The 57,478-nt window shown below is 59.3% G+C and carries 58 protein-coding genes (2 of these 58 running past the window's edge); 4 read left to right on the top strand and 54 right to left on the bottom strand.

All coding sequences use genetic code 11. The features are described from left to right. Both KGB24_RS28805 and KGB24_RS28810 read left to right on the top strand, forming a co-directional pair. A protein-coding gene (locus tag KGB24_RS28805; protein WP_223416488.1) for a flagellar hook-length control protein FliK crosses the window boundary here: on the top strand, positions 1–1,380 show its 3' portion. Its footprint begins 195 nt before the window's first position; the window shows 1,380 of its 1,575 coding nt (coding positions 196–1,575); the start codon falls outside the window, past its left edge; its stop codon occupies positions 1,378–1,380. Then, a complete protein-coding gene (locus tag KGB24_RS28810; protein ID WP_008026830.1) occupies positions 1,377–1,706 on the top strand; it encodes an EscU/YscU/HrcU family type III secretion system export apparatus switch protein in 330 nt (109 codons plus the stop codon). The genes KGB24_RS28805 and KGB24_RS28810 overlap by 4 nt, the downstream gene beginning before the upstream one ends. 420 nt (positions 1,707–2,126) lie before the next feature. On the opposite strand, the gene KGB24_RS28815 is transcribed toward KGB24_RS28810, so the two are convergent. From KGB24_RS28815 to flhA, 14 genes are all read right to left on the bottom strand, one after another. Then, a complete protein-coding gene (locus KGB24_RS28815; protein WP_008024624.1) occupies positions 2,127–2,519 on the bottom strand; it encodes a DUF2802 domain-containing protein in 393 nt (130 codons plus the stop codon). After that, positions 2,520–3,005, bottom strand: coding sequence for a chemotaxis protein CheW (locus tag KGB24_RS28820; RefSeq protein WP_008024622.1), 486 nt, complete (start codon positions 3,003–3,005; stop codon positions 2,520–2,522). A 74-nt stretch (positions 3,006–3,079) separates the two neighbouring features. Then, positions 3,080–4,018: a CheW domain-containing protein gene (locus tag KGB24_RS28825; RefSeq protein ID WP_223416487.1), complete on the bottom strand. Its 939-nt coding sequence runs from the start codon at positions 4,016–4,018 to the stop codon at positions 3,080–3,082. Position 4,019: 1 nt separating this feature from the next. Continuing rightward, positions 4,020–4,808 carry a ParA family protein gene (locus KGB24_RS28830; RefSeq protein WP_008024619.1) on the bottom strand — a complete coding sequence of 263 codons (789 nt, stop codon included), beginning with the start codon at positions 4,806–4,808 and terminating at the stop codon, positions 4,020–4,022. Between the two features lie 39 nt (positions 4,809–4,847). Further along, a complete protein-coding gene (gene motD / locus KGB24_RS28835; protein ID WP_223416486.1) occupies positions 4,848–5,738 on the bottom strand; it encodes a flagellar motor protein MotD in 891 nt (296 codons plus the stop codon). A gap of 15 nt (positions 5,739–5,753) precedes the next feature. Then, entirely contained in the window at positions 5,754–6,494 is a 741-nt protein-coding gene (locus KGB24_RS28840) for a flagellar motor protein (protein ID WP_008024616.1), read from the bottom strand. Then, positions 6,494–7,624: a chemotaxis response regulator protein-glutamate methylesterase gene (locus KGB24_RS28845; RefSeq protein ID WP_008024614.1), complete on the bottom strand. Its 1,131-nt coding sequence runs from the start codon at positions 7,622–7,624 to the stop codon at positions 6,494–6,496. The genes KGB24_RS28840 and KGB24_RS28845 overlap by 1 nt, the downstream gene beginning before the upstream one ends. Positions 7,625–7,674: 50 nt before the next feature. Continuing rightward, positions 7,675–9,945 (bottom strand): chemotaxis protein CheA, encoded by a 2,271-nt coding sequence (locus KGB24_RS28850; protein ID WP_223416485.1) that lies wholly within the window; start codon positions 9,943–9,945, stop codon positions 7,675–7,677. A gap of 53 nt (positions 9,946–9,998) precedes the next feature. Continuing rightward, positions 9,999–10,787, bottom strand: coding sequence for a protein phosphatase CheZ (locus tag KGB24_RS28855; protein WP_008024609.1), 789 nt, complete (start codon positions 10,785–10,787; stop codon positions 9,999–10,001). Positions 10,788–10,809: 22 nt separating this feature from the next. After that, positions 10,810–11,181, bottom strand: coding sequence for a chemotaxis response regulator CheY (locus tag KGB24_RS28860; protein ID WP_008006721.1), 372 nt, complete (start codon positions 11,179–11,181; stop codon positions 10,810–10,812). Between the two features lie 167 nt (positions 11,182–11,348). Further along, positions 11,349–12,089 (bottom strand): RNA polymerase sigma factor FliA, encoded by a 741-nt coding sequence (fliA, locus tag KGB24_RS28865; RefSeq protein ID WP_007894214.1) that lies wholly within the window; start codon positions 12,087–12,089, stop codon positions 11,349–11,351. After that, positions 12,086–12,916: a flagellar synthesis regulator FleN gene (gene fleN / locus KGB24_RS28870; protein ID WP_008001746.1), complete on the bottom strand. Its 831-nt coding sequence runs from the start codon at positions 12,914–12,916 to the stop codon at positions 12,086–12,088. Before fleN ends, fliA begins: the two co-directional genes overlap by 4 nt. Before the next feature lie 116 nt (positions 12,917–13,032). Continuing rightward, complete coding sequence (gene flhF, locus KGB24_RS28875; RefSeq protein WP_008024604.1) at positions 13,033–14,361, bottom strand: flagellar biosynthesis protein FlhF; 1,329 nt, start codon at positions 14,359–14,361, stop codon at positions 13,033–13,035. 11 nt (positions 14,362–14,372) lie between these two features. After that, a complete protein-coding gene (flhA, locus tag KGB24_RS28880) occupies positions 14,373–16,502 on the bottom strand; it encodes a flagellar biosynthesis protein FlhA (RefSeq protein WP_223416484.1) in 2,130 nt (709 codons plus the stop codon). A 259-nt stretch (positions 16,503–16,761) separates the two neighbouring features. Here flhA and KGB24_RS28885 point away from each other — a divergent pair, with 259 nt between their 5' ends. Then, complete coding sequence (locus tag KGB24_RS28885) at positions 16,762–17,805, top strand: RHS repeat-associated core domain-containing protein (protein ID WP_223416483.1); 1,044 nt, start codon at positions 16,762–16,764, stop codon at positions 17,803–17,805. A gap of 160 nt (positions 17,806–17,965) precedes the next feature. Further along, positions 17,966–19,102, top strand: coding sequence for an RHS repeat-associated core domain-containing protein (locus KGB24_RS28890; RefSeq protein ID WP_223416482.1), 1,137 nt, complete (start codon positions 17,966–17,968; stop codon positions 19,100–19,102). A 22-nt stretch (positions 19,103–19,124) separates the two neighbouring features. Here KGB24_RS28890 and flhB read toward each other — a convergent pair whose 3' ends face one another. The 40 genes from flhB to KGB24_RS29090 form a co-directional block, all read right to left on the bottom strand. Further along, positions 19,125–20,264 carry a flagellar biosynthesis protein FlhB gene (gene flhB / locus KGB24_RS28895; protein ID WP_223416481.1) on the bottom strand — a complete coding sequence of 380 codons (1,140 nt, stop codon included), beginning with the start codon at positions 20,262–20,264 and terminating at the stop codon, positions 19,125–19,127. A gap of 3 nt (positions 20,265–20,267) precedes the next feature. Next, the gene (gene fliR, locus KGB24_RS28900; RefSeq protein WP_008024595.1) at positions 20,268–21,053 is read right to left on the bottom strand and encodes a flagellar biosynthetic protein FliR; all 786 of its coding nucleotides are present in this window, start codon (positions 21,051–21,053) and stop codon (positions 20,268–20,270) included. 3 nt (positions 21,054–21,056) lie between these two features. Then, positions 21,057–21,326, bottom strand: a complete 270-nt coding sequence (fliQ, locus tag KGB24_RS28905) for a flagellar biosynthesis protein FliQ (protein ID WP_008024593.1) — start codon at positions 21,324–21,326, stop codon at positions 21,057–21,059. After that, positions 21,323–22,081, bottom strand: coding sequence for a flagellar type III secretion system pore protein FliP (fliP, locus tag KGB24_RS28910; RefSeq protein ID WP_008024591.1), 759 nt, complete (start codon positions 22,079–22,081; stop codon positions 21,323–21,325). Before fliP ends, fliQ begins: the two co-directional genes overlap by 4 nt. Beyond that, positions 22,081–22,524: a flagellar biosynthetic protein FliO gene (gene fliO, locus KGB24_RS28915; RefSeq protein WP_223416480.1), complete on the bottom strand. Its 444-nt coding sequence runs from the start codon at positions 22,522–22,524 to the stop codon at positions 22,081–22,083. The genes fliP and fliO overlap by 1 nt, the downstream gene beginning before the upstream one ends. Beyond that, on the bottom strand, positions 22,525–22,983 hold the full coding sequence (gene fliN / locus KGB24_RS28920) for a flagellar motor switch protein FliN (RefSeq protein ID WP_008024587.1): 459 nt from the start codon (positions 22,981–22,983) through the stop codon (positions 22,525–22,527). It lies immediately after the preceding gene. A 69-nt stretch (positions 22,984–23,052) separates the two neighbouring features. Beyond that, entirely contained in the window at positions 23,053–24,021 is a 969-nt protein-coding gene (gene fliM, locus KGB24_RS28925; protein ID WP_008024584.1) for a flagellar motor switch protein FliM, read from the bottom strand. 9 nt (positions 24,022–24,030) lie between these two features. Continuing rightward, on the bottom strand, positions 24,031–24,531 hold the full coding sequence (fliL, locus tag KGB24_RS28930; RefSeq protein WP_008024582.1) for a flagellar basal body-associated protein FliL: 501 nt from the start codon (positions 24,529–24,531) through the stop codon (positions 24,031–24,033). Between the two features lie 226 nt (positions 24,532–24,757). Then, positions 24,758–26,134, bottom strand: coding sequence for a flagellar hook-length control protein FliK (locus KGB24_RS28935; RefSeq protein WP_223416479.1), 1,377 nt, complete (start codon positions 26,132–26,134; stop codon positions 24,758–24,760). Positions 26,135–26,216: 82 nt separating this feature from the next. Next, a complete protein-coding gene (locus KGB24_RS28940) occupies positions 26,217–26,585 on the bottom strand; it encodes an Hpt domain-containing protein (RefSeq protein WP_223416478.1) in 369 nt (122 codons plus the stop codon). A gap of 30 nt (positions 26,586–26,615) precedes the next feature. Continuing rightward, positions 26,616–28,319 (bottom strand): SpoIIE family protein phosphatase, encoded by a 1,704-nt coding sequence (locus KGB24_RS28945; RefSeq protein ID WP_223416477.1) that lies wholly within the window; start codon positions 28,317–28,319, stop codon positions 26,616–26,618. A 5-nt stretch (positions 28,320–28,324) separates the two neighbouring features. Further along, positions 28,325–28,624: an STAS domain-containing protein gene (locus tag KGB24_RS28950; RefSeq protein WP_223416476.1), complete on the bottom strand. Its 300-nt coding sequence runs from the start codon at positions 28,622–28,624 to the stop codon at positions 28,325–28,327. 214 nt (positions 28,625–28,838) lie between these two features. Further along, entirely contained in the window at positions 28,839–29,288 is a 450-nt protein-coding gene (gene fliJ / locus KGB24_RS28955; protein WP_223416475.1) for a flagellar export protein FliJ, read from the bottom strand. Positions 29,289–29,294: 6 nt separating this feature from the next. After that, positions 29,295–30,653, bottom strand: coding sequence for a flagellar protein export ATPase FliI (fliI, locus tag KGB24_RS28960; RefSeq protein ID WP_223416474.1), 1,359 nt, complete (start codon positions 30,651–30,653; stop codon positions 29,295–29,297). Then, complete coding sequence (gene fliH / locus KGB24_RS28965; protein ID WP_008035210.1) at positions 30,643–31,443, bottom strand: flagellar assembly protein FliH; 801 nt, start codon at positions 31,441–31,443, stop codon at positions 30,643–30,645. The genes fliI and fliH overlap by 11 nt, the downstream gene beginning before the upstream one ends. A 7-nt stretch (positions 31,444–31,450) precedes the next feature. Continuing rightward, entirely contained in the window at positions 31,451–32,470 is a 1,020-nt protein-coding gene (fliG, locus tag KGB24_RS28970) for a flagellar motor switch protein FliG (protein ID WP_008006649.1), read from the bottom strand. Continuing rightward, a complete protein-coding gene (fliF, locus tag KGB24_RS28975) occupies positions 32,463–34,250 on the bottom strand; it encodes a flagellar basal-body MS-ring/collar protein FliF (RefSeq protein WP_223416473.1) in 1,788 nt (595 codons plus the stop codon). The genes fliG and fliF overlap by 8 nt, the downstream gene beginning before the upstream one ends. Before the next feature lie 15 nt (positions 34,251–34,265). After that, on the bottom strand, positions 34,266–34,595 hold the full coding sequence (gene fliE / locus KGB24_RS28980; RefSeq protein WP_008035213.1) for a flagellar hook-basal body complex protein FliE: 330 nt from the start codon (positions 34,593–34,595) through the stop codon (positions 34,266–34,268). A gap of 214 nt (positions 34,596–34,809) precedes the next feature. After that, on the bottom strand, positions 34,810–36,195 hold the full coding sequence (locus tag KGB24_RS28985; RefSeq protein WP_223416472.1) for a sigma-54-dependent transcriptional regulator: 1,386 nt from the start codon (positions 36,193–36,195) through the stop codon (positions 34,810–34,812). A 5-nt stretch (positions 36,196–36,200) separates the two neighbouring features. Further along, a complete protein-coding gene (locus KGB24_RS28990; protein ID WP_008035221.1) occupies positions 36,201–37,424 on the bottom strand; it encodes a sensor histidine kinase in 1,224 nt (407 codons plus the stop codon). A gap of 110 nt (positions 37,425–37,534) precedes the next feature. After that, positions 37,535–39,010 carry a sigma-54 dependent transcriptional regulator gene (locus KGB24_RS28995; RefSeq protein WP_008035224.1) on the bottom strand — a complete coding sequence of 492 codons (1,476 nt, stop codon included), beginning with the start codon at positions 39,008–39,010 and terminating at the stop codon, positions 37,535–37,537. Positions 39,011–39,183: 173 nt separating this feature from the next. Further along, a complete protein-coding gene (locus KGB24_RS29000) occupies positions 39,184–39,480 on the bottom strand; it encodes a hypothetical protein (RefSeq protein ID WP_008035226.1) in 297 nt (98 codons plus the stop codon). Between the two features lie 10 nt (positions 39,481–39,490). Then, positions 39,491–39,886, bottom strand: a complete 396-nt coding sequence (gene fliS, locus KGB24_RS29005; protein ID WP_008035229.1) for a flagellar export chaperone FliS — start codon at positions 39,884–39,886, stop codon at positions 39,491–39,493. Between the two features lie 126 nt (positions 39,887–40,012). Beyond that, entirely contained in the window at positions 40,013–41,452 is a 1,440-nt protein-coding gene (gene fliD / locus KGB24_RS29010; protein ID WP_223416471.1) for a flagellar filament capping protein FliD, read from the bottom strand. Between the two features lie 82 nt (positions 41,453–41,534). Beyond that, entirely contained in the window at positions 41,535–41,900 is a 366-nt protein-coding gene (locus tag KGB24_RS29015) for a flagellar protein FlaG (RefSeq protein ID WP_008035233.1), read from the bottom strand. A 72-nt stretch (positions 41,901–41,972) separates the two neighbouring features. Next, positions 41,973–42,818, bottom strand: a complete 846-nt coding sequence (locus KGB24_RS29020; protein WP_008035234.1) for a flagellin domain-containing protein — start codon at positions 42,816–42,818, stop codon at positions 41,973–41,975. Between the two features lie 254 nt (positions 42,819–43,072). Then, positions 43,073–43,339 (bottom strand): hypothetical protein, encoded by a 267-nt coding sequence (locus KGB24_RS29025; protein ID WP_223416470.1) that lies wholly within the window; start codon positions 43,337–43,339, stop codon positions 43,073–43,075. Further along, positions 43,336–44,628 carry a motility associated factor glycosyltransferase family protein gene (locus KGB24_RS29030; RefSeq protein ID WP_223416469.1) on the bottom strand — a complete coding sequence of 431 codons (1,293 nt, stop codon included), beginning with the start codon at positions 44,626–44,628 and terminating at the stop codon, positions 43,336–43,338. The genes KGB24_RS29025 and KGB24_RS29030 overlap by 4 nt, the downstream gene beginning before the upstream one ends. A gap of 83 nt (positions 44,629–44,711) precedes the next feature. After that, entirely contained in the window at positions 44,712–45,638 is a 927-nt protein-coding gene (locus KGB24_RS29035) for a ketoacyl-ACP synthase III (protein ID WP_008035244.1), read from the bottom strand. A gap of 199 nt (positions 45,639–45,837) precedes the next feature. Further along, a complete protein-coding gene (locus KGB24_RS29040; RefSeq protein ID WP_223416468.1) occupies positions 45,838–46,560 on the bottom strand; it encodes an HAD family hydrolase in 723 nt (240 codons plus the stop codon). Beyond that, complete coding sequence (locus tag KGB24_RS29045) at positions 46,544–47,530, bottom strand: ATP-grasp domain-containing protein (RefSeq protein WP_223416467.1); 987 nt, start codon at positions 47,528–47,530, stop codon at positions 46,544–46,546. Before KGB24_RS29045 ends, KGB24_RS29040 begins: the two co-directional genes overlap by 17 nt. Next, positions 47,527–48,117: a GNAT family N-acetyltransferase gene (locus tag KGB24_RS29050; protein ID WP_223416466.1), complete on the bottom strand. Its 591-nt coding sequence runs from the start codon at positions 48,115–48,117 to the stop codon at positions 47,527–47,529. The genes KGB24_RS29045 and KGB24_RS29050 overlap by 4 nt, the downstream gene beginning before the upstream one ends. After that, a complete protein-coding gene (locus tag KGB24_RS29055) occupies positions 48,114–48,866 on the bottom strand; it encodes a crotonobetainyl-CoA--carnitine CoA-transferase (protein ID WP_008035251.1) in 753 nt (250 codons plus the stop codon). The genes KGB24_RS29050 and KGB24_RS29055 overlap by 4 nt, the downstream gene beginning before the upstream one ends. A gap of 11 nt (positions 48,867–48,877) precedes the next feature. After that, positions 48,878–49,765, bottom strand: a complete 888-nt coding sequence (locus tag KGB24_RS29060) for a class I SAM-dependent methyltransferase (RefSeq protein ID WP_008035253.1) — start codon at positions 49,763–49,765, stop codon at positions 48,878–48,880. Next, positions 49,762–50,463 carry a pseudaminic acid cytidylyltransferase gene (gene pseF / locus KGB24_RS29065; protein ID WP_223416465.1) on the bottom strand — a complete coding sequence of 234 codons (702 nt, stop codon included), beginning with the start codon at positions 50,461–50,463 and terminating at the stop codon, positions 49,762–49,764. Before pseF ends, KGB24_RS29060 begins: the two co-directional genes overlap by 4 nt. Beyond that, entirely contained in the window at positions 50,460–51,569 is a 1,110-nt protein-coding gene (gene pseI / locus KGB24_RS29070) for a pseudaminic acid synthase (protein ID WP_008035256.1), read from the bottom strand. The genes pseF and pseI overlap by 4 nt, the downstream gene beginning before the upstream one ends. 36 nt (positions 51,570–51,605) lie before the next feature. Further along, positions 51,606–52,775: a UDP-4-amino-4,6-dideoxy-N-acetyl-beta-L-altrosamine transaminase gene (gene pseC, locus KGB24_RS29075; protein ID WP_223416464.1), complete on the bottom strand. Its 1,170-nt coding sequence runs from the start codon at positions 52,773–52,775 to the stop codon at positions 51,606–51,608. Positions 52,776–52,870: 95 nt separating this feature from the next. After that, a complete protein-coding gene (locus KGB24_RS29080) occupies positions 52,871–55,813 on the bottom strand; it encodes a glycosyltransferase family 2 protein (RefSeq protein WP_223416463.1) in 2,943 nt (980 codons plus the stop codon). Positions 55,814–55,867: 54 nt separating this feature from the next. Continuing rightward, positions 55,868–56,605, bottom strand: a complete 738-nt coding sequence (locus tag KGB24_RS29085; RefSeq protein ID WP_008035271.1) for a cephalosporin hydroxylase family protein — start codon at positions 56,603–56,605, stop codon at positions 55,868–55,870. A 17-nt stretch (positions 56,606–56,622) separates the two neighbouring features. Beyond that, positions 56,623–57,478, bottom strand: the 3' portion of a protein-coding gene (locus tag KGB24_RS29090) for a class I SAM-dependent methyltransferase (protein WP_223416462.1). The gene runs 215 nt beyond the window's last position; only the last 856 of its 1,071 coding nucleotides appear in the window; the start codon falls outside the window, past its right edge; it ends in the stop codon at positions 56,623–56,625.

Here is a 57,478-nt window from a genome sequence, read left to right on the forward strand (position 1 = left end):
CTTGAAAACGGCCGTCAGACGACGGTTCAGGCCACCAGCAGCCAACCGTTGCCACAGGGCACGAACCTAGCAATTACCCAGCCATCGGCCGGCAACCTCGCCGTGACGGTGCAACAAGCCATTGCCTCCAGCGTCGCCACCCTCACCCGCATCGACACCACACAACTGCCGGTGGGCACCCTGCTGCAAGGCAAAGTGCTGACCTCCCAGGTGCTGCCGCAAGTGCCGGGCCAGCCGACGGTGTTTCGCTCAATGGTAAGTCTGCTCAACACGGCGTTGAGCGGCAGCACCCTGAACATCGACAGCCCGACGCCGCTGCGCATCGGTACCTTGCTGAGCGCGCTGGTGCAAGACACCCAGACCCTGAAATTCGTCCCGTTGAGCAGCCGCCAGGAACAACTGGCAGTCACTCAACAACTGGTCAGCCAACAGAGCCGCCAGGGCTCGCTGGACGGATTACTGAAACTGCTGCAAAACCTGCCAGCCTCGAATCAAACGTCCAGCGACCTGCGTGTCGCCGTGGACAAGTTGCTCGCCGGCCTGCCGGACGTGCAGCAACTCAGTACGCCAAAAGGCCTGGCCCAGGCGCTGGCCAATAGCGGGCTGTTCCTCGAGGCGAAACTGCTCGCCGGGACGAACCCGACGCTGGCACCGGACATGAAAGGTGATTTGCTCAAGTTGATCGCGCAACTGACACCGGGGTTGCCGGCCAACACCAATTTCAATGCGATCATCGCTGCCAACACGCTGGCCCAGGCTATGCCGAGCTTCGTGCGCAGCGCCCTCGGCATGCTCGGCCAGGTCAGCGCCAAACCGCAGCCAACCAGTTTTCCTTTGCCGGAACGCTTCCTGCAGAGCGCGGACGGCGAAGGTGATCTGGAACACTTGCTGCGTCTGGCGGCAGCGGCGGTTTCACGCCTGCAAAGCCATCAACTGTCGAGCCTGGAGCAAACCGGCGTCACGAACGACGGCCGGCTGATGAGCACCTGGCAGCTGGAAATCCCGATGCGCAACATGCAGGACATCGTGCCGTTGCAGGTCAAGTTCCAGCGCGAGGAAGCACCGGAGAAAGAACAAGCCAATGAACGCCGTGACGAACGCGAGCCCAAGCAACAACTGTGGCGCGTCGAGTTGGCGTTCGACATGGAGCCGTTGGGGCCGCTGCAGATTCAGGCGCAGTTGATCAACGGCAGTCTGTCCAGCCAGCTATGGGCCGAGCGGCCGTACACCGCGAGTCTGATCGAGAGCAATCTTGTCGGGCTGCGCGAACGCTTGCTGGCATCTGGCCTGAATGTCGGCGATCTCGATTGCCACCTTGGCACACCGCCGCAAGGTCCTCAAACCCGTCTGGAACAACGCTGGGTCGACGAAACCGCATGAGAAATCCCGATACTCCACGCCAGGCCATCGCCCTCAAATACGACGGTACCCACGCCCCTACCCTCACGGCCAAGGGCGACGAAGAACTGGCGGAAGAAATCCTCAAGATTGCCCGCGATTATGAAGTACCTATCTACGAAAACGCCGAGCTGGTGAAATTACTCGCGAGGATGGAGCTTGGGGACAGTATTCCGGAGGAGTTGTATCGCACGATCGCCGAGATCATTGCGTTTGCCTGGAATCTGAAGGGCAAGTTTCCGGCGGGGCATGACCCGAGTGCGCCGATGATCGAGAAGGACATCACCGATCGCGGGGATGATTACTGAGGTTTCGAAGACGCCATCGCCAGCAAGCCGGCTCCTACAGTTTTTTGTGGTGTAGCACAAACCTGTGAACACCACTGACCTGTAGGAGCCGGCTTGCTGGCGAGACGGCCCTGAGGCTTGCACCGCCCTATCGGACGCCATCGCTGGCAAGCCAGCTCCTACAGTTTTTTGTGGTGTAGCACGAACCTGTGAACACCACTGACCTGTAGGAGCCGGCTTGCTGGCGAAACGGCCCTGAGGCTTGCACCGCCCTTTCGGACGCCATCGCTGGCAAGCCAGCTCCTACAAGTGCGCCGTCGTGTGAAAAATCCGGGAACACACCAAACTCTGTAGGAGCCGGCTTGCCGGCGAAGCGGTCTGGAGTCTTGCAGCGCCCTTTCGGACGCCATCGCCAGCAAGCCGGCTCCTACAAAAGCGCTGTCAGTTCTTGTGCAGCTTGCTCATCAACTCCGCCTCAGCCTGGGTCAAGCCGCAGGACTGAGTCAGTTCATCGACGCTCGCGCCCATTCCGACCAGGCGTGCTGCCTGGGCAAACGACAGGCTCGACGGGTCGCGCTGTTCAAGCTGAGCCAGCTTGTCCGGCAACGGCCCGACCACCGCGCGCAGCTCGTGAAGGTCTTCACCCATGCGCACGCTGCCGTTCTGGTAGTTGTCAACACGTTTACTCAGGTCCTTGATGCGCTGATCGCGCAGCGCATCGCCCTCGGCCTGTTGCGCGGCGATCTGCCGCTGACCGCGAATGTACGCCAGAAACATTGCCAGCGTGCCTGCCCAGAAGAGGAACAGGACAATGACCGCAACCTCAAGAATCAATCAGATACTCTCCAGTTCCGACCATTCTTCTTCGCTCATCATCTTGTCCAGCTCGACCAGGATCAGCAATTCGTTGTTCTTGTTGCACACGCCTTGAATGAACTTGGCGGACTCTTCGTTACCCACGTTCGGCGCGGTTTCGATTTCCGACTGACGCAGGTAAACCACTTCAGCCACGCTGTCGACCATGATCCCGACCACTTGCTTGTCGGCTTCGATGATGACGATCCGGGTGTTGTCGCTGATCTCGGCATTCATCAGGCCGAAGCGCTGACGGGTGTCGATCACGGTCACCACATTGCCGCGCAGGTTGATGATGCCCAGCACGTAGCTCGGGGCACCCGGGACCGGGGCGATTTCGGTGTAACGCAGGACTTCCTGAACGCGCATCACGTTGATGCCGTAGGTTTCATTGTCCAGCTTGAAGGTTACCCATTGCAGGATCGGATCTTCGGAACCTTTTGCAGACGACGCCTTATCATTCATACCCTGACCCCTCGAAAAACCGCCCTAGCGGTGTGTGTTCAGTGCGATGGCAAGTCACTTGCCCCGCGTGTTTTTTATGTCGGTTTGTGGGACAGCTTGCCGCCGCCCATGTGCTTCGCCCCACCGCTGGCGATCAGCTCGGCCAGTTCGGAAACGTCGAGCAACGCACACATGTGTTCAATCACCGTGCCCGCCAGCCATGGCCGTTGACCACGGTGGGTGCGCCATTTGATTTCGTTCGGGTCCAGGCGCAACGAGCGGCTGACCTGATGCACTGCCAGCCCCCACTCGTAGCCCTGAACCGAAATAACGTATTGCAGGCCCTGACGGAAATCATCGCGATAGCGGTCGGGCATGACCCAACGGGCGGTATCGAGCACTTTCAGGTTGCCGGCCTGGCTCGGCAGGATTCCGAGGAACCATTCCGGCTGACCGAACAGCGGTGTCAGTTCCTGACCGGCCAGGGAATAAATCGAGCCCAGGCACACCAGCGGCACCGCCAGGGTCAACCCGGCGACATCGAACAACAGGCATTCGAACGGCTCGGCGGCCCACGCAGGACGGCCGTTGGTTTCCACTGGCGGCGGCGTGTTGCTCGGCGGCAGATGGACTTCGACGATCGGCGGCACGAGCGCTTGCAGCTGCGGTGCTGTCGGCGGTACCAGCTCTTGCAGCAGCGGAGCGGTCGGCGGTACCAGCGCTTGCAGCAGCGGAGCGATGGTCGATACCGGCGCCAGAGCCGGCGCTTCCATCAGCGCCACCGGGGCTTTCACCACAGGTGCGGTGACCGGCGCGGCAACGGCTGGCGGTTTCTCGGCAGGCTTCTGCGCATCGCGGGCCTGTTCTTCAAGCACCGCGGCCTGGAATTCGTCCAGCGCCGCTTCAACCTCGACCACCTCGGGAATCGCTTCGATTTCCGGCGGCAACTCTTCGGTCGCGTCCATCAACAAGCTGTCCAGATAGGACTGGAGCGCAAGTTGCGGACGGGAAGTGATTTTTACCGGGCGATTCATCTCACGCCACCTGCGCAACGGATTGCTGCGCCAGCAAGTGCTTGAGCAGCGCGCGATAGGCGAGCACACCGCGGCTCTTGCCGTCGAATTGCGAAGGCGTCACGCCGGCACGGCTGGCGTCGCGCAAACGCGTATCGACCGGGATGTAGCCTTGCCAGATTTCTTCCGGATACTTGTCGCGCAACACCCGCAAGGTCCCGAGCGACGCCTGCGTGCGCCGGTCGAACAGGGTCGGTACGATGTTGAATGCCAATGGCTGCTTACGCGAACGGTTGATCATCGCCAGCGTGTTGACCATGCGCTCCAGGCCTTTGACCGCCAGGTGCTCGGTCTGCACCGGAATCACCAATTGCTGACTGGCCGCCAAGGCATTGACCATCAGCACGCCGAGCAACGGCGGGCTGTCGATCACTGCGTAATCGAAGTCCTGCCACAATTGCGCCAGGCTCTTGGCAATCACCAGGCCCAAACCACTCTGCCCCGGCGACTGGCGCTCAAGCGTCGCCAGCGCGGTGCTGGACGGCAACAGGGAAATACTCGCGTGACTGGTGGGCAACAGCAACTGACCGGGCAAGCCTTGCGGCACGCTGCCCCGGTGCAAGAACAGGTCGTAGCTGCTGTGTTCCAGGCTGTCGGGGTCGTAACCGAAGTAGCTGGTCATCGAGCCGTGGGGATCGAGATCGACCACGACCACGCGCTTGCCCGCCTCAGCCAGCAACCCGGCTAAAGCGATAGAGGAAGTGGTTTTACCAACACCACCCTTTTGATTGGCAACGGCCCAGACTCTCATTCGGATTGTTCCTCCCGGTCGATTCGACCGGGAAATAGCTCAACGTGTTAATGCGGGTGACGGAGAATTGACGGCGCTCTCTCGTCCCGGCGACTTGACTGGTGCAGGTGCAGTTTGTGTGCCAGCACGCTTCAACGCGGCATCCGGTTGCGCATGAGCGGTTCCGGTACCAGTGAGGCTGCGACGGACATCAAGATTTCGTGACACCACCAACACCACACGACGGTTGCGCGCACGGCCTTCGGCGGTCGCGTTGTTGGCCACCGGCTGGAATTCGCCGTAACCCACCGACGCCAAACGACCAGGATTCACCCCCTGCATCGCCAGCATCCGCACGATGCTCGCCGAACGGGCCGAGGACAGTTCCCAGTTGGTCGGGTATTGCGCGGTGCGGATCGGTTGATCGTCGGTGAAACCTTCGACGTGAATCGGGTTGTCGAACGGCTTCAGGATCACTGCGACTTTATCGATGATGTTGAACGCCATGTCGCTGGGCATGGCATCGCCGCTGCCGAACAACAGGCTGGAATTGAGTTCGATCTCGACCCACAACTCGTTGCCGCGAACGGTCATCTGGTTGGAGCTGATCAAGTCGCCGAACGCGGCGCTGATGTCATCGGCAATGCTTTTCAGCGGATCGCTGGCACCGGCGATGCCGGCATCGACCTGTTCGCTGTCCTTGACCAGCGGCTTGGCCGGGGTCACGGTTTTCGGACGCTCTTCACCGATGGGGATCGGCTGGAGCGAACGATCCGAATCGGTGAACACGCCGATCAACGCTTGCGAGATGATCTTGTACTTGCCTTCGTTGATCGAAGAAATCGAGTACATCACCACGAAAAAGGCGAACAGCAACGTAATGAAGTCGGCATAGGAAACGAGCCAGCGTTCATGGTTTACATGTTCTTCAGGTTGTCGACGGCGTGCCATAGTCCATGTCTCCCATCAATCCATGAAGCCCTGAAGCTTCAACTCAATAGAGCGAGGGTTTTCACCTTCGGCGATCGACAGGATGCCTTCCAGCAACATTTCGCGATAACGCGACTGACGCAATGCGACGGATTTGAGTTTCGCGGCAATCGGCAACAGCACCAGGTTGGCACTGGCGACGCCGTAGATGGTGGCGACGAAGGCCACAGCGATGCCGCTGCCCAGTTGCGACGGATCGGCCAGGTTGCCCATGACATGGATCAGGCCCATCACCGCACCGATGATGCCGATGGTCGGCGCGTAGCCGCCCATGCTTTCGAAGACTTTGGCGGCTTCGATGTCGCGGCTTTCCTGGGTGTAGAAATCCACTTCCAGAATGCTGCGAATCGCTTCCGGCTCGGCGCCGTCCACCAGCAGTTGCAGGCCTTTGCGCGAGTAGGCGTCGGGTTCGGCGTCGGCGATACCTTCCAGACCGAGCAGACCTTCCTTGCGGGCGGTCAGGCTCCAGTTCACCACGCGGTCAACGCCGCCGGCCAGGTCCACGCGTGGCGGAAACAGGATCCAGCCAACAATCTGCATGGCGCGCTTGAACGCGCTCATCGGCGATTGCAGCAGTGCCGCGCCGACGGTCCCGCCGAGCACGATCAACGCTGCCGGACCGTTGGCCAGCGCGCCGAGATGGCCGCCTTCAAGGAAGTTGCCACCGATGATGGCGACGAACGCCATGATGATCCCGATAAGGCTGAGTACGTCCATCAGATGCACGCCTCGACCAGGTGCTTGCCAATATCGTCGAGGCCGTACACCGCATCGGCGAGTTCGGCTTTGACGATGGCCATCGGCATGCCGTAGATCACGCAGCTGGCTTCATCCTGAGCCCAGATCGAGCTGCCGCCCTGCTTGAGCAGGCGCGCGCCTTCACGACCGTCGGCGCCCATGCCGGTCAGTACCACCGCCAGAACTTTGTCACCGTAGGACTTGGCGGCCGAACCGAACGTGATGTCCACGCACGGTTTGTAGTTCAGACGTTCGTCGCCCGGCAGGATTTTCACCGCGCCACGGCCGTCGATCATCATTTGCTTGCCACCCGGCGCCAGCAGCGCCAGGCCCGGACGCAGGATGTCGCCATCCTCGGCTTCCTTGACGCTGATGCGGCAGAGCTTGTCCAGACGCTCGGCAAACGCCTTGGTGAAGGCGGCCGGCATGTGCTGGATCAACACGATCGGGGCCGGGAAATTGGCCGGCAACTGGGTCAGAACCCGTTGCAGGGCAACCGGGCCGCCCGTGGACGTACCGATAGCAACCAGTTTGTAGGCTTTGCGTTTCGGCGCTGGCGACGATGGGCTGGCCGCGAATGTGCGAGCCGGGATCGGTGCCGGTGCCGGACGAGCAGGCGCGCTGCTGCCATAACTGCCGATGCTGGAAGGCGCAGGTGTCGGCGCGGGTGCAGCGACCGGTGCCGGCGCGCTGTAGGCGCTGACACGACGATTACTGCGCGAGATGCTGAGAATCTTCTCGCACAGCAGTTGCTTGACCTTCTCGGGATTGCGCGAGATATCTTCGAAATTTTTCGGCAGGAAATCCACCGCGCCGGCATCCAGCGCATCCAGGGTGACCCGGGCGCCTTCGTGCGTCAGCGAGGAGAACATCAACACCGGGGTCGGGCAGCGCTGCATGATGTGCCGCACTGCCGTGATGCCATCCATCATCGGCATCTCGTAGTCCATGGTGATCACGTCCGGCTTGAGGGCCAGGGCCTGATCGATCGCCTCTTTTCCGTTGGTCGCCGTACCGACAACCTGGATATTCGAATCCGCTGAAAGAATTTCCGAGACGCGGCGGCGGAAAAACCCCGAATCGTCCACCACCAGGACTTTGACTACCATAAACACTCCGTTAGGCGGGGGCGAGGCTTCGTCGCCCCGCTCCCCCAGAATCAAATACGCCGTGCGGCGTAACGCTTGAGCATGCTCGGAACATCGAGAATCAGCGCAATGCGACCGTCACCGGTGATGGTGGCGCCCGACATGCCCGGGGTTCCCTGGAGCATTTTGCCCAATGGCTTGATGACCACTTCTTCCTGGCCGACCAGTTGATCGACAACGAAGCCGATCCGCTGGGTGCCCACCGAAAGGATCACCACATGGCCTTCGCGCTGCTCTTCGTGAGCGGCGGAGCTGACCAGCCAGCGCTTGAGGTAGAACAGTGGCAGCGCCTTGTCCCGCACGATCACCACTTCCTGGCCGTCCACCACGTTGGTGGTCGACAGGTCGAGGTGGAAGATCTCGTTGACGTTCACCAGCGGGAACGCAAACGCCTGGTTGCCGAGCATGACCATCAGCGTCGGCATGATCGCCAGGGTCAACGGGACCTTGATGACGATCTTCGAGCCCTTGCCCTTGGTCGAGTAGATATTGATGGTGCCGTTGAGCTGGGCGATCTTGGTTTTCACCACGTCCATGCCCACGCCACGACCCGACACGTCGGAGATCTCGGTCTTGGTCGAGAAACCCGGTGCGAAGATCAGGTTGAAGCAGTCCGACTCGCTGAGGCGGTCCGCCGCATCCTTGTCCATCAAACCTTTCTTCACCGCGATGCCGCGCAACACGTCGGCGTCCATGCCCTTGCCGTCATCGGAGATGGACAGCAGGATGTGGTCGCCTTCCTGTTCAGCGGACAAAATCACTTTGCCGCTACGCGGTTTGCCCATCGCTTCGCGATCGGCCGGCTCTTCGATACCGTGGTCGACCGAGTTGCGCACCAAGTGGACCAGCGGGTCGGCCAGGGCCTCGACAAGGTTTTTGTCGAGGTCGGTTTCTTCGCCGACCAGTTCCAGGTTGATCTCTTTCTTGAGCTGGCGAGCCAGGTCGCGAACCAGACGCGGGAAGCGCCCGAAGACCTTCTTGATCGGTTGCATCCGGGTCTTCATGACCGCGGTTTGCAAGTCGGCCGTGACCACGTCGAGGTTCGACACGGCTTTGGACATGGCTTCATCGGCGCTGTTGGCACCCAGGCGAACCAGGCGGTTACGCACCAGTACCAACTCGCCGACCATGTTCATGATTTCGTCGAGACGCGCGGTGTCGACCCGCACGGTGGTCTCGGCTTCGCTGGCCGGTTTTTCCGCTGGCGGCGCAGCCGCTGCACGGGCAGGCGCCGGTGCAGCAGCGGCGGCAGGTTTCGGTGCAGCGGCGGCGGCAGGCTTCGCTGCTTCGGCTTTTGGCTCGGGCGCCTTGGCGACAGGTGCCGGGGCCTTGGCGACGGGCGTTGCTACCGAAGAGGCGGCGGAACCGGTGCCGACTTCAGTGAACTTGCCTTTGCCATGCAATTCGTCGAGCAGCGATTCGAACTCGTGATCCGAGATCAGATCGCCGCCAGCCGCTGCTGCGGTTGGCGCAGCCGGGGTCGGTACCGAGGCAATGGCCGATTCCAGTGCATCGACTGCAAAGTTGCCCTTGCCGTGCAGCTGATCGAGCAGTGCTTCGAACTCGTCGTCGGTAATGTCGGAACTGTCACCTGGCGCTTTCGGCGCAGCCGGTGCGGCAGGCGCTGCGGGTGTTGCCACCGCGTCGACGGCGAACTGGCCTTTGCCGTGCAACTGATCGAGCAACGACTCGAACTCGGCATCGGTGATTTCATCGCTGGTCGCGGCATCGCCGGCCGGCAGCGGAACAGCGGCCGGGGCCTCCGCCTGAGCCTTGACGGCGTTCAGCGAGTCCAGCAGTTGTTCGAATTCGTTATCGGTGATGTCGCCTGATTCGGCTTCGGCAGCCGGCTCTTCCACCACTTCAGCCACAGGTGCGGCTTGATCGGCGGTTTGCGGCTCGGCCAGACGGGCCAGGGCTGCAAGCAATTCAGGCGTGGCGGCCGTTATCGGGCCACGCTCGCGGACTTCGCTGAACATGCCGTTCACCGCGTCCAGCGCTTCGAGAACCACGTCCATCAATTCCGAATCGACGCGACGTTCACCCTTGCGCAGGATGTCAAACACGTTCTCGGCGATGTGACAGCACTCCACCAGCTCGTTGAGCTGGAGGAAGCCGGCGCCCCCTTTTACAGTGTGAAAACCGCGAAAAATTGCATTGAGCAAGTCCGCATCATCCGGTCGGCTTTCAAGCTCGACCAGCTGTTCGGACAGTTGCTCTAGAATCTCGCCGGCCTCAACCAGGAAATCCTGAAGGATCTCTTCATCGGCGCCGAAGCTCATTAAGGGGGTGCTCCTAAGGTCTAAAAACCTAAAAAACCTAAAATGCTAAAACTCTAGAATCCTAGGCTGGATAACAAATCGTCCACATCGTCCTGACCGGACACAACATCTTCTCTTTTATCGGCATGAATCTGCGGACCTTCACCCTGAGAGAGATGTTTTTGCGGATCTTTTTCTGCAAGCATCGCTTCACGGTCATGTTCGATGCCCGCAAAGCGGTCCACCTGACTGGCCATAAGCACGAGCTTGAGCAGGTTGCTTTCAACTTCGGTGACCAATTGGGTCACACGCTTGATCACTTGACCGGTGAGGTCCTGGTAATCCTGAGCGAGCAGAATGTCGTTGAGGTTGCTCGACACCGCGCGGTTGTCCACGCTGCTGCGCGCCAGAAAACCATCGACACGCCGTGCCAGTTCACGAAATTCCTCAGCCCCGACTTCGCGACGCATGAACCGCCCCCAGTCCGTGCTCAGCGCCTGAGCTTCATCGCTCAGGCTGTTGACCAGCGGCGTGGAGTTTTCGACCAGATCCATGGTGCGGTTGGCTGCGGCCTCTGTCAGCTTGACAACGTAACCCAGACGCTCGGTGGCATCTGTGATCTGGGACACTTCCTCGGCTTGCGGCATGTGCGGGTCAATCTGAAAATTGACGATCGCACTGTGCAGCTCGCGGGTGAGCTTGCCCACTTCCTGATACAGGCCGCGGTCACGGGTCTGGTTGAGCTCATGGATCAGTTGCACAGCGTCGCCGAACTTGCCTTTTTCAAGGCTTTCGACCAGTTCGACCGCGTGTTTTTTCAGGGTCGATTCAAAATCGCCCAGTGAAGATTCGTTTTGGTCCATAGCTCCCCCGTGGCGCAGTTTCTCAACCGATGCGTTCGAAAATCTTCTCGATTTTTTCTTTCAACGCCTGGGCCGTGAAGGGTTTGACCACATAGCCGTTTACGCCGGCCTGGGCCGCTTCGATGATCTGCTCGCGCTTGGCTTCAGCGGTCACCATCAGCACTGGCAGGTGCTTGAGCTTTTCATCGGCGCGCACGTGGCGCAGCAGATCGATACCGGTCATGCCAGGCATGTTCCAGTCTGTTACCAGAAAGTCGATGCTTCCGCTGTTGAGAACCGGAATGGCAGTAATGCCATCGTCGGCCTCGACCGTGTTGGTGAACCCAAGGTCACGCAACAGGTTTTTTATGATCCGCCGCATCGTTGAGAAGTCATCAACGATGAGGATTTTCATGTTCTTGTCCAATTCGACCTCCAAGCAGTCTTAAACGCGCCCAGCACCTGGACGCGCCATTTCAATCAATCCGGCAAAGCACTCAATGACTGTCTGGAGCACAACAGATCGAGACCGGCGCAGTTCAACACCACACCAGCCAAGTTCGCAGTGTCCCCACACTGCCTTCAGCGCGCTCGCCACTCCCCCAAACGCCCCCGCAAACGGGCCGCGCACTGGCTGTGTAACTGGCTGACCCGAGATTCGCTGACCCCCAGGACCTCACCGATTTCCTTGAGATTCAACTCTTCGTCGTAGTACAGCGCCAACACCAGTCGCTCACGCTCCGGCAAATTGGCAATCGCGTCCGCCAGCGCTGCCTGGAAGCGTTCATCTTCCAGATCGCGCGACGGCTCGAGATGAGCACTCGCGCCATCCTCATGCAGCCCTTCGTGTTCGCCGTCCTGCAACAGGTCGTCGAAACTGAACAAGCGGCTGCCCAGGGTGTCGTTCAAAATCCCGTAGTAATCGTCGAGACTCAATTGGAGTTCGGCCGCAACTTCGTGATCTTTAGCGTCACGGCCGGTTTTAGCTTCAATCGAGCGAATTGCGTCGCTGACCATGCGGGTATTGCGGTGGACCGAACGTGGCGCCCAGTCCCCTTTGCGCACTTCATCAAGCATGGCGCCGCGGATCCGGATGCCCGCGTACGTCTCGAAACTCGCGCCTTTGCTGGCGTCATATTTGGTCGATACTTCAAGCAGGCCGATCATCCCGGCCTGGATCAGGTCTTCGACCTGGACACTGGCTGGCAGTCGCGCCAGCAGGTGGTAAGCAATGCGTTTGACCAGTGGCGCGTAACGCTCGATCAGCTCGTACTGCGCGTCACGCGCCGACTTCTTGTAGAGGTTGTAACCGCTGGCTGTCATAGCACGGGTCCTGCCGTTTGTTGCACGAGGCGCTCGACGAAAAACTCCAGGTGCCCGCGCGGGTTGGCAGGCAGCGGCCAGGTATCGACTTTTTGTGCGATGGCCTTGAAAGCCAGGGAGCACTTGGAACGAGGGAAGGCTTCATAGACCGCGCGCTGCTTCTGCACAGCCTTGCGCACGCTTTCGTCGTACGGCACCGCACCGACGTATTGTAAGGCGACGTCGAGGAAGCGGTCCGTGACCTTGGTCAACTTGGCGAACAGGTTGCGGCCTTCCTGCGGGCTCTGGGCCATGTTGGCCAGGACGCGGAAGCGGTTCATGCCGTAGTCGCGGTTGAGCAGTTTGATCAGGGCGTAGGCATCCGTGATCGAAGTCGGTTCGTCGCAGACCACCAGCAAGACTTCTTGCGCGGCGCGAACAAAACTGACTACCGAGTCACCAATACCCGCAGCTGTGTCGATCACGAGCACGTCGAGGTTGTCGCCGATATCGCTGAACGCCTGGATCAGGCCGGCATGCTGGGCCGGACTCAGATGAACCATGCTTTGTGTGCCGGACGCGGCCGGGACGATGCGGATGCCGCCTGGCCCCTGCAACAATACGTCGCGCAGCTCACAGCGGCCTTCGATGACGTCGGCCAGGGTACGTTTGGGTGTCAGTCCCAGCAGGACGTCGACATTCGCCAGCCCCAGATCGGCGTCCAGCAGCATGACGCGCCGGCCGAGCTCAGCTAGAGCCAGGGACAAGTTCACTGACACATTAGTCTTCCCGACGCCACCTTTGCCGCCGGTCACCGCGATCACCTGTACGGGATGCATGCTGCCCATGTTATTTCTTTACCTTGTCTTGCATAGACGGAGGCCACATTACTGGCTGCGCGTTCATCAACTGAACAATGCATGGCAGACCATCGATGTAGGTACAAAAACTGTTCATTAATACCTCAGCCAACCTGCTTGGTCGGGCTGTGATAAATATCAGCGAACATGTCAGCCATGGCTTCTTCGCTGGGTTCTTCCTGCATTTGCACGCTGACGGCGCGACTGACCAACTGATGACGACGCGGCAGATGCAGATCATCCGGAATACGCGGTCCATCAGTCAGGTAAGCCACCGGCAATTCATGACTGATCGCCAGGCTCAACACCTCGCCCAGACTTGCCGTCTCATCCAGTTTAGTCAGGATGCAGCCAGCCAGCCCGCAGCGCTTGTAACTGTGATAAGCGGCGGTTAGAACCTGTTTTTGGCTGGTGGTTGCCAGAACCAGATAATTTTTTGATTTGATGCCACGACCGGCCAGGCTTTCGAGCTGCATGCGCAATGCCGGATCGCTGGCCTGAAGGCCCGCGGTATCGATCAGCACCACGCGCTTTCGCAGCAAAGGATCCAGCGCCTGCACCAGGGACTGGCCCGGATCGACGTGCGTCACCGACACATTGAGGATCCGGCCGAGGGTCTTGAGTTGTTCCTGAGCTCCGATACGGTAGCTGTCCATGCTCACCAGCGCGATGTTCTGCGCGCCGTACTTGAGTACGTAACGGGCCGCGAGCTTGGCCAGGGTGGTGGTCTTGCCCATGCCGGCCGGGCCGACCATGGCAATCACGCCGCCCTCTTCCAGTGGCTCGACTTCCGGTGTGGCGATCATCCGCGCCAGGTGCGCCAGCAACATGCGCCAGGCCTGACGAGGTTCATCAATGTCGGTAATCAGTTCCAGCAGATCGCGGGACAACGGACCGGACAAACCGATGCGTTGCAGGCGGCGCCAAAGGTTGGCCTGGGCCGGGCGACTGCCTTGCAACTGATTCCAGGCCAGCGAACCGAGTTGTACTTCCATCAGTTCGCGCAGGCTGTTGAGTTCGAAACGCATCGAGTCGAAGGCACGCGGATCAACACCGGTCGCGGCAGGCGCGGGGGCCGGTGCCGGGCGACGAGGTTCAGCGTAGGTCGGCTCGATCAGCGGCTCGGCGGCAGTCAACGGCAGACCGGCGAACAACTGGCGATTGGTGGACTTGTCGCTCTCGCCATCGCTGCGCAGGCTCAGTTCGGCCTGGGCGGTGACGATCCGCGACTGGGTCTTGCGCAGCTCATCCTCGAGTTCCATGTTCGGAACACGCGGGGCCAGCGCCGACAGTTTGTAATCCAGAGCGGCCGTCAGCTCGACACCACCGGCGATCCGGCGGTTGCCAATGATGGCGGCATCAGCGCCCAGCTCATCACGAACCAGCTTCATGGCCTGACGCATATCGGCGGCGAAAAAACGCTTAACTTGCATAAACCACTACCTCAGCCGTTGGGCCCTACTGTCGCAACGATGGTCACTTGCTTGTTGTCAGGGATTTCCTGGTAAGCCAACACATGCAAACCCGGGACTGCCAGTCGGCCGAATCGCGACAGCATCGCGCGAACCGGGCCGGCCACCAGCAGAATCACCGGCTGACCTTGCATTTCCTGACGCTGCGCCGCATCGATCAACGAGCGCTGCAGTTTTTCAGCCATGCTTGGCTCCAGCAGAACGCCCTCTTCCGAGCCTTGTCCTGCCTTCTGAAGACTATTGAGCAATATTTGTTCCAACCTTGGCTCCAAGGTGATAACTGGCAGCTCCGACTCAGTCCCCACAATGCTTTGGACGATTGCACGAGATACGCCGACGCGGACGGCGGCCACCAGCGCGGCAGTATCTTGACTCTTGGCGGCGTTGTTCGCGATCGCCTCGGCGATGCTGCGAATGTCCCGTACGGGCACCTGTTCGGCCAGCAACGCCTGGAGAACCTTGAGCAACTGCGACAACGAAACCACGCCCGGCACCAGCTCTTCCGCCAGTTTTGGCGAGCTTTTGGCCAGCAATTGCATGAGTTGCTGCACTTCTTCGTGGCCAATCAGCTCACTGGAGTGCTTGTACAGAATCTGGTTCAAATGGGTTGCCACTACCGTACTGGCATCGACCACGGTGTAACCGAGGGATTGTGCCTGCGCACGCTGGCTGACTTCGATCCAGACCGCCTCCAGCCCGAAAGCCGGATCTTTGGCGGTAATACCGTTGAGCGAACCGTAGACCTGACCAGGGTTGATCGCCAGCTCGCGATCCGGATAAATCTCCGCCTCGGCCAGGATCACCCCCATCAGAGTGAGGCGATAGGCGCTAGGCGCGAGGTCGAGGTTGTCACGGATATGCACAGTCGGCATCAGGAAGCCCAGATCCTGGGACAGCTTTTTACGCACACCCTTGATCCGCGCCAGTAGTTGACCACCCTGATTGCGGTCCACCAGCGGAATCAGACGATAGCCGACTTCCAGGCCAATCATGTCGATCGGCGTCACATCGTCCCAGCCAAGCTCCTTGGTTTCCTGAGCGCGAGCCGGCGATGGCAGCAATTCCTGCTGACGCTTGACCTCTTGCAGGGCCTGAACCTTGACGATGTTCTGCTTCTTCCAGAACAGGTACGCGCCACCGGCCGCCAGGGCCGCCATGGTCAGAAAGGAAAAGTGCGGCATGCCGGGCACCAGGCCCATCACTGCCATCAGACCCGCTGCCACGGCCAGCGCCTTGGGCGAGGCGAACATCTGGCGATTGATCTGCTTGCCCATGTCTTCCGAACCGGAAGCACGGGTCACCATGATCGCTGCAGCTGTAGATAACAACAGTGATGGCAATTGCGCCACCAAACCGTCACCGATGGTCAGCAACGCGTAAACCCTGCCCGCATCACCGAAGGTCATGCCGTGCTGGAAGATACCGACCGCCATGCCGCCGATCAGGTTGATGAACAGAATCAGCAAACCGGCGATGGCGTCGCCGCGCACGAACTTGCTGGCACCGTCCATGGAACCGTAGAACTCGGCTTCCTGGGCCACTTCCATCCGGCGCAGCTTGGCCTGGTTCTGATCGATCAGGCCGGCGTTCAAATCGGCGTCGATCGCCATTTGTTTGCCGGGCATCGCATCGAGGGTGAAGCGCGCGCTCACCTCGGAAATCCGCCCGGCACCCTTGGTCACCACGACGAAGTTGATGATCATCAAAATGGCGAAGACCACGATACCGACCACGTAGTTACCGCCGATCACCACCTCACCGAACGCCTGGATCACCTTACCGGCGGCGGCATGGCCGTCCTGCCCGTGCAGCATCACCACTCGCGTGGAGGCCACGTTCAGCGCCAGCCGCAACAACGTTGCCACCAGCAGAATGGTCGGGAACACCGCGAAATCCAGTGGCCGCAGCGCGTAGACGCAGACCAGCAACACGACGATCGACAGCGCGATGTTGAACGTGAAGAACACGTCCAGCAGGAACGGCGGCACCGGCAGCATCATCATGGCCAGCATGACCAGCAGCAACAACGGCACGCCAAGATTGCCCCGACTTAAGTCGGCAACGTTTGTGCGGGCACTGTTGAGTAACTGAGAGCGATCCACCGGTTTTCCCCGTTCCTTAAAGCAAACTTTTGACGCCTGAAGCAGACGCAGGGCGGGTACTGCAAGAAGCTTTCCAACTTTAGCCGGGACTGGTAATAGGCTTGTCAGATCGCGGCAAGCCTTGCTTCTGCATGAGCTGTCGAGTGAAGCGTCTACGCAGGGGTGGGATATGACACTAGCAGTTCTGATAGTGGCGAAAACATGAAAGCAAGCCGATGCTTAAAGTCCAGTTTTATGGACCCTGCTTGGAGCCCAACCAATGTCAAAGTCACCTCTGGAAAACGTACTTTGCAGCTACCGCTACGATCCGATGGATAAGTCAATCGAACTAACCCCGGCCCATCAGGCGGGCCGGCAGCGCTTTTACTGCAATAACCGGCTGTCCAGCGAAATCCAGGGTTCGTCGAAGCGCAGCATATTCCAGCACGACAGCCAGATATTGGCGCAACAGCATCATCGTGACGGCAAGATCGGAATAGCATTACTGGCGACCGACCGACAACGCTCGGTGCTGAATGCACTCGACGCGTCCCAGCCTAATCCTCTTGCTTACACAGCTTACGGTCACTGCCCATCCGAAGACGGCTCGCGCAGCCTGATCGGGTTCACCGGCGAAGCACCAGACCAGGTGACCGGGCATTATCATCTGGGTAACGGGTACCGTCAGTACAATCCGGTAGTGATGCGGTTCAACAGTCCGGACAGCTGGAGCCCGTTTGGGAAGGGAGGACTCAATGCCTATGCGTATTGTGGCGCAGATCCAATCAATCGGAGTGATCCGAGTGGACATAGCCCTTTGTTTTTCATTGGCTTAGGTTTGGCGGCGGCCGGCACAATCACTACCTTGGTGGCGGCCTTGACTAAAGAAAAAGTATTGAGAGCGGTTGGTCTTGCTTTGTTTGGGATCGGCAGCGCTATAGTGGGTTTTGACCGCTTCAGGAGCCCACAAATAGCAAATCGCGCCTCAACTAGCTCCAGCTCCAACCCCCTCCCCAACACCACGAACAGCCCACAGCCATCAACGATCCCCATGAAAGGATCACCGCCCGCCAGCACCCCGAATAGCCCTGGCGCGGCAAGCAGACAGTTGCGTAGCACGAGTGAAAATCAAACCGGACGTAATGCACTCAACGAAAATGTTAATTCCGGAGGCCAATCTCCCGGGACTTCCCCCCTCCCGACGAACAGTTCAAGCGGGCAATCAAACACTAATTATATGGAAAAGCGCACTCCCTCATTCGAGAGGGGGTCTGCGCTCATCCTTCAAAAGCGCGCCACCATCCGAAACTCAACGATGAATTGAATCCCCTGGTGGCCCGCCCATAAACAAAAATTGGGGACATCATTTGTTATGAGTCCCCAGCGACAAAAGACCATTAACACTATCAGTTCTGTTAGTTCCCGATCATAGCGAAAGCGCGAATACTGAGCGCCAGTCCTTCGGATTTTTGGAGCACATACTCGTGCAATCGCCGTGCGAAACCGAGCTTTGCCAGTATCACTACGATGCCCTCGACCGACTGATCGCCAATGTGCTGCAGTGCAAGCCCCTGCATAAGCGTTTTTATTGTAAAAGCCGTTTGGCCACCGAGATCCAGGGCGCGAACCGGTATTCGATGTTCCAGCACGGTGATCAGCTATTGGCGCAACAGCAGAGCGAGGGCGATGCACCCGATGCCACGCTGCTGGCCACCGATCAACAGCGTTCGGTGTTACACACGCTGAAGGCCAATCACCCACGACGACCCATCGCCTATATGCCCTACGGCCATCGCAGCGCTGAAAACGGACTGCTCAGCCTGCTCGGTTTTAATGGCGAACACCCCGATCCGGTGACTGGGCATTATTTATTGGGCAATGGGTATCGGGCGTTTAATCCAGGACTGATGCGGTTTAACAGCCCGGATAGTTGGAGTCCGTTTGGGAGGGGTGGGTTGAATTCATATGTGTATTGTTTGGGAGATCCAATCAATCGATTTGACGTGACCGGCCATACCTCCAACCTTATTGCGAACCAACTTACAAGCTGGGCAAGACGCGCCTCAACAAGGATAGTAGCGAGAACAAATAGAATCATGATAGATGGACACGCTTACAAACTAGCGCCTGGAGTGTCGCCAGCAGAGGCCGTAGAAGCCCGTGCGCGCATGGACAAACTGGACTTTCTAGGATCTACCGCCGCCACTCATGACGCCGCTTATGTAAGCGCACTACATTCCGAACGAGTCATGGCCAGAGAGAATTGGTTGCAAAAAATGGCTATCAACATAATTCAATCCGAATCAATTCCAACACATACACTCCCCGCTAAACTGCAGGAACTCGTCAGTCAACCGACCCGAACTGCGCGCCACGCACTGCTTGAGCATATTAAAAATAGCCATGTAACTCCTCGCAACCACGGAAACATCTCTTTTTCACACGAAAAATTATTTGACTTGACCAATGTAGATTTCCCCCCATCTATACCGCGCGCTAAAGATGTGAGTGCGGATGCAGCTTGGAGCTTTCGCGACGAGCTAATGGATATCCGCAATCCAAATTCTCGAAGATTTCGGGAGGAGTCTCGAAGAATTTCAAGCGCTCACTTTATTTACTAATAGAGCAAAATTAACTTGGCTCTCAGGAATCCCGCCGCAAATCCGGCGGGATCGGTAAATCATCCTTAAGCGGATCCGGCCGCTTGCCCTTCCCTGCCCGGTGCTGGCGAATCTGGTAGACGTAAGCCAGCACCTGAGCAACGGCCAGATACAACCCACCAGGAATCTCCTGCTCCAACTCCGTGGAGTAATAAATCGACCTCGCCAAAGCAGGCGACTCCAGCAACAACACCTCATTCGCCACCGCAATTTCACGGATTTTCAGGGCCAGGAAATCACTGCCCTTGGCAATCAGCATCGGCGCCCCACCCTTGTCCGGGTCGTATTTGAGCGCCACGGCATAGTGAGTCGGGTTGGTAATGACCACGTCGGCCTCGGGGATGGCCGCCATCATCCGGCGCTGGGACATCTCGCGCTGCAACTGGCGAATGCGTTGTTTGACCTCTGGCTTCCCTTCCTGATCCTTGTGCTCGTCGCGCACTTCCTGCTTGGTCATCAGCAGTTTCTTGTGGCTTTCCCACAGCTGCACCGGCACGTCGACGGCGGCGATGATGATCAAGCCGCACGCCATCCACAGGGTGCTCCAGCCAACCACTTGCAGGCTGTGAGTGATCGCCATGTCCAGCGGCTCGTGCGCAATGCGCATCAGGTCGTCGATGTCGGATTTCAACACCGCCAGCGCAACGAACAGCACAATGAAAAACTTGGCCAGGGCCTTGAGCAATTCCACCAGCGCCTTGGCCGAGAACATCCGCTTCAGCCCTGAAGCGGGGTTCATGCGACTGAATTTCGGTGCCAACGAGCCCGCTGCGAACAGCCAGCCACCGAGGGAAATCGGGCCGAGAAACGCCGCCAGCAGCAAGGTGATCATCACCGGTTGAATCGACAGCAAGGCGATCAGCCCCGAGTGCAGAAGAAAAGTGCCCATGCTGCGCTGATCCAGAATCACTTCCCGCGACAGCGTGAAGTTCATGCGCATCAGCTCCATCATGTCCTGCGCCAAAGCCCCGCCGAAGATAAGTAGCGCGCTGGCACCGGCAAGCATGATCGCCAGGGTGTTGAGCTCTTTGGAGCGCGCAATCTCGCCCTTTTCCCTGGAGTCCTTTTTACGTTTCTCCGTGGGGTCTTCTGTTTTGTCCTGACCGCTTTCGCTCTCAGCCATGACTCAGCGCGCCCGTACCAGTTCGCGTAACCACTGCAAGGCCTCGGTAGCCAGCGGTTGGTACTGATTGATGATGTCCGCCAGCCCGACCCAGACAATGAACAGCCCGAGCACCAGGGTCAGCGGGAAGCCGATGGAAAAAATGTTCAGCTGCGGCGCGGCGCGGGTCATCACGCCAAACGCGATGTTGACCACCAGCAGCGCGGTGATCGCCGGCAGTACCAGTAACAATGCCGCCCCCAGCACCCAACCGAGCTTGCCGGCCAGGTCCCAAAACTGGGAAACCATCAAGCCGCTACCGACCGGCAACGTGGTGAAACTTTCCGTGAGAATTTCGAAGACCACCAAGTGGCCATTCATGGCCAGGAACAACAGCGTCACCAGCATGGTGAAAAACTGCCCGATCACCGCCACCGATACGCCGTTGGTGGGGTCGACCATCGACGCGAAGCCCATGCCCATCTGAATCGAAACGATCTGCCCGGCGACCACGAAGGCCTGGAAGAACAGTTGCAGGGCGAACCCCATCACCGCCCCGATGAGGATCTGCTCGGCAATCAGCAGCAGCCCGCTCAAGTCCAGCGCATTGACCGGCGGCATCGGCGGCAAACCGGGGGCAATCACAACGGTGATCGCGAGGGCGAAATACAGGCGCACTCGCTTGGGCACCAGGGTCGTACCGAAAACCGGCATGACCATCAGCAAGGCACCGATGCGAAACAACGGCAACATGAACGTCGCCACCCAGGTGCTGATCTGGGTATCGGTCAGTTGCAGCAGCGACGGCATGCTTTAGCCGATGACCCGAGGAATATTGCCGTACAACTGCAGGATGTATTCCATGAACGTCTGCACCAGCCACGGCCCGGCAACGATAAGCGTCACCAGCATGACCAGCAGACGCGGCAAGAAGCTCAGGGTTTGTTCGTTGATCTGCGTGGCCGCCTGGAACATCGCGACCAGCAGACCCACCAGCAGACTCGGAATCACCAGCACGGCGACCATCATGGTGGTCAGCCAGAGCGCTTCACGAAATATGTCTACCGCGACTTCCGGCGTCATGGCGAAACACCGCCGAAGCTACTCGCCAATGTCCCGATGATCAGCGCCCAGCCATCCACCAGCACGAACAGCATGATCTTGAACGGCAGGGAAATGATCAGCGGCGAGAGCATCATCATACCCATGGCCATCAGCACACTGGCGACGACCAGGTCGATGATCAGGAACGGAATGAAAATCATGAAGCCGATCTGGAACGCGGTTTTCAGCTCGGACGTGACGAAGGCCGGTACCAGAATGGTCAGCGGCGCCTGGTCCGGCGTGGCAATGTCCGTGCGCTTGGACAGGCGCATGAACAGTTCCAGATCGCTGCTGCGCGTCTGCGCCAGCATGAAGTCCTTGATCGGCACCTGCGCCTTGGCCACGGCGTCCTGGGCGGTAAGTTTTTCCGCCAGATACGGCTGCAAGGCATCCTGGTTCACCCGGTCAAACACCGGCGCCATGATGAACAGGGTCAGAAACAGCGCCATGCCCGTGAGGATCTGGTTCGACGGCGTCTGCTGCAGGCCCAGGGCCTGACGCAGGATCGAGAAGACGATGATGATCCGCGTGAAGCTGGTCATCAGCATGACGAACGCCGGAATGAAACTCAGCGCGGTCATGATCAGCAGGATTTGCAGGCTGACCGAGTATTCCTGAGCGCCCTGGGCGTTGGTGCCCAGGGTGATCGCCGGGATCGACAACGGATCGGCGGCGAAGGCCTGCGGCGCGGCCAGCATCAGGGCCAGCGTCAAGATGATGCGTAGCGCACCCATTACTTCTTATCCTTCTGATCCTTGCCCATCAGTTCCATCAGGCGCAGGGCAAATTCCGGGGTCGCTTTCTCGGTGACCGGGACGTGCACCGGCTCCTTGAGCACATGCAGCGCGGTGATGGTGCCAGGGCTCAAACCGAGCAGAATCTGCTCGTTGCCGACCTGCACCAGCATCAATCGGTCACGCGGACCCAGCGCCCGGGAACCGATCAACTCGATCACCTGCGCCTTGCCCGCAGGCCCGGCCTGCTGGACCCGGCGCAACAGCCAGGCGAGGAAGAAGATCAACCCCAGCACCAGCAGCAGACCGAGCACCAATTGCGTCAACTGACCCGCCACACCGCTGCTGACAGCAGGTGCGGCAGCCACGGCAGCATTAGCAACCGGTTCGGCCGCCAACGCACTGAACGGCAAGGCCAGTAACAACCCCGAAAGCTTTTTCACTCAGCGCAGCTTCTTGATGCGTTCGCTTGGGCTGATCACGTCGGTCAGGCGGATGCCGAACTTCTCGTTGACCACCACCACTTCACCGTGAGCGATCAACGTACCGTTGACCAGCACGTCCAGCGGCTCACCGGCCAGGCGATCGAGCTCGATCACCGAACCCTGGTTGAGCTGCAGCAGGTTACGGATGTTGATGTCGGTGCTGCCGACTTCCATGGAAATCGACACCGGGATGTCGAGGATCACGTCCAGGTTCGGACCTTCCAGGCTCACCGGGTCGTTGTTTTTCGGCACGCTGCCGAATTCTTCCATTGGCAGACGGTTCGACGACGAACCAGCAGCGTCAGCCGCCAGCAAGGCGTCAATGTCGTCCTGCCCGGCATCGCCGGTTTCTTCCAGGGCCGCAGCCCATTCGTCAGCCAGCGCCTGGTCGTCCTGAGTATTCATATCGTCAGCCATCATGTGTCCTCGGCGGGCAACCCATCAGAGGGCAGCCGTCAGTTAAAAGCGAATATGTAGAGGCGCCGGTCAACGGCGCTCGATCGGCTCGATCACTTGCAACGCGAGGTTGCCTTTGTGCGAGCCCATCTTGACCTTGAACGCAGGCACGCCATTGGCGCGCATGATCATTTCTTCCGGCATTTCGACCGGGATAATGTCCCCCGGCTGCATGTGCAGAATGTCGCGCAGGCGCAACTGGCGACGGGCAACCGTGGCACCGATCGGCACGTCGACGTCGAGCACGTCCTGGCGCAGGGCATTGACCCAACGCTCGTCCTGATCGTCGAGGTCCGACTGGAAGCCGGCGTCGAGCATTTCACGCACCGGCTCGATCATCGAGTACGGCATGGTCACGTGCAGGTCGCCGCCACCGCCATCGAGTTCGATGTGGAAGGTCGACACCACAATGGCCTCGCTCGGACCGACGATGTTGGCCATGGCAGGGTTCACTTCCGAGTTGATGTACTCGAAGTTCACTTCCATGATTGCCTGCCAGGCTTCCTTCAGATCGACGAAGGCCTGCTCCAGCACCATGCGCACCACCCGCAGTTCGGTCGGGGTGAATTCACGCCCTTCGATCTTCGCGTGACGACCGTCACCGCCGAAGAAGTTGTCCACCAGTTTGAACACCAGCTTGGCGTCAAGGATGAACAGCGCCGTGCCGCGCAACGGTTTGATCTTGACCAGGTTGAGGCTGGTCGGCACGTACAGCGAGTGCACGTATTCGCCGAACTTCATCACCTGCACGCCACCGACGGCAACGTCCGCCGAGCGGCGCAGCATGTTGAACATGCTGATGCGGGTGTAGCGGGCGAAACGCTCGTTGATCATTTCCAGGGTAGGCATGCGTCCACGGACGATGCGATCCTGGCTGGTCAGGTCGTAGCTTTTGACACTGCCGGGTTCGGCAGCGGTATCGGTCTGTACCAGACCATCGTCGACACCATGCAACAGCGCATCGATCTCATCCTGGGACAGCAGGTCCTGCACGGCCATGTCGTGTTCCTACTGCAGTACGAAATTAGTGAAAAGCAACTGTTCGATGACCACTTTGCCGAGCTCTTTCTGCGCCACTTCCTGGACGCTGGCCGTGGCTTTCTGGCGCAGCATTTCCTGACCGACCGGCGATGCCAGGGTCGCGAAATCCTGCCCGGAGAACAGCATGACAAGGTTGTTGCGGATCACCGGCATGTGGACTTTGAGCGCTTCCAGGTCGGCCTGATTGCGGCCTTGCATGGTGATGCTCACCTGCATGTAGCGCTGGCGGCCGTTCTGGTTGTAGTTGGCCACGAAGGCCGGCGCCATTTGCTCGAAAACCGCTGGTTGCTTGCCGACCGGGGCAGTTTCAACCACGGCGGCAGGCTTGCTCTGAGCGCTGTGCATGAAGAACCAGGTCGCTCCCACGGACAAGCCGATCGCCAGCAGCAGGGCCACCACGATCACAATGATCAGCTTGATTTTGCCTTTGGTTGCGGGGTCTTTTACTACTGCTTCGCTCTTCGCCATGCCAATAATCCGTCACTATTCGGGTTTTCACAGTCGCACGGCAAGGCAAGAGCAAGTGTTATGCCAGAAGTGTCGGGAGGCAGGGGGCGGCGGATGACGATTCACCACAAAACAAATGTGGGAGCGAGCCTGCTCGCGATAGCGGCGCAACAGTCGATGAAGATATTGACTGTCAGTGCCTCATCGCGAGCAGGCTCGCTCCCACAGGGTTTGGTGCCTGACTCAATCAGGCGTAGTAGTCGACAGCGCTGGAGCCGATGACACTGGTGGTGCTGGCCGCGACTTCGGCAACGGTCGGTGCGAGCTCTTCATCCACACCATCGAGGCGACCACCGCTGGCGTTGCTGCGCCCGCCCTGCCCCTGCTGAGCCTGTTGTTCCTGACCCTGCCCCTGCCAGCCACGCGACTGGTCGGACACGTTGACATCAACCTGCCCCATGCCCTGCTGCGCGAACATGTCACGCAAGCGGTGCATCTGACCATCGAGCGCTTCGCGAACGCTTGGATGCGCGCTCATGAAGGTCACTTGGGTCTGCTGGTCCGGCACCATGTTCACCCGAATGTCGAGGCGACCCAGTTCGGCCGGTTGCAACTGGATATCGGCCGCCTTGAGATTGGCGCTGGAAAGGTACATGACCCGGTTCACGATTTCTTCGGTCCAGCCGCTTTGATTCATCGTGATCGGTTGATTCACCGGTACCGCGTTGGCGGTTTTCGGTGTAGCTGCCTGAGTCAGCGCCGCCAGACGGTTGGCGAAGTCGTCGACGCGGGTATCGCTGCTCGCCGACTTCAAGTCCTTGAGGCCGTCATCGATCAACCCACTGAAGGTTTTCTCACCGCCCTGGCTGGTACTGTCCTTGTCCGCCTGCACATCGAGCATGCCCGCCATGCCGGCGGCAAAGTTCTGTGCCGAGGTGGGTTCGCCATCAGCCTGGGCCTCAGCAGCCGTCGGCGCTGCCTTGGGTTGCGCCTGACTGGCAGCGGAAATATGACCGCCCTGCTCCATGGCCATACGCACGGCCGGCAGCGCATCCAGCGGATCGGCTTCAGGATCGAACGCATCATCCGCCGGTGCGGCAACCTGTGTCGCCGCCACTGGCGCAGCAACAGGCGCCTGGACTTGCGGCTGCTCAGTGACCACCACCGGCGGTGCTTGCGGAACCGGAGCTGCTGCCACCACCTGCAACACTGGCAGCAATGACGGATCGAGAGCCGGATCAACCGGCGCCGTGTCGACGACTACCGGGGTTTCTGCGGTATCCGCGGCATCTGCGGCATCATCGCTGGCAGCCTTGTCGTCGGCCGGTGCCGGTTTATCGGCGGGCAAGGTTTTGCCGCTATCGGCAACCGTCGGTTCCGGGGCGGCAGCATTGTCGTTGCCGGCGCTCTTTTTATCGGGGCTGTCCGGGGCTTTATCGCGCACCGGCTTCGGCGCTCCGTCGGTGGCCGCCGAGGGCTTGTTCTGGGCTTGATTGGCGTAGACCTGAGCGAAGCTGGAGGCTTTGTCCCCGGGCTCAGCGGACAGCGCCGGTGGATTGGCGGAGGCGGCTTGAGTCTTGGCCTGAGCGGCGGCCTGAAGAAGAATATTGGGGGTAACGGGCATGAAACGGTCTCCGCTGCACTGGAATCGTAGGTACAGTTGCGGAGATTGCTGCAAGGGTTGCGCCAGTTTTGTTCAAACGGCGCTAAAAACGCCGGACGGTCGCACTGTCAGCGAGAGAGCGCTGGCGCTCTTCTTCGTAGAGGGGACGGATAATAGCGAATTCACTATCGATTTCGCTGATCAGTTTCTCAATGCCTTCCAGCGACTTCTGTTTGCTTCGCTGCTCGAGTTGATTGCACAGCTCAGCAAGGCGAATGGCGCCCATGTTGCTGCAACTGCCCTTGAAACTGTGCGCAGTGGCACCGAGCGTCTCGGCATCGTCAGCCTTGTGCAGCTGACTCAAGCGCTCTGTGGAATCGGCAAGAAAAGTATCCAGCAACGTCGAATACTCATCCTCCATGACCTCTTGCAACGCGCTCAGCACGTCGCGATCCAGATGTGTGTCAGCCACTTGCTCACTCCTTGATCAAGAATGCGCGGATTATGCCAGAGCCTCCCAGAAAAATTCCACGCGGGCACTACGACCATCGTCGGACCAGTTGGCGTTACGGCTCAACTGGCGGATCAGACTGACCCCGCGTCCCGACAGACGGGCACCATCGAGGGGGCGCGCCATCACCCTGTCGACATCAAAACCTTTGCCACTGTCTTCGACACGAATCGTCAGGCAACCACCCTCGCCTTTGGGCGCGACCTGCAAATGCACCCGCACATAGCCGTCCTGCAGCTCGTCCAGACGTGCATTGCGCTGTTGATAATAGCGGGCAAAACCCGAGGCATCGCGTTTCAGGCTTGAGTCCAGACCCAGTACGCCGTGCTCCAGCGCATTGGAGTACAACTCCGCGAGCACACTGTAAAGCGCACCGCTCTGGGCGCGCAAACCATGCACTTCCAGCAGCAACTGCAACAGATACGGCAATGGATTGAAGCGCTTGAGGGTGGCCGCACGAAACTCGAAACTCACCGACCAGTCCAGCGGGCAGGACTGACCGCTGTCGGAGTACACCAGGGCCGGCGGACTCAGTTGCGCAGCCTCCAACAGGCTGACTTCGACCATGCTGACATCGTCGCGAGCCTCACCGCGAAAATCCCGCAGCGCCTGTTCGATCTCCTCGAACAGCTGATCAGGCCGACGATTGGCCGCAAACACCCGCTGCAATCGCTCGACGCCGAACAACTGCTCATTGGCATCGCACGTATCAATCACCCCGTCGGACAACAGGAACACCCGATCCCCGACCGCCATCGGAAACACTTCGATGCGGTCATCGAACGTCTGCGGGCTCAGCACGCCAAGCGGCAAATGCCGAGCCGTCAGCGGTGTGCGCTCGCCGCTGGCAATACTGTGCAGGTAACCGTCCGGCATCCCGCCGTTCCAGACCTCCACCGAGCGCCGCTGAAAACTCAGGCACAGCAGCGTCGCACAACAGAACATGTCCACCGGCAGGATGCGCTTGAGCTTGGCGTTCATCTCGCGCAGGGTTTCCGACAGGCCGTAACCCTTGGCGGTCATGCCGTAGAAGACCTCGGCCAGCGGCATCGCCCCGACGGCGGCCGGCAAGCCATGGCCGGTAAAATCGCCGAGCAAGACATGCATGTCGCCGGCCGGAGTGAATGCCGCGAGCAGCAAATCACCATTGAACAGCGCATAAGGCGATTGCAGGTAGCGGATGTTGGGGGCGTTCAGGCAGCCGGAATGGGCGACCTTGTCGAACACGGCCTTGGCCACACGCTGCTCGTTGAGCAGGTAATCGTGGTGCCTGGCAATTTGGTCGCGCTGCTCCAGCACGGTGGCCTGCAACCGGCGCAAACGATCCATTGCCTTGATTTTGGCGGCGAGGATCACCTGGTTGTAGGGTTTTGCCAGAAAATCGTCACCGCCAGCCTCCAGACAGCGCGCCAAGGCTTCGCTTTCGGTCAGCGACGTCAGGAAGATGATCGGCACCAGGGTTTCACCGGCCAGCGCCTTGATCTGCCGCGCCGCCTCGAAACCGTCCATCACCGGCATCATGGCGTCCATCAAGACCAGTTGCGGTCGTTGTAAACGAAACGCTTCAACCGCTTCGGCACCGTTGGCCGCCGTCAGGACTTCATGGCCCTGGCGACGGACGATACTCGACAGCAGCATGCGGTCGGCCGCGCTGTCTTCGGCGATCAGGATCGTCAGCGGCTCGAGCGGCTGCACGTTGGTCAACTGATGTCGAACAGCTTGTCGAAGTTGGAGATGGCGAGAATCTTCTTCACGTCAGAACTGCTGTTGACGACGCGAATGTCGGAATCGTCGCCACCGGCGTGATCACGCAGCAGAAGCAGCATGCCCAGTGCAGAACTGTCGAGGTAGGTCGCGTCTTTCAAATCGACGACCACTGCGGAGAGTTCCTTGTCCTCGTAGGACTCGCGAAATTCCTGATGTTTGGCGAAATCGAATCGTCCCCTGATCGATATCGTCAGTTTTTGCCCATCCGGAGAGACTTCTGTAACGACTGACATTGAACGGCATCCTTGTCATTGGTGAACGTACTTGTACAAGGTTTAGCACTTGACGGAGATAGGGGCAAGGCTGGAAAGGGGCGGAGTTTTTGAGTACGCCTTCGCGGGCAAGCCTCGCTCCTACGGGATTTGTGTCGTTCGCGAAATCATGGACGATGCGAAACCTGTAGGAGCGAGGCTTGCCCGCGAAGAACGATAACGCGGCCTGACTGATTCAGTACGGACTCTCACGCGGCAACCGCTGGGACAACTCGTCCATCAGCTTCTGTTCGCGCCTGTCTTCCAGCTGTCGCGCCTCGTCAGCGTAACGCTGAACCAGTTTGCGCAAGCCTTCGACCCGGGCAAATGCCTGCTGCCAGGCTTCCCGTGACTTGTTCAGATTGTTCTGATGCCATGCCAGGCTTTGTCGCTGCTGATCGATGGCGGTGCCCAGTTGCGCGAGGAAGCCCTGATAACCCAGCAGCCACTGGCCCGAGACGCCGCTGCTGCCGCGCACGATCCATTGCTCCTGATAGTCGAGTCGAAAGGCTTCAAGGTCGGCGAGCTTACTTTCTGCCACGCGAACCTGGCCCTGAAAATGGCCTAACCGCTGAGCGGCGGTTTTTTCGGCCTTTTCGGCCATTTCGACCACCGGCGCCAGACGCCCTGCCCGACTCTGAGCCATGATCGATTAGCCGCCAGCCGCAGGCGCGAAGATTGACCCCAGATAGGCTTCGCTTTCGCCCAGGTTGATGCTGTCGTTAAGCCCTTGGCGCAAGTATTTGGCCAGCTGCGGCTGCAGGGAAATCGCCAGGTCGGTCTCGCGGTCACCGCCAGCGACGTAGGCGCCGACACTGATCAGATCCCGACTCTGCTGATAACGCGACCACAACTGCTTGAAATACTGGGCGCGGGTCATGTGTTCCGGCGACACCACCGACGGCATGACCCGGCTGATCGACGCCTCGATGTCGATGGCCGGGTAATGCCCTTCCTCGGCCAGACGCCGGGACAGGACGATGTGCCCGTCGAGCACACCCCGCGCCGAGTCGGCAATCGGATCCTGCTGGTCATCGCCTTCGGACAACACGGTATAAAACGCGGTGATCGAACCGCCGCCCTTTTCAGCGTTACCCGCCCGCTCCACCAGTTTCGGCAACTTGGCGAACACCGATGGCGGATAACCCTTGGTCGCCGGCGGCTCGCCAATGGCCAGGGCGATTTCCCGCTGGGCCTGGGCGAAACGAGTCAGCGAGTCCATCAGCAACAGGACATTCTTGCCCTTGTCGCGGAAATACTCGGCGATCCGCGTGCAATACATCGCGGCGCGCAGACGCATCAGCGGCGCATCGTCCGCCGGGGACGCCACGACCACCGAACGCTTGAGCCCTTCTTCACCGAGGATGTGCTCGATGAATTCCTTAACTTCTCGACCCCGTTCACCGATCAGCCCGACGACGATAATGTCGGCCTCGGTGAAGCGGGTCATCATGCCCAGCAGCACACTCTTGCCGACGCCGGTACCGGCGAACAGCCCGAGCCGCTGACCACGACCGACCGTCAACAAGCCGTTGATGGAGCGAATGCCCACGTCCAGCGGCTCGCTGATCGGGTGACGCTTGAGCGGGTTGATCGTCGGGCCATCCATCGGCACCCAGTCTTCAGCCTTCATTCCGCCCTTGCCGTCCAGCGCACGACCGGCGCCATCGAGCACTCGTCCGAGCATGCTCATGCCCATCGGCAGACGACCGGTATCGGCCAACGGCACCACACGGGCGCCGGGCGCGATGCCGGCGACACTGCCGACCGGCATCAGAAAGACTTTGCTGCCGGAGAAGCCCATGACTTCAGCTTCGACCTGCACCGGATGGTAACTGTCGTCGTTGATGACCATGCAGCGGCTGCCCATGGCGGCGCGCAGGCCTTCAGCCTCGAGGGTCAGGCCGACCATGCGCAGCAAGCGGCCTTCAAGAATCGGGGCGCCGGCCAGCTCCGTGGCCTCGGCGTAACTGCCCAGGCGCTTGGCGAAGCTGGTGCGATCAAGGCGCATCAGGAACGTCCGGCTCGGCTTCGACCGCAGGTTTGGCGTCGATCGGCAGCTCCAGGCTCAGGTCCGGGGCGGCCGGGTGCAAGGCCTGCTCGTGCAATTGATCGAACAGCTTGTCCATAACCCGGGCGATACGGGTTTCAACGGTGGCATCGATGCGACTGTGCTCAGTCTCGACCCGGCAACCGCCAGGCAACAAGGCTTCGTCCTCGACGATGCGCCAGGTTTCTTCATGGCGCTCGCGCAGGGCTTTGACCTGTTCGAAATCCTGCGGATTGATGTACAGCCGCACATTGCCCACGCCCAGCGGCAACAGCTTGAGGGCGTCGCGCATGACGTGTTCGATCTGCGTCGAGTCGATGGCCAGCTCCCGCTGAATCACCTGTTTGGTGATGTGCTGAACGAGGTCGACCAGCGACTTTTCGATCTGGGTGTCTTGCTCGGCGATAGGCTCGAACAGGTTGGCCATCAGTTGCTCAAGCGCGGCGACTTTCGGCGCCAGGACCGCCTCTGCTTCCTGACGGACCTTGAGTGTGGTGCTGTGAAAACCTTCTTTCTCGCCGGTGGCGAAGCCTTCGTTGTAGGCCTCCTGGCGAATGCTTTCGAGTTCTTCGAGGGTCAGTGGCTGGACTTCTTCCAGCGGCACTTCCTCCATTTCCGGCGGCTCGGGCTCTGGTTCCGGCTCGGGCTCCGGTGCAGGCGGGTCGAAACTGGGCAGCGACCAAGTGTCGAAACCCGCGACGTCCTTGGCGCGGATCAGGTCGGTCTGGGACTCATCATGTTTGGACGACATAGTGACCTTAGATCATCTCTTCGCCGCCCTTCCCGCCGAGAACGATTTCTCCGGCTTCGGCCATACGGCGAGCAATGGTGAGGATTTCTTTCTGTGCGGTTTCCACGTCGCTGACGCGCACCGGGCCTTTGGCCTCGAGGTCGTCGCGCAACAGTTCGGCCGCCCGTTTGGACATGTTCTTGAAGATCTTTTCCTTGACGCCTTCGTCCGAGCCTTTAAGGGCCAGTACCAGTACATCGGAGGAGACTTCGCGCAGCAACGCCTGAATCCCGCGGTCGTCGACATCGGACAGGTTGTTGAACACGAACATGAGGTCTTCGATCTGACCGGACAGGTCTTCGTCGACTTCGCGGATCGAGTCCATCAGCTGACCTTCGATCGAGCTGTCGAGGAAGTTCATGATGTCGGCCGCACGCTTGATGCCACCCAGGGTGGTGCGCGAGGCATTCGAGTTGCCGGAGAACTGCTTCTCGAGAATCTGGTTGAGTTCTTTCAGGGCGGCTGGCTGCACGGTGTTCAGCGAGGAAACCCGCAGAATGATGTCCAGTCGCACCTTGTGGTCGAAGTTGCCCAGCACTTCGCCGGCCTGGTCCGGATCGAGATACGCCACGACGATCGCCTGGATCTGCGGGTGCTCGTAACGGATCACGTCGGCGACGGCGCGCGGCTCCATCCACTTCAGGCTGTCGAGGCCACTGGTGTTGCCGCCCAGCAGAATCCGGTCGATCAGGCCGTTGGCCTTGTCCTCGCCCAGCGCCTGAGTCAGCATTTTGCGCACGTAGTCGTCGGAGCCGACGCCCAGGCTGGTCTGATCGCCGACGATGTCGACGAACTCACTCATCACCTGCTCGACCTGCTCGCGGTGCACGTTACCCATCTGCGCCATGGCCACACCCACACGCTGGACCTCTTTGGGCCCCATGTGGCGCAGCACCTGGGCGGCATCGGTAGAACCGAGAGACAGCAGCAAAATTGCGGCTTTGTCGACCCGGGACAGTTTGGCGGCAACGGCTCGGTTATCACTCATCTGCGTTAATCCACTCTTTCACGACCTGGGCCACGCGACCCGGATCTTCTGCCACCAGACTCTTGATTGCGTTCAACTGTGCGTCATAGCCTTCGCTCGGGCTCGGCAGCAGGATGCTGGTCGGGCCGCCGAGGCTGACGCGGTCGTTGGCCAGTTCGCCATCCAGTCCGCCCATGCCACCGAGCTCTGCGTCGCCGCCAAAGCCAGCCAGCTGTTTGCCTTTGCCGCCATTGGTGATGTTGTTGAGTACCGGACGCAGCACACCGAACACCAGTATCAGGATGAACAAAACACCCAGCACTTGCTTGACGATGTCCCAGAACCACGGCTGAGAGTAGAACGGAATATCGGCAATCACTTCACCGCGCTCGGCGGAGAACGGCATGTTGATCACGCTGACGCTGTCGCCACGACTGGCGTCGAAACCGACGGCGTCCTGTACCAGACGGGTAAAGCGCGCCAATTCATCGGCGCTCCACGGTGCACGGGTGGTTTCGCCGTTGGCTGCGTTGATCTTGACCTGATCGTCCACCACTACCGACACCGACAGGCGGTTCAAACGCCCTTGCTGTTGTTTGGTGTGACTGATGGAGCGGTCGAGTTCAAAGTTCTTGGTGGATTGTTGACGCTTGTCCGCCGGGTACGGTGCCAGCATTGGCTGACCGGTGGCCGGATCCATGATTTGCTGACCGTTGGCATCCAGCAGTGGCTGGCCTGGCTGCACCATGCCGGCCGACGCGGTAGCGCCACCGGTGGTTTGCGGTGCCGAGGCTGGCGATGGCGGCTGGTTGCTCAGAGCACCCGGCACACCTTGCGGGCCATTGCTGGCGGTGCGTTGCTCGTTGACCGACTGCTCGCTGCGCAGCGCCGGTTGATCCGGATTGAACTGCTCGGAGGTCGACTCGACAGCACTGAAATCCACGTCCGCCGAGACTTCGGCTTTATAGCGGTCGTTGCCCAGCACCGGTTGCAGGATGTTGTGCACACGCTGAGTGAGCATGCTTTCCATGCGACGGCTGTAATCGAATTGCTTGCCGGCCATGGTCAGTTCGGAGTTCTCCGCCTGATCCGAGAGCAGGTTGCCCTTCTGATCGACGACGGTGATCTGCGATTTGCTGAGTTCTGGAACGCTGGTCGCGACCAGGTTGATGATCGCCACCACCTGACCCGGCTCAAGCGAGCGACCGGAATACAGTTCTACCAGCACCGAAGCGCTCGGCTTGCGCTCGTCACGTACGAACACCGAGCTTTTCGGAATCGCCAGGTGCACGCGGGCACCCTTGACGTTGTTCAGGCTGGAGATGGTCCGGGCCAATTCGCCTTCGAGGCCACGACGATAACGGGTCGCTTCCATGAACTGGCTGGTGCCGAGCCCCTGGTCCTTGTCGAGGATCTCGAAACCGATGTTGCCGTCGCTGGGAGTGACACCAGCGCCCGCGAGTTTCAGGCGCGCACGGGACAGGTCATCGGCCTTGACCAGCAAGGCACCGGAGTTCGGTTCAACGGTATAGGGAATGTCAGCGGCAGCCAGGGTATCCATGACTTGCTTGGCGTCCATACCGGCAAGGCTGCCGTACAGAGGCCGGTAGTCCGGCTGTTGGGACCACAACACAACGGCGAAGCCAATCGCCACGCTCGCAGCCAGGCCGACCAACAGGCCCACCTGACGCAACATGGTCATCTCGGAGAGGTTTTCCAGGAAGGACAAGCCGAACAGCGGCGGTTTGCCGTCTATCGGAGTGGCCTTGGCCGGAACATTATCGGCGACTGCTTCTGCCATGACTCAATCTCGTCCTTAAACCGGCATCTGCATGATGTCTTGGTATGCCTGAACCAGCTTGTTACGCACTTGGGTCAACGCCTGAAAAGACACGCTGGCCTTCTGCGAGGAAATCATCACATCCGTCAGGTCGACACCACTCTTGCCGATCTCGAAGGCACTGGCCAACTGACTGGAGGCCTGCTGGGTGTCGTTCACTTTATTGACGGCCTGACCGAGCATGTCGGAAAAGCTGCTGCCGCTCAATTCAGGGACGGCGGCAGTCGATTTCGGCGCAGACATGGCATCCATTTGCATGGAACGCATGTCCAGCATCAACCGATTGAATTCAATACCTTGGCTCATGGTCTACTCTCATTGACGACCCGCAATTTTTTGACACTCACTCGGCGGGTAGTGAGGTGTTAGCAACAAGGGTGCCATCTCCGTGGCCGCCCAGAACAAAAGCCCTTTATCAGCTCACAATCTTCTGCAGGAGCGAGCCTGCTCGCGATGGTCGTGAACGATAACGCGTCGCTCCTGACTCCATCGCGAGCAGGCTCGCTCCCACAAAGTAAAATCAGGTGGCGAACAAGTAAGCTTCCACATCCATTCCGGCATCACGCATTTGCGCCAGTTTGTAGCGCAAGGTGCGAGGGCTGATACCCAAACGCTCTGCCGCTTCCTTGCGACGACCCCGCTCAGAGCGCAAGGTATCGATGATCATCTGGAATTCACGGCGACGCAGATCATCGCCCAGCGCACCGGCAGACTCGGACTCGACTTCCACGCCCCGCACCGGCACGGCGGCCAATGCCGGCAACGGCGCACAGGCAACCGGCCCGGCCAGACAGAAATCCTGCGGCTGGATCACACCGCCCTGCTGCAGGATCAACGCACGCTGAATCGCGTTATCCAGCTCCCGCACATTGCCCGGCCACGGATAGCCGATCAGGCACGCCTGCGCCTCGGGCGACAGTCGCGCCGCCGCATGCTTCATTTTATTGACGTGCTTGGTCAGCAGCCGCTCGGCCAGCGGCAGTATGTCGGCGGTGCGCTCACGCAACGGACGCCAGGCCAAAGGAAATACGGACAGGCGATAGTAAAGGTCTTCACGGAAACGCCCTGCCGCCACTTCACCGGCAAGGTCACGGTTGGTGGTGGCGACGACCCGAATATCCAGCGTGATCGGCTTGCGCGCGCCGACCCGCTCGACTTCACGCTCCTGCAACACGCGCAGCAACTTGGCTTGAAGACCCAGGGGCATTTCGGAAATTTCGTCGAGCAGAATGGTTCCACCGTCGGCCTGCTCGAACTTGCCGGCCTGCGCCGCGATGGCACCAGTGAACGAACCCTTTTCGTGACCGAACAGCGTTGCCTCGAGCATGTTGTCGGGAATCGCCGCACAGTTGATCGCAATGAACGGCTGGCTGGCGCGATGAGAATGCTGATGGATGTAACGCGCCAGCACTTCTTTACCGGTTCCGGACTCACCGGAGATCAACACCGTCGAATCACTGCGCGCCACCCGCGCGGCCAATTCCAGCAATTGCGCGCTGGCCGGTTCGAACGCCACCGGCCCCTCGCTATCAGCTGCGCCGAGACTGCCCAGCGCATGCCGTGCCACCAGATCCAACAACGCCTTGGGTTCGAACGGTTTGACCAGATAATCCGCCGCGCCCTGACGCATCGCGTCGACCGCGCGCTCTACGGCGCCGTGCGCCGTCATCAGCAACACCGGCAACTGCGGCTGACGAGCGCGCAGCAATCCGAGCAGTTGATGACCGTCCATGCCCGGCATGTTGACGTCGCTGAGCACCAGGCTGAACGCCTCGGCTCCGACGGCGTCCAGCGCTTCTTCGGCCGAACCCACGGCTGTGTAGTCATGCCCTGCGAGCAACAACGTATCGGTCAGTGCTTCGCGTAATTCGCGGTCATCCTCGACCAGTAAAACCTTGATCCCCATGTCGTTCACTCCACTCCCTGGGCACTGCGCTTCTCATCAGAAAACAGCGGCAGAATCACCTGCGCGCAGGTGCCGCGACCCAACCGCGAGTGCAGCTGCAATTCTCCCTGATGGGCACGAGCCACGGCCTTGACCACGGTCAGGCCAAGGCCGGTCCCGGTGGTTTTGGTGGTAAAAAATGGCTCGCCCAAACGCGCCAGCACTTTCGTATCGATGCCGCTGCCGCTGTCACTGACGCAGACACGCAGGTTGTTGTCACGGGTGTAGAGATGGACTTTCAAACGGACGTCGCCGGCACTGGCCTGGATCGCGTTCTCGATCAGATTGAGAATCGCCCCGACCAGCGTGTCACGATTGCACAGCAACTCACCCACATGACTGTCGCACTGCCAGCGAACCGGCAAATCCTGCACATGGGTCAGCGCAGCTGCCTGCAAGGATTGCATCAGCATTTTCGGCGTGACGCGATCGGTCAGCGGCAGCTCGCCACGAGCAAACACCAACATGTCGCGTACTTGATGTTCCAGTTCATGCAAACGCTCTTTGAGCCGTCCGGCAAAACGTTGCTGCGTGGCAACCGGCAGCTCTTGCTCGGTCAAATGACTGGCGTAAAGCAATGCGGCGGACAAAGGGGTACGAATCTGGTGAGCCAGCGACGCGACCATTCGACCTAGGGAAGACAGGCGTTCGTGGCGAGCCAGTTGATCTTGCAGATGACGGGTTTCGGTCAGGTCGTTGAGCAACACCAATTGACCGGGCTCGGCATCCAGCGAGCGAGTGGCGATCGACAGACGCCGACCGTCCTTGAGCGAGATTTCGTGACCATCGTCTTCACGCGGCGCAAAGCATCGGGCAATGACATGACGCCACAGCTCGCCTTCGAGAGGCAGGCCGAGCAGCTCACAGGCAGCGGGATTGGCTTCGCGCACGATGCCCTGAGCGTCGATGACAATCACGCCGCCAGGCAATAGATCGAGGAGGTTTTGCAGACGGTTGGCCAGGCGTTCTTTTTCCGCCAGTTCCTGCATGCGCTGAGCACTGACCACCGCCAGCTCACCCTTGAGCTCGGTAACCCGCGCTTCGAGCATGCTGTAGGAGTCGGTCAACTGACTGGACATCTGGTTGAACAACGCGAAAGCCTGCTCAAGGCCAAGCCGGCTTGCCTGCTCTACGGACGACGTTTGTCCCGAAGCATCAGGGACAGGAGACATCTGGGCGGCTTGGGGCATCGGGCTCTCTCGCTTGGCTGACCGTCAGTTAAACGGAACGTTGCGAGGGATGTAGCAATACCCGTGCCTAAAAAAAACCGCCTACAAATGAACGACTTGAAAAACAGGCGTCAATCATCCGCCTGTTCATCACCGTCGCGCCGGCTCATGCCGTACTTGCGCATCTTCTCTACCAGCGTGGTACGACGGATTCGCAGCCGCTCGGCAGCGCGCGCCACGATGCCATTGGCATCATCCAGCGCCTGCTGGATCAGACCCTGTTCCAGACCACCGAGGTAGTCTTTCAGGTCCAGGCCTTCCGGCGGCAGCATGGCGTTGGCAGTGAAGTCCGGAGTGTGACCGTTGATGGCCACGCGCTCTTCAAGATCGCTGCGCAGGCTATCGACCAGTTGCTCGTCTTCGTCATCGACGTAGCGGAATTTCTTCGGCAACTCGACCACACCGATCACCCCGTACGGGTGCATGATCGCCATGCGCTCCACCAGGTTGGCCAGTTCGCGAACGTTGCCCGGCCAGCCGTGACGGCACAGCGACATGATCGCTGCGGAGTTGAAACGGATCGAACCGCGCTTCTCGTGCTCCATGCGCGAGATCAACTCGTTCATCAGCAGGGGAATGTCTTCGACACGTTCACGCAGTGGCGCCATCTCGATCGGGAACACGTTCAGGCGGTAGTACAGGTCTTCGCGGAAAGTGCCGATCTCGATCATGCTTTCGAGATTCTTGTGAGTCGCCGCGATGATGCGCACATCGACGCTTTGGGTCTTGTTGCTGCCCACGCGTTCGAAAGTACGTTCCTGCAGCACGCGCAGCAGCTTGACCTGCATCGGCAGCGGCATGTCGCCGATCTCGTCGAGGAACAGCGTGCCGCCATTGGCCAGTTCGAAGCGCCCGGCACGACTGGTGATTGCCCCGGTGAAGGCACCCTTCTCATGACCGAACAATTCGCTCTCCAGCAACTCGGCCGGGATCGCCCCGCAGTTGACGGGAACGAACGGCGCGTCACGACGCTTGGAGTGATAGTGCAGGTTGCGCGCGACCACTTCCTTGCCAGTCCCCGACTCGCCGAGGATCAGCACGCTGGCGTCGGTGTCGGCAACTTGCTGCATCATCTGACGGACGTGCTGAATCGCCCGGCTGGTGCCGACAAGACTGCGGAAAAGATTGGGCTCGCGGTGACGACCGCGCTCGCGGGCCTGGTCGTACATCTCGCGATAGACCTGGGCACGGTGCAGCGAATCGAGCAGTTTGCTGTAGCTGGGCGGCATTTCGAGGGTCGAAAGCACTCGGCGACGCTGGTCTTCCGGCAGGTCAACGGAAGAATTATCGCCCATTAACAAAACCGGAAGGAACTCATCCCAGGTAGAGAGTGTCTTTAACAAGCCCGCAAGCGCACCAGGAGCATTGACCGTCCCGATGAGGACACAGATCACTTCACGACTTGATGACAAAGAGCCGACAGCCTGCTGCCAGTCATGGCTACCGCAGGGTAAATTTTCTTCGCCAAGAAAATTTAAAATCACCGCCAGGTCGCGGCGGCGGACGCTATCGTCATCAATCAGCAGAATTTTGGTTTCACGCCACATGCAATAGCAACTTCCCTAGTCAACTCAATGCCCGAAATGATGGGGCAAGCTAGACGCTTGCAGACACGTTATGCCTGTAGACGCCTGAAATCTGGAACCAGCCACTAGTTAAGTCAAAAAACCGTGCACAGTCAAATTTATGGCGCACTATGTTTGGATTAACTGAGGGTTAATTAACCAAACAGATGGTAAACCTTTGCCGCGTTCTGTGCTTGATGGATCTGCGACATCTCGTCAACTATTGCTTGTCGCTCACCTGTCGCCGCCTCCAGAAGCTGCTTATACACCCCCAGCAACTCCTCAAGATTGTCGCGCAAGGCGGCCTCGTCCACCGAAACTTCACTCAAGACGTCTTCCATGCAGGAACGACAAGCCAGATCCAACTCCCCTATGGCTTCCCAATTGCGCTCGGCCAAAGCTCCGACGAGTGCATCACGGGTGTGTTCGATACGCTGCAATACAAGACTCATGGTGATCTCCTTAAAACTGCGGACCCGGTGCGGCGATAGCATCCCAGCCGTCTTTGACGGTGCGAAGCAAATCAGCGACTTCGTCGAGAATCTTTGGATCGGTTTTGACGTTGGCTTCTGTCAGACGCTTCATCATGTAGGTGTACAGCTTGTCCAGTTCACCCACAGACTCAACAGAATTTTCCAGGTCCAGGCCTTCACGCAAGCCGCCGATGATCCCGATCGCCTTGCCGATGAAAATGCCTTTGTTGGGGATATCCTTGCGCTCCATGGCACCCTTGGCCTGAGCAATGCGATCCAGGCCACCCTCCATGAGCATTTGCACCAGGCGATGGGGGCTGGCTTCGGAAGTCTGGGCTTGAGCGCCAATCTTCTGGTACTGCCGAAGGGCTAACATCGGGTTCATGCTGTACCTCATCAAAACTTTGTGATTCGTATAGCCAGTGTATCGACACCGCGTCAAAAATCTTTAGATCGAAACAAAAAAAGCCCGACAAGCGGAATCCGCTGCCGGGCTTTTGGCGCTTGCGTGTTATGAGGCGTTTTTCTGTGCGTTCATCGCATCGAACATCGACGTAATGTTGTTCGCCGTCGCCTTGAGCTTGCCGACCAAGGTGTCCATGTCGTTGTACTTTTTGGTCAGCACGGCTGTCAGAGTTTCGATCCGACGATCCAATGCTTCCTGCTGGCTGGTCAGGTTGGTTTTAACCTTCGCCAGGCTGGCCGAACGCGCATCAAGGATGCCTTCGCTGCCAGTGACGGTATAAGGCGTCAGCATCGAGTTCATTCGTTCCAGCAAACCCTTGGCGGCATCACCTGTTGCCGTCGGATCACCCAGAAACAGCGTCTGAATCTCGCCACCCAGTTTCTGCGTGGTCATCGCCGTAGTGAACTTGGTACTGTCGAAATCGAGCGCGCCGGTTTTCTGGTTGGTGGTAATACCCAACTGCGAAAGCACGGTCAGCTTGTCGCCTGCACCGGTACTGGCCAACGGTTCACGGATCGACGCCATGATACCCCGAGCCAGCGGGTCACCGGTCAAAGCCGCAGGAATGGTCGGCTTGCCATCTTTATCCAGGGTGGGCTTGGTCAGCGTATTGATGCTGGTAACCACCTGGTTGTAAGCGTCGACAAAGGCCTGGACCGATTTTTTCAAACCGTCACTGTTCGGCCCGACTGTCACAGTGGATGTCGCCCCACCACCTGCCACCAGGTTCAGCGTCAGCCCGGAAACAGCTCCGTCCACGGTATTGGATTTGCTGGTGATCGCGAGTCCGTCAACCGTGAACTTGGCGTCCGCAGCGAATTCGCCGATGGCACCGGCCGAGGTCGCCGTAGGCGAGGCGCCCATTTTTTGACCCGCCGTGATTTCCAGGCCGGGAATATTGCTGAGCGTGATGTCGGATCCCAAACCGGTAACGGTAGACCCCACGACCAGACGCGAACCGGTGGAGTCAGTGATAATGTTGGCACTGAAGCCATTGGAACCTTGCTGGGCATTGATCGCATCCCGTACCGACTGCAACGTAGCGCCAGGTTGAATATCGACAGGACGGGTAATGCCATTTTGAGTGATATTGAGCGTACCACTCGGAATGGCACTGCTAGCACTGGGAAACGCAGCAGTCGCCACTTTCGATGAGGTCGCAAGGCTGTCGACCTTGATGACATAAGTGCCGTTGACCGCCGAGTTGCTGGCAACAGAGGTCAGCACTTTCGGATCGGAACTCGTGGCGGTGTACCCCAGGAACTGCGGGGTCGTGGTACTACCAAGGTTTTTGATCGCGGTCTGGAAATTCGCCAGCACACTCTTGAGGGTCCCGATACCGGAAATCTGCGAGGTATTGGTGGTCGTCTGCCGGTTGATCTGACTCTGCTTCGCTGATTTGTCAGCATCAACCAAGGCTTTGACGATAGCAGTGGTATCAAGACCGGAGCCTAACCCCAGACCCGGTAGAATTGGACTTGCCATGTGGGACTCCCTTCAGTGTGTCGCCGGCCTTTTGACCATTACAACGCCCAAAAGAACATAGCAACAAAATTCGTGCCAGCTGTCAGACTTTAGCGCTGAACAACAGGCTGCTTGCATCATTCAAACTATTGGCCAGCTTGAGGACTTCTTCGTTGGGGATCTGGCGAACCACTTCACCCGAGTCGCTGGCAATCACTTTGACAATTACCTTGCCTGAAGGCTCATCAATCGAGAACTCCAGGTTGCGCTTGACCGATTGAACGAACTTTTCAATTTCCTGAACGGCCATCTTCAGTTTGTCCTGCTCGGTTACTGCGTCTTTTGGCTCATCCTTGACCGTTGCCACTGTGGCAGCATCGGCTCGAGGCTTCTCCACCGGCTTGTCAGCAACGGTCGTCGCCGGCTTCGCAGCTGGATAAGACAAGTTCAGCTTCACGCTCATATCCATGTCCATCACCTCTTAAACTAAAAAAGCGAGAGAGCGCGCGTGCGCACTCCCCCGCCAAAACTCACCCGGCTATTACTGAAGCAGTTTCAGTACAGCGGATGGCAGTTGGTTGGCCTGGGCCAGAACTGCGGTGGAAGCTTGTTGCAGAGTTTGTTGCTTGGTCAGCTGTGCAGTTTCAGCAGCGAAGTCGGTATCTTGTACGCGGCTACGTGCAGCTTCGGCGTTTTCGTTGATGTTTTGCAGGTTGGAGATGGTGGTGGAGAAACGGTTCTGAGCAGCACCGAGGTCAGCACGAGTGGCGTTGATGTTCGCCAGTGCAGCGTCGATAGCCGAAACAGCCGACAGTACTGCCGAGTGGTTGGCTGCGTTGGAAGTACCGGAAATGGTAGTACCGGTCATGCCCAGGGCGCTGGCGTCGAAGCTGGTCGACAGGGTCAGAGTGATCTGGTTGTCGGAAGTAGTACCCGCACCAACCTGGAATTCCATCGCACCAGCAGTACCGTCGATCAGAGCCTTGCCGTTCAGGTTAGTGGACTTGGCAATACGGGTCAGTTCGTCGATGGACTGTTTGTATTCTTTGTCCAGAGCGGTACGGTCAGCAGTACCGTTGGAGTCGTTTCGCGATTGCAGTGCGATTTCACGCATACGCTGCAGAATGTTGGACGATTCTTGCAGAGCGCCTTCAGCGGTCTGAGCGATCGAAACACCGTCGTTGGCGTTTTTGATAGCCATGGTCTGACCACGGATCTGCGAGGTCATACGGGTAGCGATCTGCAGGCCGGCGGCGTCGTCTTTAGCGCTGTTGATTTTCAGGCCGGAAGACAAGCGAGTCATCGAAGTCGACAGAGCGTCGGAAGCACGGTTCAGGTTCTTCTGAACGTTCAGCGAAGTAGTGTTGGTGTTTACTGTCAAAGCCATGACGAATTCCTCGTTGGTTGGGTACTGCGGCTTCCGGCCCTGGCAACCGCCGGGTATGGCCTAGAGAACCTTCGTAATAGTTATCGTCGCGAATGCAGGTTGCTTTAGGGCATTTTGAAAAAAATTTGCCATCACACTGCCACCCTCAATGAAACAAGGGCTTGGCGGCGTTCCAACCCAAAAAAGTGACGCCAGGGAATTGCCGGTATCGGGACAGCGAGGACTCGCCTGTACCGGCATATTGTCAAACAGCCTTAACCGGCGGTGGCCGCTTCCAGCAATTGGGGCAACTCATGGTCGAGATAATCAGCCAGCGCCAACCAATCCTGCGCCTCCTGACAGGCAAGCATGTCCGTGAGCAACGCCGTCCAGCGAGACTGGGCCTCGGCATTCTCACGACCCAAAGCGGATTGCACATCACTGCACACCTGGACCATAAGCAGCGCCGCTTCGACATCTCGCCCCAGACGGAACAAGACAGAACACCGCCGCGCCTCGGCAATCAGGGAAAATTCAGTCATCGCGTGAGCTCCGGGTGAAACGTCGTGCCGACGATCATCGCCCCTGCCCGACTGCTGTTATAGAAAGTCACCCGAGGATGCCCGGCGATATACCGTTCCAGCTCGCACAAGTAACTGCGGAAATTGAGCTGTGTCTTGACCCTCCGACCGTGACCATCGAGGACCCAGTGCCGGGCAGCGCCCACTTGCGGCCCAAGATCACCGTCATTCCAGCCGGCGTGGGTCTTGTTGTTCGGGAACGCAAAGTCGGCGCCGAACAGCGTGATCTGGCTGCCCCCCATGTGTACCGCCAGGTCCACCGCCGGGTGAATCACACTGCCACCGACAAACAGTTGGGCCTTGGGCAACTGCTCGCGCATGTCCCTATAAACAGGACTGGCGGAATAGGCCACGTAACGCTTGCCCTGCCAACCTCCCAAAACCTCCGGATCAACCATGGGCATATAGACCAGCGTGATATCGCTCGTGGCATCGCACGGCAAATGCCGCGTCGAGATGCGCTGATCAATCGTGACCACCATATCCGGCTTGATGCCATGCTCGATAAGCGGCCGGTAGGCAGTATCGACGCAAATGAACAGTGGCCGTTGCGCCTGTTCGCGTACCGTACGCAGCGTGTCGAAGTGCTGTTCCAGGCTCGGCCCGGTGGCAATGACAAACACTTCCCTGCCGGAACAGGTGGCAAACAGCTCGGCAGCATCGGCATCGTCACGAACACGCTCGACACACGCCCGCAAACGCTCGGCAATTTCCGGATTGTCGGCATTGAATTCGCGATTGTTGAAGGTCAAGTGGGTTTCGCTGATCAGCCGGTCGCGGATCTTGGCGTTGTAGTCGTCCGCCAGCACCAGTTCCGAAGGCAGCGCGAAGTACGGTAACTGGATTTCCGCCAGATCGCCGGCGTATAGCAGCACCACTCTCGAATCGCCGAGCCACTTCTGTTGATCGAGCAGTTGCAGCACCAAGGCAAACACCGCGCCGTTCAGAATGTGCACGTACAACCGTTCAAGCCCGGCACGCTCCAGCAATTGCAGCTGCAAATCACCCAGCCCGGTGCCATAGACATGCACCACAGGACTGTCGACGGGCAGACTGTCGGCCTGAAGCAACGCTTCGCGAGTGCGGTCATGGCGACTGGTCAACTGAATGCCATTGATGCTCAACGTCGAGCCCAGGCCCTCCACCAGATCAGCTTGCAAGGCGGCGCTGTTCTCCACCGACAGTCGATGCCAGACCTTGGGCCAGCGCCGCTGAATCAACTCGCCGTTGCGCTCAAACAACTCGCTCATGGAGCCTCGCTTTTCATTCGGGCAAAAAAATAGCGTTCAAGGTTACACCTTGAACGCTTTTTTTGTGCCTGGGTTTTGAAAGTTCAAGGGCGATAGATAATCGCCGAACCCCATGACAAACCAACACCGAAACCGCTCAACGCCACACGTTTCCAGGTGGAGTCCAGCACGTGTTTTTCCAGCAGCAGCGGGATGCTCGATGACACGGTGTTGCCGGTCTCGACCATGTCCTTGATGAACTTCTCCGGCTCGCCTTCAAAGCGGCGCGCTACAGCGTCGACAATCGCGGCACTGCCCTGGTGAATGCAGAACGCATCGATATCATCAGCGGTCAGCTGCGAATCGGTCAGCAGTTCGTGCAAGTGCGCCGGGACTTTCAGCAGCGCGAAGTTGAACACCTGACGACCGTTCATGAAGAACACCCCGTCGGTCACCTTCAGGTGCGGCGCACCGGAACCGTCGGTACCGAACTTGGCCTTGCCCAATTGCCATGGCGCGTTTTCGCCCATCCAGGTTGCAGTGGCGGCATCGCCAAACAGCATGGTGGTGTTGCGGTCTTCCGGGTCGACGATCTTCGAGTACGGATCTGCGGTGATCAGCAGGCCATTCTTCAAGCCTGCGGCTTCCATGAAGCCCTTGATGGCGTAGATGCCATAGACGTAGCCGGAGCAGCCCAGGGAAATATCGAACGCGGCGACGGTGGTCGGCAGGCCCAGCTTGTCCTGAACGATGGCGGCGGTGTGTGGCAGGCCTTCTTCGTCGCCGTTCTGCGTGACGACGATCAGTACGTCGATGTCTTCACGTTTCAAGTCCGGATTGTTGGCGAACAGCGCATTGGCTGCTTCGACACACAGGTCCGAGGTTTCCTGACCAGCATCTTTGCGCGGCAGGAAGGCCGAACCGATCTTGCCCAGGATGAACTCTTCATCCTTTTCGAATTTTGCACCTTGTGCGTAATTGTCCACGCCGGCTACAGGAACGTAGCTCGCAATGCTTTTTATGCCAATCATTACGGCTTCCCAATAATAAACAGCCCAATACCACCGCTCGTAATGATTCGAGGGGCGCCGACAAACGGAGAAAAACGCCGCCTCATTGAGGCGACAGCGGGAAGAATAAAAGGCTATCACTGGGCCAAAAACAGGCCAGGCGCCACCTTCCCGATTAATACAATACAGTGAAGATGCGCGTTATGACTCGCAGGTCACGCTATTTTGCCGAATCAGCGCCAGAAGGGGCCATTCGACCAACGTGTGGAGCGGCCTGAAAGTGTGCGGCCAGGACCCCGGGGAGCGCGTCAAGGTCAGGGATGGATACTTGCGCGTCGTAGCCCGGCAGCGCCACGACGTTGCGATGTCCACCGGTCTGAACCCGAACGGTCAATGCCCCCAGAGGGTTGAGGTTGACGAAATCCTTGGCGGGGTTGTCACCGACGTAGACCATGTCGGCCCAGCAACAGCCTTCTGCCTGGCGAATACGCTCGAAGCAGTGCAGGGAAGGCTTCGCATGGCGGATACCAAAACGATGAGTGATCAAGACCCGTCGAAACGTTGAAAACAGCCCCAGCGCCTCAACTTTGTTCTGCTGCACGATTTTGTGCCCGTCGGTGACGAGATAAAGCGGCACTTGCCCACCGAATCGGTCAAGCACAACCCGGGCGGCGGGAAACAATTCGAGGCTCGGGCGATGATGCCGATAAACGTTCACGCACTCGGCCACGCGCGCTTTCGACAACTGCCCATGGGACTCAAGCCATCGGTCGAAAACCCGCCCTCGCCCCTCGCGCTCCAGCACGTCCAGCATAAGGCCCAGCGACTGTTCAGCATTCCAGCCGAAGACTTCCTCGCCGTGGCGAGCCACGGCGTCTAGCCCGCTGGTGACGAAGCTGCTCTCGTCGTAGAGCGTATCGTCGAGGTCAAAAATCAGGATCATGCAGCACCAGATCGGCGGGCAGACGAACCTGTCTGACCTCGCCGGCAATACGATTGAAAACAGGTGGCAGTCCCAGCCCGAAAGCCTCGTCAAGGCTCCAGTAAAGGACGTCCAGCCCAGCCGCAATAGCGGTGGTGGAGGCACCGCCAAAACGAGGATTGCATTCAATGATGCGCAGCGTGTCGTCGATGACGATGGCTTGCATCACCACGGGACCGCGCAAGTCCAGCGCCGCCAGGGCGCGAACCGCTTCACGTTCAAGCGCTTCACTGCGAAAAGTGGTCGTTATCTGCGATTCGCCAGCGATCACACGGTCGCGTCTGCGCAGCAGCACGCCCACCACCGAACCATCGCGATCAAGCCAGCCGTCGATACTGATTTCCGGCCCTGGTACAAATGGCTGATAGATCGGTGCCTCCAGGCTTTGCGCGTGATGGCGAGCGGCATCGATCGGCAAATCAAGCCCGATCGCCCGGGAACCCGCGCCGTAACGTTCTTTGACCACATAAGGTCCGGCGCCAACGGCCTCGGGTGTCATCGCCGCCTCAATGACCGGCAGGCCAACTTCTTTGCCGAAGCGAGCGAAAGCGAGTTTATCGAGGCAACGCTCAACGGCCTCGGGGTTGGAGACGACGACTGAGATACCCGCTGCGGATAGCGTTTCCCGGTGGCGCGCCCAAAAAGGCAACTCGCCATCGCGGGTCGGAAAAACCACCGCGATTCCCCGCTGGTGACACCCTTGAATCAGCGCCGGCAGCTCAGCGTCGGTCACAGGCGGCATCTGCCAGAACCCGTCAGCCACATAGCGCGCTGGCGCTTCAGGATCGAGGTCGCCAGCAATCACGCGAGCCTCGGGATGTATCCGCCGGACAGCGTCCTGCATCGCGCGCACCAGCGGTGCCTTACGCGAAGCGGAAGTAACGAGCACATGGCGAGCCGTGCCTTTCAAGGGAGTCTGAATGTCGCTCACTGACCATTTTTCCATTCGAAGGCCAGCAAACCGTGGGCAAACGAGTCCGTGGGCTTGCCGTCAATCAGCACGTGCTCACGCAAGCGTCCTTCGCAACTAAACCCCGAAGCCTCGAGTGTCGCGATGTGACGAGTGCGGTGCGCAAACGTTTCGGTGCACAGGCGCCGCAGTCCGAGATCGTCAAAAGCCAGTTGTTTCATCAAGTCCAGGAAACGTGAAAACAGCGCGATGAGCTCGTCCGAGTTCTTTTCGAGTTCCGGGGTGAGCAAAAATGAAACTTCGGCCCGACGGTTTGCCCAGGAAATGTGGACCAGCCCACCGTACCCGATCAAGACACCTGCACGTTCCAGGGCGACCAAAACCTGCGAGGGCTCCAGACTTTCGCTCTGGGGCCAGACATGCTCGGCAAAATAATGCGCCTGCTGTTCAGGCGATATCGGAGCCGTTTGGCGCAGCACGTCCATCTGGGCATTTCGCCATTGCCGGATCGCTTCGATGTCGGCCGGTTGTACCGCTCGTACCTCGAGCACCCCGTCCGACAGCTTCGGGGTCGGCATCACCCGGTATCGAACGACCGTCGCACTCATTCGATCACCAGATAAGAGGTGAGTGGATTGGAAGGGTCTCGCCGTATGGCGTAACGAGACAACCCCAGCACTTCGCGCACGGCGATGGTTTCGCCAGGAAATTCCGGTGTGTTCAGTTCGTCGAACGCCAGAATGCTGCCCTTGGTCAGGTACGGCAGGATCGCCTCGAGGCAGTCATGGGTCGGCTTGTAGATATCGAAGTCGAAATAGGCCAACGCCACGATGGTTTCGGGATGCGCCTTGAGATACCCGGGAAGCGACATCGTGGCATCACCCGTGACCAGTTCGTGCTTTTTCTTGTGTGGGATCGGCGCGTTTTGCGCGTGAAAGTCGAGGATCCCCTCGAGTTCTTCCTTCCAGTTTTCCACTACGCCGTAGTCACCCGGTTGTACGCCGCCACCATCCTGCGGCGCGACTGCCGGGAACCCCTCAAAGGTATCGAAGCCGATGATCTTGCGGTTGTAATTGAAGGGTTCGTGTATTCCCCGCAACGTGGAAAACAACGCCATGTTCTGCCCCCACCGCACACCAAACTCCATGATGACCCCGTGGACGGGCACGATCATCTGGTAGAGCATCTGCATGAAGTTGATCCGCGACAGTGTCTGTCGCGTGAGGTAGAGGCCGATGTTGTCCAACAGCTCACGGTCGGGTATCCGAGAGGCGCGAAGTCGATCGACGAGCATCTGCTTGCGTTCAGTCTCGGACTGCGTCGATCCCACCAGTGTTCGTATGGTTTTGTCTGTCATGTAGTGACTCCTCAGGGTTTCGGTCTAAAGAACGCGGTCAGGTTGCGACCGAACCCCACATCAACGAGTGCCGCGTAGAAGCGGTTGGATGCTTCGATGCCTGCTTGCCCGATCAGCCGCTCAAGCATCAACCGGGCCCGATGGGCTTGCGGCCCTCGGGAACGATCAGCGATGTAGTTCGATCCTTCATGGGCGAGAAAAAGGTCGATCGGGAAATCTCCCTGAATCGCAAGACAGTCCCAGCCCGTGGCTTCAGCCGTGCGGCGCAGGCTGTCGGCGGTGAAGTACGACAAGTGATCGGGCACAGCCACCCAGAACCGCTCAGGTATCGTGCCCGCCGCGTACAGTTCTTCGTGATAGGCCGTGCCATCGTTCGGAACAGTCACCACAAGCAGCCCGCCCGGAGCCACTAAACGGCGCAGTGATTGCAGCAGGCTCACAGGCTCCAGCACATGCTCGAGCACGTTGCCCAGCCAGACCAGATCGTATTGTTGTTCAGACGCGATACGCGCCTCGAGCAGTTCGAAGACATCACCCTGCTCGACATGATTGGCGTAGGCCGGATTGACCTGTTGCACGCCTGCGCGACTGTAGTCGATGCCTTGAACCTGCCACCCGAGTCGCTCAAAGAACCTCAGCACGAAGCCTTCACCGCAGCCGACATCCAGCAGACTACCGGGCTGGTCATCACTCAAGAGTGTGCGAGCCTGCCCCGCCTTTTGCGCGATTCGCAGCTCGATGACCTCGAGCTCCTCTTCTGAATAAGACTTTCGAAAACTGCTACTGGCCGCGTTCTGAAAATAGGCCTGCGCATAATATTCGCTCAAGGCCTCTGGAGTGGGACGATCCACTACCTCCAGAAAACCGAACTCGTGCCGGCGTAGACGCGGGTCATTCATCCAAACATCCTTTCATGTTTCAGCTCGGCAAGCGCCCAGTCGTCCTCGGTATCGATATCCTGCACCTGCATAGCAGGCAGAATGATCGAGCCGGTGTTCGCGCCCATCAGCACTTGGTCGCGCAAAAACGCCTCGGTGCGGAACCAGTACCACTGACCGGCATCGTGATAGGCGACCGGCAGGTCTTGTGACCTGGCGTTGAGGTGTTCAGGGAAGTTCAGGGCGATGCAACCATCGTCCTCACGTTGCAGCGATCGCCAGATCGGATAAGAAAACGCCGCGACAGGCATGATGACGTCAAACCGGCTTCCCAACAGCTGCGCGCGTCCGTCAGTAAGGTCTTGTGGCCGCACGAAAGGCGCCGTCGGATAGAGGCAGCAGGCAAGATCGAACTGCACGCCCGCCTCGGCGTATTGATCCAGCACCTCAAGCAGAACCTGCGATGTGGTGGCGTGATCGTCCGCTGCCGCTGCCGAGCGCAGAAAGGGAACCTCGGCGCCCAAGGCGCGTGCGGCTTCAGCAATCTCCGCGTCATCGGTGCTGACCATGACTGTGTCGAAAGCGCCGGAGGCGAGTGCCGCTTCAATGGACCAGGCCAACATGGGGCGCCCACGGAACAGGCGAATGTTTTTGCGAGGGATCCGCTTGCTGCCACCTCTGGCAGGAATGATCGCGACGGCGCCAGGTGTGCCGGTCATGGATCAATTCCTCCGTCGATCATAGAGGCATCGAGTGGCTCGCCAAAGGCAAGCTCGCGCGCAGCCCTGCGCCCAAGCACCCCATCAAGAAACTTGGGCTTGAGTCCGTTACCGGGACGGATAGAGCGCACGTTCGCCTCGGTCAGCATTTCGCCCTTGGCGACCGGTGCCACGACATAGAGCGAACGGCGATTTTTCAGGACAATCTGTTCCGACCGTGTGGGCTCGAATGCCGGAGCGCCGACCGCCACATGGGCAATGCGCGCCGTCGTCACGAGTTCGGCCAGCTCTGCGGGTTCCAGCGAGAAGGCGCTATCGACCCCACCCTCGGCGCGAGCAAGGGTGAAATGCTTTTCAATGAAACACGCCCCCAGCCCGACGGCAATGGCCGACACCACCGTGCCGAGCGTATGGTCGGAGAGACCGGCCACGACGTCGAAACGCCGGGCGATCTCGGCGATCGTTGCCAGGTTCGCCTCTTCTGGCGGCGCTGGATACGCGGCGGTGCAGTGAAGCACCACAATCTCTGTGGCCCCGGCCGAACGCGCAGCCTCGACCGCTTCACCGATTTCCTCAAGTGTTGCCATGCCCGTAGACATCACGATGGGCTTGCCCGTGCGAGCCACTTTGCGAATGAGCGGCAGGTCGATCAACTCAGGCGAGGCAATCTTGTAGGCCGGTGTACCAAGGGATTCGAGGAAATCCACCGCCGTGGCGTCAAAGGGTGACGAAAACACGGTAATCCCGACTTTGCGGCCATGTTCAAAAATCGCTTGGTGCCACTCCCACGGCGTGTGGGCTTCTTCATAGAGTTCATAGAGGCGCCGACCATCCCAGAGACCGCCGCTCACCATGAACTCCGCCCCACTGTGATCAATGGTGATGGTGTCGGCACGGTACGTCTGAATCTTGACCGCATCCGCACCGGCCAGCTTGGCGGCTTCAATAATGCGAAAGGCACGGTTGATGTCGCCGTTGTGGTTCCCCGACATCTCGGCAACGATGTAAGGAGGCTCGGCGGGACCGATGCGACGCCCGGCGATGCTCAGAACCGGTTGCCCAACGCTTGGCGAGCCTTTTCCCCGTGCTGCGTGCTGCCCTTTCACAAAGCCACTCCAGTTGTATTGGTTAGCAAAAAAGTATCAACCCAGGATTCGCCCCAGATGCGCGACCACTTCATCTTGTTGCTCATCCGTCAGATCGGGGTACAACGGCAGGCTGATGGCCTCGGCAAAATAACGCTCGGCCTGCGGGAAATCGCCATCCTTGAAACCTTGCTCGCGGTAGTAAGGCTGCAAATGCACCGGAATGTAGTGCAGGTTCACACCCAGTCCCGCCGCCCGCAAAGCCTCGAATACTTGCGGTTGACTGAGCTTGATACGCGTCAGTTGCAACCGCACCACATAAAGGTGCCAGGCAGACCCGGCACCTGGTTGTTCGGCCGGCAATGTCACAGCGAGCCCGGCCAGCAACGTGGAGTAGCGTGCGGCCAATTGACGTCGCTTGGCGACGAAGGCATCCAGACGCGCCATCTGCGAAAGCCCCAGTGCCGCGTGCAGGTCGGACATCCGGTAATTGAACCCCAGCTCCAATTGCTGGTAGTACCACAACCCCGTCTCCGGCACCTTCATCTGTGCCGGGTCACCCGTGATGCCGTGGCTGCGCAGCCGCCGCAGACGCTCGGCATACTCGGCATTATTGGTCAGCACCATGCCACCCTCGGCGCTGGTGATGACCTTGACCGGGTGGAAGCTGAAAATGGTCATGGCCGCATATTGACCACAACCTACCGGTCGCCCCAGGTACGAGGCACCCACCGCATGGGCGGCGTCCTCGATCAAGATAAAGCCGTACCGCTCGGATAGCTGCGCGAGGGTGCGCATGTCGCAGCTCTGCCCGGCGAAGGCGACCGCGATCACCACTTTGGGCAGTTTTCCGGCGGCTTCGGCCACCTCGAGTTTTTCTGCGAGCAACTTCGCATCAAGGTTCAGGGTGTGCGGGTCAATGTCGACGAAATCGACGTCGGCTCCACAGTAGCGAGCACAGTTGGCCGACGCGACAAACGTATTCGGGCTGGTCCAGAGATAATCCCCAGGGCCAAGGCCCGCGACAAGACAGGCGATGTGCAATGCCGCCGTGGCATTGCACACGGCGACCGCGTGCTCCGCCTGACAGTGGTCGGCCAAGGCTCTTTCGAAGCGTTCAATGGTCGGCCCCTGAGTCAGCCAGGGCGACTTGAGCACTTCCATCACAGCGTCGATATCCGCCTGATCAATGTTCTGCCGGCCGTAGGGAATCCGGTAAGGCATCATGTCCGTGACTCGACGCGACGCCCGGCGAGCCGGCAAATACGCGCACTTTTGAACATCAAATTGTCGTTGCACATGGCGTGAGTCCTTTTATTTGATCAGACAGCTGATGCAAGCAACTGCGCCCAGTTCACACCGCAAGCGTCACCGAGGGTAAACCCCTTGCCGGTCAGAGCCAGGTTCTGGTTGTAAGCCTCATCGTGCGCAAAGCGCGCCTGCCACTTGTCACGCAAGGCTGCCACTGCATTCGGATCGTCCGGCAAGGTTCCCGGGTGGGCAATCTGAACCTGCGGCGTCCACACCGTAAGCAAACCGGCGTCGGCGACTTTCAGGCAAAAATCGATATCGGCGTACACCTCATCGAAATGCTCACGATCCAGACCGCCGAGGGCATCGAAAACCTCCTTGCGAATCATCAGGCACGCACCGCAGAGGGCCGCGTAATTCTGTTCGACGAGCAGTCTGCGCATATAGCCCGACGCGTCCTTTTTCTCGCCGATGAAGGGCGAAGCGATCTCGCCGTTGAGCCCCAGAATCAGGCCGGCACTGGTGACACTGCCTTCGCGATCCAGCAGCTTGGCACCGACCACACCGACTTCGGGACGCTGGGCCTGATTGAGTAACGCCTCGATCCAGTTCGCGTTGACCACTTCGGCGTCCGCCGCCAGCAGCACCAGGTATTCACCTTGCGCCTGCTCGACGGCCAGGTTGATCAGGGCTGACGTGCTCAGGCGATGCGCGGCCTTGACCAGACGAATCCGGCCTGCGCCGTTTTTCTCCAGGTTGTCGAGCCAGGCGAGCAGCTCGGTGGACTGGCTGTGGTTATCGGCAATGACGATTTCATTATGTTGATAGCGTGTGCGCTGCAAGACGCTGACCAGGCAGCGCTGCAAGTGCTCGAGGTTGTCCTCGCTATGGATGATGATCGACACCTTCGGGCGAGCGGCATGACGGTAGTCGATGCGGTAACCACCTGACACTTCCGCGCTGACCTGAGCCTGATAACCGCGCGTTGCCAAATGACGAACCAGCGTCTGACGCTCGTGGTCATTGGGTGCCAGCTCGGGTGCGGCGGTGATCAGCAACGGCTCGGCCAAATGGGCAAGACCGGACAGGCCGCCGGTTTCAATCAAGCGCAGCAGCAGGTCGAACTCGAGTGCAGAGGTGAGTTCACGGGCAAAACCGCCGACCTCCACCAGCGCTTCACGGCGGATCAGCCAGTGCCGCGCGACGAGTGCCGGAATGCTCTGCAACAGGTCGAGGTTGAAGGCTGGCCGGAATACATCGACCAGCGTGCCATTGGGCCGGCGATGAATTTCGTCCATCGCCACCGCACGGCAACCCTCGGCGTTCTGCAACTCGAGGCTGGCACGCAAGAAACCGGCAGCGGTGAACTCGTCACCCGCCTCGGCCAGCAGCAGCCACTCCGAAGTCGACTGGCGAGCGATCTGGTTCAGCTTGTCGACATAATTGGCCGACGTGACCTTGACGAAATGCAGCGTGTTCTGGGCAGTGGTGACCGCAGGCAAATCGCCCGTGGTGAAGATCACCACCTTGAACGCCCGGAATGCACTTTCCATGAGGCTATCCAGAGTGACCTGGAGTTTGTCCATGTCCGCGTCCAGATCGAGCAGCAGAATGCCGAACTGAGGGCCCCCTTCGTTAGCCGCCAGGTGCTGATTGATTTTCCTCACCGCGGTGTCGTTCGGTTTCCGGGCTTGCAGCCAGTTGTGCAGACGTCCCGATGGCATCGTGTCGAGCATCTGGCGACTGTCGAAGGTCGGCACGCTGTCCAGGCGCTGAACCCAGTCGGTGAGCACCTGGGCATCGGCGGGCTCATCCATCTGTTGCAGCTGCTGCGCCAGTTTCTGCACCACCCGACGGTTGAAGGCTCCCAGTTGCACAGCTTCAAGCAGACGGTTCTGGATCGTTGCCGAACTGTCATTGGAGTAGGTGCGCTGCAAGGCTTCTTGCTTGAGCAATGCGCCTTCCATTTCTTCGAGTTGCAAGCGTCCGGCCGGCATCGCGTGCAGGAGAAATTCGCACTGCGTGAGTTGTTCGAAGAAAGCGCTGTTGTAGAACGGCATTTCGACGTATTGCTGAGCGCCGAAAATCCGCTTCGGCTCCACCGTCGGGTCCTTCCAGTAAGACTCGAAAATGGGTTCGATGGTCAGCGCGTTACGGGTCGTCAGACTTTCGGCCAGGGCAGCGAAGCTTTGCAGGGCAACCTCTGCAGTCTGTTGTTCATCCAGACCACTGATGCCGGTCGGCAGAGACGCCAGAAACCCGGCAAAGCGCTCGCGCTCCGCTACTGAACGCGCATCCTTGAAGGTCAGGGTCGTCATGATTTCGGTGTTGTGATCCGAGCGGCCATAGTTGACCTCACGCACCACATAAGGCGCCGGGAGAATCCGCGCCTTGGCCCGTGCCAGCATGTAGTAGACATGCCCGATTTCCTGCCACTCGAAGATCGTTTTTTCAGGCATCGCCTGATACCAGTCACGCAGCAACGATGTGCGGTGAACCGCATAGAACGGCGGAATGTACTGGCTCATGTAATCGAGTACACGATCCTGACCGCGCTCGGCGTTGTAGTCCTCGTGCACTTTTTTGTCACGACGGTAGTACTGCACATAGTTGGAGTGGGTCAGGTACATCAGGCAATAGCCATGGCACAGACCGTAGTCCGGGTTGGCTTCGAGGAAGCTCACCGACTCGGTGAGTGCACCGTGCAGCAGAAAATCATCGTCGGAGGCGAAGACCATGTACGGCGTGGTGACTTGCTCGACGCCGTACACCAGTTTGGTCTGGATACCCCAATAGCCAAACTGCGGCAAATGACGGTAGTCGATGGTGTCCGCGACCGCAGCCGCGCCCTCCAGCGCAACGGTCGATGAATCGAGGACCAGAATCTTGCAAGGCAATGTGCTGTAGAACTGCAATGCCCTGCGCAAAAACGCCGGGCGATTGTGTGAAATCAGCACCAGAGTGAACAGTTCACTCAGGGGCAGCGTGTTTTCAGAACCGTAAATGCCTTGCATATCCTTCCCCACCACAGACCGATTGCCTGATGAACGCTTGAATAAAGGTGTCGCTTAACGCACGCGGCGCAGGTAGCCATCCGGCGCAACTGAAATCAGCAGTTTGTTGTCCATCGCACGGTCGATCTCGAAATCGCGGTTTTCTTCCAGGTAGGCCCAGACTGCGGTTTTCGGGTTGTCACCCTTGCCCCATGGACGGTCCGGGAATGCATCTTCCGGCATGTCTTCGACCACGGTGTCCATCACGACGCAGTAGCTGTCCACCGACACCAGTGGTGCATACAAACGCAGTTCTTCGAGCACGTGATCGTGGGTGTGGTTGGAGTCCAGCACCAGGATGACTTTCTTGCCCTCGGCCGCGGCGCGCACTTGTGCGGCGATAGCCGGGTCGATACTCGAACCTTCGATCATCGAGATGCGTTTGCTCATCGGATGGCTTTCGATGGCTTCGCGGTTATGCGCACGAATATCGAGGTCGATGCCCAGCACTTCACCGTGGCCCTGCAGTTCCAGCAGCGATGCGTAGTAGATGATCGAACCGCCATGGGCGATGCCGCATTCGATCACCAGGTCCGGCTTGACCTGCCAGATGATCTCTTGCATTGCCATCATGTCTTGCGGCAACTGGATGATCGGACGGCCCATCCACGAGAAGTGGTAGCTGTATTTGTGCCGGGCCGATTCGTTGAAGAAATCCCGGGCCAGGCCGGTGAGTTTCTGGTCATCGCCCTGACGCGCGATTTCTGCCTGGCACTCGGCTTCGAACGCTTTATTGATGGTGTTGTCGGTCATTTTATAAGTCTCAATAGTCACTGGAACGAAGCGCTGTCTACGGCGTGATAGACGTAGCGTCCACCGGTCATCCGCTTGATTTCTTCGAGGTAGTTGGAGTTCATCACAAACAGGTTGGCGCCTTCGGGCAAGGCGTCCATCGCCTCCTGGGGCGAGGACACGCGCGCGCCGCTCAGAGGCAGATACCGCCCCTGTTTGGCCGGGTTGATATCCACCACGCGATCCACCGCCACACCGGCCCGTTGCAGGAACAGCGAATAGATCACGCCTTTGGACGATGCGCCCCAGATCGCCGAACCCTGCTCCGGGTTTGCCTGAATGATTTGCACCGCGCGCTCGAGGCTGCCGGTAAAACCACCCGGCAGGTCCAGGCGTGACACCGGTTGTTCCGGGGTCAGGCGCAAGGTCGCAAGGTCCGCGACGATGTACAGGTATTGGCCACCGAACAGGTGACCGGCCTCATGCACGGTGCCGAACATCCGGCGCAGGTCATCGAGGCGGAAATAATTGACGTGCTCATAGAACAGGTCGAACCAGGCGCGGTGTTCGAGGATCCAGTCGAAGCACGGCACTTCGATGTAGATCTGCCCGCCCTGATTGGCGTCGGCCATCTCGGCCAGAAAACTCACCGGGTCCTGGATGTGTTCCAGCACATGACGCAGCACGATGGCGTCTGCCGCCAGGCCGAGGCCACGGGTGAACGGCGCCTTGATCACGTCGGCGTTGTTGCCTTCATAGGCCGGGTCGATGCCGGTGATGGCGTAGCCCAGGCCTTTGAGCAGTTCGAGAAAGTAGCCTTTGCCGCAACCGACTTCGATCAGTTCCTGCCCTTTGAAGTGGCGGGCAATGATGCCTTCGACATCGCTCAGGTGC

It is taken from the genome of Pseudomonas sp. BF-RE-25, assembly GCF_019956105.1.
In the GTDB taxonomy this organism is placed as follows: domain Bacteria; phylum Pseudomonadota; class Gammaproteobacteria; order Pseudomonadales; family Pseudomonadaceae; genus Aquipseudomonas; species Aquipseudomonas migulae.

Coding starts and splice junctions, on each gene's coding strand:
- KGB24_RS28810 (WP_008026830.1), top strand. CDS start 1,377: ATGAGAAATCCCGATACTCCACGCCAGGCCATCGCCCTCAAATACGAC.
- KGB24_RS28820 (WP_008024622.1), bottom strand. CDS start 3,005: ATGAATGATAAGGCGTCGTCTGCAAAAGGTTCCGAAGATCCGATCCTG.
- KGB24_RS28825 (WP_223416487.1), bottom strand. CDS start 4,018: ATGAATCGCCCGGTAAAAATCACTTCCCGTCCGCAACTTGCGCTCCAG.
- KGB24_RS28830 (WP_008024619.1), bottom strand. CDS start 4,808: ATGAGAGTCTGGGCCGTTGCCAATCAAAAGGGTGGTGTTGGTAAAACC.
- motD (WP_223416486.1), bottom strand. CDS start 5,738: ATGGCACGCCGTCGACAACCTGAAGAACATGTAAACCATGAACGCTGG.
- KGB24_RS28840 (WP_008024616.1), bottom strand. CDS start 6,494: ATGGACGTACTCAGCCTTATCGGGATCATCATGGCGTTCGTCGCCATC.
- KGB24_RS28845 (WP_008024614.1), bottom strand. CDS start 7,624: ATGGTAGTCAAAGTCCTGGTGGTGGACGATTCGGGGTTTTTCCGCCGC.
- KGB24_RS28850 (WP_223416485.1), bottom strand. CDS start 9,945: ATGAGCTTCGGCGCCGATGAAGAGATCCTTCAGGATTTCCTGGTTGAG.
- KGB24_RS28855 (WP_008024609.1), bottom strand. CDS start 10,787: ATGGACCAAAACGAATCTTCACTGGGCGATTTTGAATCGACCCTGAAA.
- KGB24_RS28860 (WP_008006721.1), bottom strand. CDS start 11,181: ATGAAAATCCTCATCGTTGATGACTTCTCAACGATGCGGCGGATCATA.
- fliA (WP_007894214.1), bottom strand. CDS start 12,089: ATGACAGCCAGCGGTTACAACCTCTACAAGAAGTCGGCGCGTGACGCG.
- fleN (WP_008001746.1), bottom strand. CDS start 12,916: ATGGGCAGCATGCATCCCGTACAGGTGATCGCGGTGACCGGCGGCAAA.
- flhF (WP_008024604.1), bottom strand. CDS start 14,361: ATGCAAGTTAAGCGTTTTTTCGCCGCCGATATGCGTCAGGCCATGAAG.
- KGB24_RS28885 (WP_223416483.1), top strand. CDS start 16,762: ATGTCAAAGTCACCTCTGGAAAACGTACTTTGCAGCTACCGCTACGAT.
- flhB (WP_223416481.1), bottom strand. CDS start 20,264: ATGGCTGAGAGCGAAAGCGGTCAGGACAAAACAGAAGACCCCACGGAG.
- fliR (WP_008024595.1), bottom strand. CDS start 21,053: ATGCCGTCGCTGCTGCAACTGACCGATACCCAGATCAGCACCTGGGTG.
- fliQ (WP_008024593.1), bottom strand. CDS start 21,326: ATGACGCCGGAAGTCGCGGTAGACATATTTCGTGAAGCGCTCTGGCTG.
- fliP (WP_008024591.1), bottom strand. CDS start 22,081: ATGGGTGCGCTACGCATCATCTTGACGCTGGCCCTGATGCTGGCCGCG.
- fliN (WP_008024587.1), bottom strand. CDS start 22,983: ATGGCTGACGATATGAATACTCAGGACGACCAGGCGCTGGCTGACGAA.
- fliM (WP_008024584.1), bottom strand. CDS start 24,021: ATGGCCGTGCAGGACCTGCTGTCCCAGGATGAGATCGATGCGCTGTTG.
- fliL (WP_008024582.1), bottom strand. CDS start 24,531: ATGGCGAAGAGCGAAGCAGTAGTAAAAGACCCCGCAACCAAAGGCAAA.
- KGB24_RS28935 (WP_223416479.1), bottom strand. CDS start 26,134: ATGCCCGTTACCCCCAATATTCTTCTTCAGGCCGCCGCTCAGGCCAAG.
- KGB24_RS28950 (WP_223416476.1), bottom strand. CDS start 28,624: ATGTCAGTCGTTACAGAAGTCTCTCCGGATGGGCAAAAACTGACGATA.
- fliJ (WP_223416475.1), bottom strand. CDS start 29,288: ATGGCTCAGAGTCGGGCAGGGCGTCTGGCGCCGGTGGTCGAAATGGCC.
- fliI (WP_223416474.1), bottom strand. CDS start 30,653: ATGCGCCTTGATCGCACCAGCTTCGCCAAGCGCCTGGGCAGTTACGCC.
- fliH (WP_008035210.1), bottom strand. CDS start 31,443: ATGTCGTCCAAACATGATGAGTCCCAGACCGACCTGATCCGCGCCAAG.
- fliG (WP_008006649.1), bottom strand. CDS start 32,470: ATGAGTGATAACCGAGCCGTTGCCGCCAAACTGTCCCGGGTCGACAAA.
- fliF (WP_223416473.1), bottom strand. CDS start 34,250: ATGGCAGAAGCAGTCGCCGATAATGTTCCGGCCAAGGCCACTCCGATA.
- fliE (WP_008035213.1), bottom strand. CDS start 34,595: ATGAGCCAAGGTATTGAATTCAATCGGTTGATGCTGGACATGCGTTCC.
- KGB24_RS28985 (WP_223416472.1), bottom strand. CDS start 36,195: ATGGGGATCAAGGTTTTACTGGTCGAGGATGACCGCGAATTACGCGAA.
- KGB24_RS28990 (WP_008035221.1), bottom strand. CDS start 37,424: ATGCCCCAAGCCGCCCAGATGTCTCCTGTCCCTGATGCTTCGGGACAA.
- KGB24_RS28995 (WP_008035224.1), bottom strand. CDS start 39,010: ATGTGGCGTGAAACCAAAATTCTGCTGATTGATGACGATAGCGTCCGC.
- KGB24_RS29000 (WP_008035226.1), bottom strand. CDS start 39,480: ATGAGTCTTGTATTGCAGCGTATCGAACACACCCGTGATGCACTCGTC.
- fliS (WP_008035229.1), bottom strand. CDS start 39,886: ATGAACCCGATGTTAGCCCTTCGGCAGTACCAGAAGATTGGCGCTCAA.
- fliD (WP_223416471.1), bottom strand. CDS start 41,452: ATGGCAAGTCCAATTCTACCGGGTCTGGGGTTAGGCTCCGGTCTTGAT.
- KGB24_RS29015 (WP_008035233.1), bottom strand. CDS start 41,900: ATGGATATGAGCGTGAAGCTGAACTTGTCTTATCCAGCTGCGAAGCCG.
- KGB24_RS29020 (WP_008035234.1), bottom strand. CDS start 42,818: ATGGCTTTGACAGTAAACACCAACACTACTTCGCTGAACGTTCAGAAG.
- KGB24_RS29025 (WP_223416470.1), bottom strand. CDS start 43,339: ATGACTGAATTTTCCCTGATTGCCGAGGCGCGGCGGTGTTCTGTCTTG.
- KGB24_RS29030 (WP_223416469.1), bottom strand. CDS start 44,628: ATGAGCGAGTTGTTTGAGCGCAACGGCGAGTTGATTCAGCGGCGCTGG.
- KGB24_RS29035 (WP_008035244.1), bottom strand. CDS start 45,638: ATGATTGGCATAAAAAGCATTGCGAGCTACGTTCCTGTAGCCGGCGTG.
- KGB24_RS29040 (WP_223416468.1), bottom strand. CDS start 46,560: ATGATCCTGATTTTTGACCTCGACGATACGCTCTACGACGAGAGCAGC.
- KGB24_RS29050 (WP_223416466.1), bottom strand. CDS start 48,117: ATGAGTGCGACGGTCGTTCGATACCGGGTGATGCCGACCCCGAAGCTG.
- KGB24_RS29055 (WP_008035251.1), bottom strand. CDS start 48,866: ATGACAGACAAAACCATACGAACACTGGTGGGATCGACGCAGTCCGAG.
- KGB24_RS29060 (WP_008035253.1), bottom strand. CDS start 49,765: ATGAATGACCCGCGTCTACGCCGGCACGAGTTCGGTTTTCTGGAGGTA.
- pseF (WP_223416465.1), bottom strand. CDS start 50,463: ATGACCGGCACACCTGGCGCCGTCGCGATCATTCCTGCCAGAGGTGGC.
- pseC (WP_223416464.1), bottom strand. CDS start 52,775: ATGATGCCTTACCGGATTCCCTACGGCCGGCAGAACATTGATCAGGCG.
- KGB24_RS29080 (WP_223416463.1), bottom strand. CDS start 55,813: ATGCAAGGCATTTACGGTTCTGAAAACACGCTGCCCCTGAGTGAACTG.
- KGB24_RS29085 (WP_008035271.1), bottom strand. CDS start 56,605: ATGACCGACAACACCATCAATAAAGCGTTCGAAGCCGAGTGCCAGGCA.